We start from the raw sequence: 43,640 nt of genomic DNA, 5'->3' as shown, positions 1-43,640 counted from the left end.
AAGGCAGTAAAATACCGCGCCCAGGCCGATCATGAAAGCGAAAAGCGAACCCGGCAGCACATCCCTCATCAGCGTCGCGCCGATCACAACCAGAGACTGCGTGCTGACGGTAAAAATCAATAAAACGCCGTGCACCTGATGAAACAGGCGCAGGCGGAATATCTTGATGTAACTGGCGATGCAGAGCACGACATAAACAAGCCAAACCGCAAGTCCAACGAGCGCGACAAATACCGACAGCGCGGTTAATTCCGGCATTTTTCTGGCCAGCGAAACGGCGCAGACCGATGAACCGGCCACCCAGGTGCCGATGGCAAAAATTTTAATCGGGCTATCGAGATGCCGCGTCCGAAACGTTTTTTGAAAATAGGACGAAATATAGGAAATGGCAATCCAAAACCAGGCGGAAAATAAGACGATGCTGAACAAACCGCCAAAACGGTCAAGGGCCGGAAAATTTGCCAGCGCTCCGTTGATGAAAATGCCGGCGGCCATGACGCTCGCCATTGACGCCGTCTCCGAAGGGGTTCGTTTAAGCAGCCACCTGCGAACGATCAGGACGATAAGCAATGATGCCCCAAGCAATATCCCGTTTTCCACCCAGATAACCTTCTTTCAATGCAATCCTCCGCCGTTGTTTCCCGCATCCGAAACAGCGTGGCGGCTGTTTTTCGGTGCGCGCCCATGGCGTTTGCGGTAAAGGACATAAGTTCGCGCCAAATAGGATAGCGGAATGCTGAACATATGCACAAGCCGCGTGAACGGGAAAACGGCGAACAAGGCAATCGCCGCCACAATATGAATTTTGAACGGCAGCGGCACATCCTGCATGATAGCAGCATCGGGGCGAAGCGTCAATACGCCGCGAATCCACGGACCGATGTTCTGCCGGTAATCAAAATTGGCGGAAGAAGCCGCATTCGCGCCTGTCGCGGAAATTCCGGTGAAGATCACAATGTTCAACAGGATGATCGTCACAAAATCGCCAAAACTGCTCGTTGCGCGAATCCGCGGATGGGCAAAACGGCGGCCAGCCAACAGCAGGATTCCCGCCGCCGCCGCCAAACCGGCCGCGCCCCCGCCCCACAGCGCCAACTGATGGTAGGTTTCGTCCGATACGCCCAATTCGCGGTAAAACTCCAAAGGCACAAGCAGCCCGGCGACATGGCCGAAAAAGACGAAAATAATGCCGTAGTGAAATAACGGGCTGCCTATTTGCAACCATTTCTTTTCCAAAAACTCGCTTGATTTCGACGTCCAGCCGAACGGGCGGAAACGCCTGCGGAATATCAGGCTAAGCGTTAACGTTACCAGCACCAGATACGGATATACGCTCCATAAAAACAGCTCCCAAAATGTCATGGGCAAACACCCCCGATCGGCTCGTTTGCCAGCGCCATTTGCCCGACGGTTGCGACAATGGCGCGAAAAATCGCGCAATAGGGACTATTTCCCGCGGCAAGCCCGCGAAGTATTTCCCGCAATGCGGGCAACAGCGGGGCGAATACGCGCGCGCAAGCTTCCGCGTCGGCCATAGCGGCAAATTCCAGCATAACCGGCAAATAATCCGGCAACTCGCCGCCCTTCAGGACAAATCCGGCTTCTTCGTATTGTTGTTGCAAACCGAGCAATGCGGCGCCGCGCTCTTTCGTTTCGCCAAATTCGGCATAAGTCAGGTACAGATTCGTCTGTTTGCCGAAATCAAACGTCTCCACGTACAGTTTTTCCAGGTCATCCGCGGCACGGCTTGCCAGCAATTGCTCCGCCGCCGCGGCTAACGTTTGCGCGAGCTCGGCCGTTTTCATCCCCTGCAGCGCCGCGATCACTTCGGAGGCCTGCCCGCGCCAGGCGGCATCGGGATACCGCAGCAAAAAAGACTCCGCGTAAAACAAATGCCGCAATGCCGATACATCCATTCACTTCATCCTCCCCTTTGCTCAAAACGGCCCGCAAGCGCCGGGGCCGCCGGCGAAATTCAGGCTGCAGCCGCCCTGCTCCAAAAACGTTTCTTCCGCCAGTTCGCGGTGCGCAGGCGGTATGACGAACCTGTCGCTATATTTGGCAATTGCCAAAAGCCGGTACATCTGCTCCGCCGTATCGGGGTCAAGCCCGGCGTCCCGCAACATTTCTTCGTCAATCGGCTGACGCAATTGCACGGATCGCATATAAATGCGCATCGCCGCCATCTTGCGCAGCACATTGCGGATAACTTCCGTATCGCCCGCCGCCAAAAGGCTGGCCAAATAGGATACGGGTATGCGCATGTCGTCGATCGCCCCGAACACGTCTTCCGGTTTCGCGTTGCTGCCTTTGCCTTCCACCCGGTTCATCACCGGACTGAGCGGCGGCACGTACCAGACCATCGGCAGCGTCCGGTATTCCGGGTGCAGCGGCAAGGCAATTTTCCACTGGACAGCCAGTTTATAAACCGGCGATTTTTGCGCCGCCGCAATCCACTCGTCCGGAATGCCTTCTTCTTTCGCCTGCGCGATGACGTGCGGCGCAAACGGGTCCAAAAATAATCCCAGCTGCGCTTCATACAAATCTTTCACGTCCGGCACGCTGGCGGCTTCTTTCACCCGTTCGGCATCATACAGGACGATGCCGAGATAGCGGATGCGGCCAACGCAAGTTTCGGCGCAAATAGTCGGCATGCCCGCTTCAATCCGGGGATAGCAGAGCGTGCATTTTTCCGCCTTGTTCGTCGCCCAGTTGAAATAAACTTTTTTGTACGGGCAGCTGGAGACGCAAAACCGCCACGCCCGGCAAGCCGTTTGGTCCACCAGTACGATGCCGTCTTCATCGCGCTTGTACATTGCGCCGGAAGGGCACGCGGAAACGCACGCCGGATTCAAGCAATGCTCGCAGATGCGCGGCAGATACATCATAAACACCTGCGCAAATTCCATGCGCACCTCTTCTTGCATATTCACAAAGTTCGGATCGCGCAAACCCGTCACATGGGCTCCCGCCAAATCGTCTTCCCAGTTGGGGCCCCAACAAATATCCATGCGCTCGCCGGTAATTTGCGATCTGGGCATGGCGACCGGCTGATGCTTGCGTTCGGGAGAGTGAATCAATTTATCGTATTCATAAGTCCACGGTTCATAATAATCGTCGATTTCCGGAAGATCGGGATTGTGGAAAATGTTCAGCAGCTTTTTGCCGCGCGGTCCGCTTTTCAACTCCAGCTTGCCGTTTTTCAGCTCCCATCCGCCCCGGTATTTGTCCTGGTTTTCCCATTCCTTCGGGTACCCGACGCCGGGCTTGGTCTCCACGTTGTTCCAGTACATATATTCCGCGCCCTTGCGGTTTGTCCACGTATTTTTGCAAGTAACGGTGCACGTGTGGCACCCGATGCATTTGTCCAGGTTCATCACCATGGCGACATGCGCTTTAATCTTCAAGCCAATCCACCTCTTCCAGTTTGCGGATCATCACGTTTAAATCGCGCTGGTTGCCGGTTGGCCCGTAATAGTTGAAGCCGTAGCTCAATTGCGCGTACCCCCCGATCATATGCGTCGGCTTGACGCGGATGCGCGTCGGGCTGTTGTGCGTGCCGCCGCGCTTGCCCGTCAGCTTTGACCCGGGCACATACAAAGTTCTGTCCTGCGCGTGATACATCATCGCCATGCCGCGCGGCAGCCGATGCGTCACGACCGCGCGCGCCACGACGACGCCGTTCTGGTTGAAGCATTCGATCCAATCGTTGTCGTTGATGTCCGCCTCAAAAGCATCGTCCTTGTTCATCCAGATGGTCGGGCCCCCGCGGAACAGCGTTTGCATCGGCAGCGAGTCGTAATACATGCTGTGAATCGACCATTTGTTGTGCGGAGTCAAATAGTTCAGCACGACTTCCTTGCCGGCTTTTGCCTTTTTGCCGGCAAACGGGCGGGGGTTAAGCGCCGGTTTGTAAGTAGCCATCGACTCGCCGAATTCCATCAAAAGCTCATGATCGAGATAAAACTGTTGGCGGCCGGTCAGCGTCCGCCAGGGGATGCGCCGCTCCACATTGGTGGTGAACGGCGCATATCTTCTGCCGCCTTTTTCCGACCCGGAAAATGCCGGCGAGGTGATGACCGTGCGCGGCTGCCGGTCGATCTGCTTAAGCGTGAACCGCTCCTCGCCCCGCTCTTCGGCCAGATCCTTTAAAGATAGCGCCGTCTTTTTTTCCAGCGCCTCCCACGCTTTCACCGCCACTTTGCCGTTCGTCGTGGAGGACAGCGTCAGGATCGCTTCCGCGACTTTCCGGTCGTCGCTGATGTCCGGGCAGTCCGCGCCGATTTTGCCGCCCTTTTTCGTGCCCAAAATTTTTTTCAGCAGATCGTATTCCTCCGCGGCGGACCAATTGATTCCTTTAGTGCCGAACGGTTTTTCCGCGAGCAACGGCCCGAGCGACGTCATCTTGTCGTAGACAAGCCGGTAATCCCGTTCCACCATGTGCAGCCGCGGCATCGTTTTGCCCGGGATCGCTTCCGCTTCGCCGCTCTTCCAATCTTTCACGCGTCCGAACGGCTGCGCCAGCTCATCCGGAGAGTCGTGCAGCAAAGGCGTCGTTACGATATCCGTAACAGGCCCGGCAAATTCCTTTTCGGCCATTAGCGAAAACACGCGCGCCAGTTCCTTGAACGCTTCCCAGTCCGATTTCGCTTCCCACAACGGGCCTACGGCCGGGTTGAACGGATGCACGAACGGATGCATGTCGGTGCTGCTCAAATCGGTTTTTTCATACCAGGTCGCCGCCGGCAGCACGATGTCGGAATAAAGCGGGTTTCCCGCCATGCGGAAATCAAGGCTGACGAGCAAATCGAGCTTGCCTTCCGGCGCCTGGTTGCGCCAGGCAATTTCCGTTGTACGAATTTTGTCGCGGTCGTCGTTCAACAATCCGTTCGCCGCGCCCAAGAAATGTTTCAGGAAATATTCATGTCCTTTGCCCGAACTGGAAATCAGATTCGCCCGCCATACGAACAGCACGCGCGGGAAATTGGCAGGATCGTCCGGGTCTTCCACGGCAAACTTCAGCTCGCCTTTTTGCAATTGCGCGGCAATGTATTGCTCTACTTCCGCCGGTTTCCGAGCGCCCGCTTTTGCCGCCGCCGCGGGCAACTTAAGCGGATTCGCGGCAAACTGCGGGTATGACGGCAGCCAGCCCAGCCTTGCCGCCAATGCGTTGTAATCCGCAACGTGGCTGTACCGCGGTTTGCCGGACGTCGGCGAGACGAGATCGTCTGCCGTAATGTCTTCATAGCGCCATTGGTCGGTGGCGAAGTAGAAAAAAGATGTGCCGTTTTGCAGGCGCGGCGGCAGCGACCAGTCACGCGCAAAAGCGATCGCGTTCCATCCTTCCGCCGGCCGCAGTTTCTCCTGCCCGACATAATGCGCCCAGCCGCCGCCGTTTACGCCTTCCGCTCCGACCAGCAGCACCAGATTCAAAATCGCGCGGTAAATCATGTCGGAGTTGTACCAATGATTGATGCCGGCGCCCATAATAATCATGGAACGGCCTTTCGTGGCAATGGCGTTCTCGGCGAATTCGCGGGCGATTTTTACCGCCTGCTCCGCCGGCACGCCGGTAATCGTCTGCTGCCATTCCGGGGTAAACGGCCTTTGTTCCGGCGCAAGGCGCGCTTCGTCCGCGGCAAACTCGCGCGTTACGCCGTAATTGGCCAATGTCAAATCGTACACGGTCGTGACCAGGCGGGTTTCCTCGCCGATTGTGATCCGTTTGACCGGCACCGCCCTTTTGCTTATGCGATTTCCCGCGGCGTCGAAATACGGCAGCGCCACTTGCACGATTTCGTCATGCACGCCGAACAGCGAAAGGCGGGGATGAATTTCCCGGCCGCTTTCGCCGTCTTTCGGTTCGAGATTCCACTTGCCTTCTTCGCCCCAACGAAAGCCGATGCTCCCCTGCGGGCAGACAAGCGCATGCCGAGCGTCATCGTACACAATCGTTTTCCACTCCGCGTTGTTCGTTGTAATCCGCAAATCATCCGCGGTCAAAAAGCGCCCGGGAACATATGCGCCATCCTTGGGCACGATCGTCACCAGACATGGCAAATCGGTGTTTTTCCGCGCATAATCAAGGAAATAAGGCGTTTTTTGGCGCTCGTAATATTCTTGCAAAATGACATGGCCCATCGCCAGCGCCAGCGCCCCATCGGTTCCCTGCTTTGGAGCCAGCCACTCATCCGCGAATTTGACAAACTCGGCGTAATCCGGGCTGATCGACACCACTTTGGCGCCGCGGTATCTCGCCTCTGCGAGAAAATGCGCGTCCGGCGTGCGCGTCATCGGCAAATTGGAGCCCCACACAAGCAAATAGCCGGAGTTATACCAGTCGCTGCTTTCCGGCACATCCGTCTGGTCGCCCCAAATTTGCGGCGAAGCCGGCGGCAGGTCGGCATACCAGTCGTAAAAGCTTAACAGCGGCGCGCCTACCAATGATAAAAAACGGGCGCCGGCGGCATAACTCACCATCGACATGGCGGGAATCGGCGAAAAGCCGAAAATGCGGTCGGGACCGTACTCTTTGATCGTATGAATCATGGCGGCGGAGATCATTTCCGCCGCTTCCTGCCAGGACGCGCGGACGAAGCCGCCTTTGCCCCTGGCCTGTTTGTATTTGGCGGCTTTCAGCGGATCGCCCACAATTGCCGCCCAAGCGGCAACCGGGTTGTTCGTCCGCCGCAATTCCGTCCGGTACATATCGAGCAGGCAACCGCGAATATACGGAAACTTGACGCGCAGCGGGCTGTACAAATACCAGGAAAAGCTTGCCCCGCGCGGACAGCCGCGCGGTTCAAAATCCGGCATATCCGGTCCTGTTTCCGGATAATCGGTTTGTTGATGCTCCCAGGTAACGAGGCCATTTTTCACAAATATTTTCCAGCTGCACGAACCGGTGCAGTTTACGCCGTGGGTCGAGCGCACCACTTTGTCATGCTGCCATCTGCGCCGGTAAGTATCTTCCCACTCCCTGCTCCTGTGCGAAACCTCACTCCACTTGTCCGAATATTGCTCTTTTGGCGCAAAGTATTGGGCGAATTTCCGCAGGGGTGTATTCCCGCGTTTCATGCGCATCCTCCTCATGTGTTTGGCGAAATGTCACTTTTTCACAATTTATTCACGTTTTATTTCTAGCATTTTGGCGGTAAAAATCTCTGTGACGTTTTTCACCAGCCTTTGCGCCATCCGCAATTTTCGCAAGCGCTGTAACAAAATTGACAAATGTTTGCACAAAAAAACCGCCCGTCGATAACACGACGAACGGTCGTTCAGATGTGCGGATTTTTCCGCCAGCGGGCAGGAAGGGAAACGTTCAGTGCCCGCCGCAACCGCAGCTGCCGCCGCAGCCGCAGCCACGCTGCAATTCCAATTCATCTTCGTCCGGCAAGCGATCAAGCTCGATCGTCTTGATTACGTAAGCGCTGATCATATTATGGATTTTTTCCAGTTCGCGCTCCGCGTACAAAAATTCGCGAATCGTATCATTCGTGTACAGTTTGTATTCCCTCTCGTTGTATTCCGCGATTTCTTCTTCACTGAAATCCGCGCCTTCGCGTTCCTTCTGCTGCATTCTGCGGTGCAAGTCGAGAAAGCTGTTGTATTGGCTGGTCGCTTCATCGTTCGCGATAAACGTTTCCACCTTTTGCTTCAAATCTTTATAAACCGGCTGCGCCAGAATCGTCTCGCAAAGTTCTTCCGTTTTTTTCACAATTTCGCTTTTTTCCGTTTTCGTAATCAACGCGTTTCCTCCTTTTTTGGTTCGCCGCAAACGGGCGAACATGGTGTGAACTTCCTTCACATTACAATTATCATACTACACATTTGCCGCCAACGCCACGGTAGGATCGCGAGCATATGGTAAATGCGCAGGAGCGCCCTTTTTACAGCGGATTCCACGATCCCGTCTTGCCTTGCACCCATTCCGCCCCGTCGGAAAATATCTCCTTTTTCCAGATGGGCACAATTTGCTTTAACCGTTCGATCGCATAACGGCTTGCTTCATAGCAATCATGGCGATGCGGTGCGGAAACGGAAATGCAGACGCTCGCTTCGCCGATATCGACGCGGCCCAACCGATGGGTGATGGCGGCTAACGTTCCTGTCCAGCTTGCGGCAATTTCGTCGCATATTTGCTCCAACATGCGCAAGGCCATCGGTATGTAAGCTTCATATTCCAGATGCAGCGTTGTCCGCCCGTCGGTTACGCTGCGCGTCGTCCCGATAAACAGACAAGTGGCTCCATGCAGCGGAGAAGCGGTTTTGCCGACAACCGCGGCAATATCAATCGGCCCGAATGTGATCGCGCAGCGTTCAGCCTTCATGGGCATGCTCCTTTACGCTCCCGGTCAAAACTTGCAGCGCGTGCGGCAGCAGTTCGAGAACGGCCGTCATATTTTCCCGAACCGCCGCGGGGCCACCCGGCAAGTTGATGATCAGCGTTTTGCCCCGCGTGCCGCAAATCCCGCGGGATAGCGCCGCTCTTTTTGTTTTCGCCAGCGACTCCATGCGCATCAATTCGGCAAGACCGGGAATCTCTTTCTCAATCACCTGCCTGGTCGCCTCCGGGGTAACATCGCGCGGACCGATTCCCGTCCCTCCCGTGGTGAAAATGAGGTCCGCGCCGGCTGCGCTCATGTCCGCAAGAGCCGCTGAAATGAGCGCCATCTCATCGGGGACGATCCGATAGTCGACAATTTCACATGGCAGATATTTTTCCGCCAGTTCGCGGATCACTTGCCCGCTCATGTCCTTTCTTTCTCCATTATAGCCTTTGTCGCTGACCGTTAAAATCGCCGTTTGCCATTTCATCCGGAATGCTCCCCATCACGAATAAAATCACCGCTTGTGCCGCCTGTTTTTTGCAAGAGCACGGTAGGCCCGATCGCCATCGTTTTGTCGACCGCCTTGCACATGTCGTATACGGTCAGCGCCGCACAGGAAACAGCGGTCAAAGCCTCCATTTCAACGCCTGTTTTGGCAGTCGTTTTGACCGTCGCTTCGATGTACAATTCGTCATGGCCGTTATCGGAAAAAGCAATATCGGCCCCGTCAATGCCGAGCGGATGACACATCGGGATCCACTCTCCCGTTTTTTTTGCCGCCATGATTCCGGCAATTTGCGCAACCGAAAGCACATCGCCTTTGGCAAAACCGCCGCGCTTGATCGTTAGCAACGTTTGCGGCCGCATGCCGACTGTCGTTTTCGCTTTTGCCGTGCGCAGCGAGCTTTTTTTGGCGGAGACGTCGACCATTTTCGCCCTGCCTTGCGCATTCAAATGGGTCAGTTCCGGTTGTTTTGCCATGCCGATCAACCTTTCTTATGTACCGACATATTTGCGATAAATCGCCCTGGCCTGTTCGATGTCCTCCGTTCCCTCCACGATCGCCCGGCCATCGGAAAAAAGCAAGAGCCGCAAGCCGTCGTCTGTTTGCAATTGCGCCATGTATCGCTGCAATTTTACCTTGCCCGTATGCGCGAGGCGATCCGCCCAGCTTTTTAGATCAAGTCTGACCGCGCCGGCGGGAAAAACTTGCACCGCGTTCCGGCCGCATAGCCGCTGAAACAGGTCGCTCTTCGCCTGCGCATCCAGAAATTCGTAGTTTTTCTCCGCGCATGCCGGGCAGTCTTTGCGTTTTGCCCCGCTCACGTCGATATGGCGAAATTCATTGCTCCACAAATCGATAAAAATGAGCGACGGGCGCAGACGCTTGCTGTCGCCAACGAGTATTTTCAGCGCTTCCGCAGCTTGCACAGACGCCGTTAATCCCGCGGCAGGCCCGATCACGCCAGCGGTGTCGCATGTCTCCAGAACGCCATTGCCGGGCATCGCGGGGTATAGACAGCGGAAGCACGGCGTGGATCGGGGCACGAAAGAAATGGAAACAGATCGCGCCCCCACCGCGCCGCCGTAAACCCAGGGGATGCCGAATTTCAGCGAGACGTCGTTCAGCAAATAACGGGTGGAAAAATTGTCCGTCCCGTCCAGGATGATATCCATATCCGCCAACAATCGGGCGGCGTTGAACGCATGCAAATCCTCCGTCACGGGCTCGATTTGGACGGCTGAATTGACGCGCCTAAGCGCGTGCGCCGCCGCTTCCGCCTTCGGGCGCGAGCAGGATGCATCGTCTTCGCCAAACAACAGTTGGCGGTTCAGGTTGCTTTCTTCCACCACATCCCGGTCGATCAACCGGACATAGCCGACGCCCGCCCTGACCAAATAATTTGCCAAAGCGGTGCCGAGCGCCCCGACACCGACCACTGCCGCTTTGGCCTGCGCCAATTTTGTCTGGCCCTGAAGTCCGATCGGCGCAAACAAAGTTTGCCGGGAATATTTGGGTAATTTTTCCGGATCGCATGGATTCAATGCCGTTTAACCTCCGCTTACGGGCGGAATAAAGGCAATTTCATCCGCAGCCGTAACGATTGTTTCGTCCGGGCAATAAGTTTGGTTGACCGCCGCTATACAACATGCGAGCTTGTCGGCGATTTCCGGATGCAAATCCGCCAACGCGGCTCTTACATGGCCTATGGTCACGCCGTTTTCGAGCGGCAGCGCAACCCGCGCAGCGTTGGCCGCCTCTGCCAGCGCGGCAAAAAGGAGCACCCGGATCATGGAGCTTCCCTCCTGAGCGCCGTTTGGGCGATATAATCAGCCATTTCTTCTATCGCATCAATGTCGAACATCGTATCAACGCCAAGCCCGTCCCATTGGCCGTTGTTCGCCCAGACGGCGGCGGCGACCACGTTATCCGCGGCATGCAAGATGCGTTCGTCCCCGGGATTGCGCAGAACGGCGATTTTGCGGTACGGGGCGGCTTTAAATCCCTCGACCAGCACAATATCGACATCCTGCATACGGTTGATAATTTCCGCAAGGGCCGCTTCGCCTTCTTCAAAATAAGCGGTTCCGGCAGCGGAAACAAAAGCGGTTTTTTTCGCTCCGGACTTGCGATGGCGCCAGCTGTCCTTGCCGGGGACGTCGAATTCGCGGCAATGCGCGTCATGTTTGACCGTCCCGACGTGGCATCCCGCGGATACGAGCCGTTCGATCAGCCGGCATAACAGCGTCGTTTTTCCGGAATTGGCATAACCGATAATTTGCATGACTGTCATTTGCGGCTTTCAACTCCCTATAACATAATCGCTTGCACCGGATCGCCCGCGCGCATGCCGGTTCCGCCGGGAGGAATCATGATCAGACATTCCGCGTCTTTGATGGACACCATCACGCTCGATTTGTCGGAACCGATCGGGACGACGAAAATTTGGCCGTTTTGATACTGAAAACGCCCCCGCAAATAGCGGCGAAAGCCGTTCACTTTCGGATAGTCCGCCGCCAAATACGCATCGACAATCGGCAATTGCGGTTGCTTTTGTCCCTGCATGCCGCGCAGCGCGGGCAGCACGAACAGTTTGAATCCGGCATGGCACGCTCCGGGATTGCCGGAGAGCGCAAACAGCAGTTTCTTGTGCAGCACGCCGACGGTTGTCGGGCTTCCCGGCCGCATGGCGACTTTGTTGAACAGCATCGTTCCAGACCACTCGTTGAACAAATCCGTCATAATATCGTAATCGCCGACGGAAACGCCGCCCGTGGTGATGACCAGGTCGGCTTGTCCGAACAGTTCGGCCAGCTTGCGTTTGGCCTGCGCCAAATCATCGGGAATTTTTCCCGCCAGGCGCGCAACCCCGCCTTCCTCGCGAATCAATGCCGCCAGCATGGGCGCATTGCTGTTGCGGATTTTCCCCGGGACAAGCGGTTCGGCAACCTCCAATAATTCCGTGCCGGTGGACAATACCGCAACGACCGGGCGGCGATGCACCTTCACACGGGAGTAGCCAAACGCGGCCAACAGCGAGATTTCCCCGGCGCCGATGCGCCTTCCGGCCTCCATCAGCAATTCTCCTTGCGCGATTTCCGAGCCGGCAAGCGATACGTTATCGCCTTTGGCGATTGAACGGCGCACCGCGATATAAGCTTTTCCGTCCTTGTTTCGTTCTTCCGTCATTTCCAGCATGATAACGGCATCCGCGCCGTCGGGGACCATCGCGCCGGTCATCGTGCGCGCCGCCGTGCCGGGCAAAACGGCTTTGTTCGGCGCCGCGCCGCACGGAATATTGTCGATCACTTCCAGCAATACCGGATGTTCACTCGATGCCGTTTGGATATCCGCGGACCGGATGGCGAAACCGTCCATGCCCGAACGGGCAAAATGCGGCAACGGAGCCGGGGCGATCACGTTTTCGGCGAGGTGCATGCCTTCCGCTTCCGCGAGCGCGACTTCGATTGTCTCCAATTGCTGGACACACGCCGCGATTTTTTCCCAAGCCGCCTCCGGCTGAATCGCTTTACGGCGAAAACGGGAGCCGGCAACCGTGCCCATTACCATCGCTCAACCTCCAATCTGCGACATCCGCCGCACTGTCGGCGTATGGCTTTGCTTCTCGTTGTTCAGCGCCTTCGCCATCTCATGGTTGTACGGCTTTGCGCCGATCGCTTGTAAAAACAAATTTCGCACCGCCTCATCGTCGCCGATCCGTTTGCGTACGTTGAATTCGTCATTCCAGTACAGGCAGGGTTTGACATTTCCGTCGGCGGTAAGCCTGAGCCTTGTGCAACTGCCGCAAAAATGATCGCTGACCGGATGGATCAGCCCGAACGTGCCGGCCGCCCCGGCGATCCGGTATACTTCCGCCGGGCCGTTGCCAATCGGGCCTTTTTCCACGCGTTCAGCATGCATGCCGGATCGGCTGCAAGCATCCAGCACCGCCGTCAGCGGCAAATACGCTTTTCGCCAATGGTCATTCTGATGGCCGATCGGCATATATTCGATAAAACGCACGTGCACCGGGCGCTCCCGGGTCATGCGCAGAAAATCGACGATTTCATCGTCATTCTCGCCTTTCATCAGCACGACGTTCAATTTGATCGGCGCGATGCCTTCTTTGCGGCACGCTTCGATGCCGTCCAATACTTTTTGCAGGTCGCCGCCGCGCGTGATTTTGGCAAACCGTTCCGGCTTTAGCGAATCGAGGCTGATGTTGACCCGGTTTAGTCCGGCCGCTTTCAGCGCTTTTGCTTTTTTGGCCAAATAAATGCCGTTTGTCGTCATGCTGATATCGGCAATTCCGGGTATCGCCGCGAGTTTCGCGATCAGATCCGGAAGCCCTTTGCGCACAAGCGGCTCCCCGCCCGTTATACGCAATTTGGTCACGCCCATGCCGGCGACAACCCGAACGACCTCTACGATCTCGCGATCGCTTAAAATGTTTTCTGCCGGCGCGAATTCCATCCCCTCCGGCGGCATGCAGTAAACACAGCGCAAATTGCAGCGGTCGGTGACGGAAATCCGCAAATAATCGTGCACCCGGTTAAACCGGTCGACCAGCATTTTCCTGGCGGCGCTATCGGCCGACTGTGCCAACACATTCATCCTTTCCTTCCCCCTTACGAACGGCTGGCCCATTTACGCGCTTGGGCAAGCTGCTTAGGCGTATCGATGTCAAAACAAAACAAGCGGGGATCGGCAATTTTCGCAAATGCCGTTTCATCCAGCCGCACGGTGCGGATATTCCGCAAAAAATCCACAACGCGCGTGTTGCCCTGCGCCAATTGCTCCGCCGCCAATTTTGCGCAGCCTGCGTCGTAGCATCCATGCAGCGGCTCAAGCGTCCCGTCCAGCGCGACCACGGCGGCATCGGCGGACGACAGTTGCAACGCTTGCGCCAACGTTTCCGCGGCCGCGACTGACACAAACGGCTGATCGCAGGCGACAACCCAGGCAATGCGCTCCTTCGCTTCCCGCAAGCCCCGCTCCATTCCGGACAGCGGCCCGCGATATTTGTCATCGTCGCCGAGCACCCGGATATCGGCCGGAACAATGCCGGAAAATGCGGCCGGTTCATCGACGACCACGAGTATTTCCGCACAAACGGGGGCCATCAGGCGTATTTGCCGGCTGATTAGCGGTTCCCCCGCAATTTTAAGCAGCGCTTTGCGCTTGTTTCCCATTCTCCGGCCCCGCCCTCCGGCGAGAATGATTCCGCTTAGCATGTTCATACCTTTTTTCGGACAAGTTTCGGACAAGTCGGAAGCATAAAATTAGAAGAAGCAGTATAGAATCAGTTTAACCTTGACGAATAGGCATAAACTGTAACTTTTATCACACGAACGACAAATGGGCGGTCTGTGCTTGTCGTGCCTGGGCGATTTGGCCTTGTTTGCCGGCGAGCCTGGATTGTCAAGAAGCGCCTCAAATGATATATACGCTTGCCAAAAAAGCATTATGTTTTTTTGCCGCACACTTGCCGGCGCTGCCCGGCCGAAGCTGACCAGCCTGCCGTTGTCCGTCCAACGCTGATCTGCAGGCGCTGTTCAGCAGATGTTGATCTGCGGGCACTGTCCGGCCGGCGTTGATCTGCGGGCGCTGTCCAGCCAGCGTTGATCTGCGGGCGCTGTCCAGCCACGTCGGAAATTTTGATAGTTGCAATAGCACAGCGCTAGCGGTCGCAGCAGACGCTATTTGTCGTTTACATGCCCGATTACCAGGAAAAAAGCCGGAGAAGGCGCACTGGTGCGCATAACGGCAAAATTGTCGAACGAGATTCCAAGCTAGGCCGCAAGTCGGCAAACCGACCGCGGGTTTTCAGCGGCAAGCTTTGGGTGACTGTGCGCACGGTAGAGGAAAAAGGCGGTGTGTTTTCATTTGTGCTGCATCAGCGGCTTGGGGAACTAACGGACGCTATTGACGCTATTTTGCGGTTTTTTTCCGTTTTAAAACGCTAACGGACGCCACAGCGGCTATTTGCCCATTTTCCATGCTTTTGCAGCCGGATTTCGATAAATAACGGCAACTGCGACCGTTAAAAATTCACAGGGGCGCTTTTGCCCAAAATAGCGGCATATACGTCCGTTAGCGGGACAGCGTCCCCCCATTTAAATAAACCGATGGTGCCGCATGATGGTGCCGCATGATGGTGCCGCATCGGCGGCAAGGGGGGCTCACGGGGACGATGGCGCAAAAAACCGCCTTGTCGCCAAGGCGGTTAATTCATATATCCGGCTATCCGACCCGAGCCGTTTTTATGCTTCCGACCGCATTCGCTGCACAAGTGCGGCCGCCGTCTTGTCGTCGGTGATCAACACATCCAGATAATGTCCTTTCAGCGTGGCGAGGATGCTCTCCAGCTTGTGCATCCCGACGGCGATTCCGACGACTTTTCCGATTTGTGTCAACTGTTCAAGCTCAATGCCGATTACTTTGTTGTTGATATCGCTGGCGGAAATACTGCCGTCGCTTTTGATGAAACGGGAATTTACGTCGGCGACCACCCCCGCTTTTTTGAGCTCAAGCAACTCTTTTTGGCCCAGATAACCAATTTCCACCATGGTCGACGATTCGTACGGGTTGCCGATGCCGACCAGCGCGAGGTCCGCTTTCGCCCCTTCGGCAATAACGGAGGCGATGTTCGGCGATTTGACCAGGGCGTCCCGCAAATCTTTCGATTCGACTATCGCGGGGGCGTACAGGGATTCGCACTTGCCGCCAAGCTTTTTGGACATTTCATAGGCCAATTGATTCGAGTGCAGCTCAATCCGGTCTCTTCCCATTCCGCCGATCAAAGGAATAATTCGCACGTCCTTCTGTTCTTCGTAAGGAATTTCCCGGATAATCTGGTGCAGCGTCATGCCCCATGAAACCCCGATCCGGCGTGCATTGCGGACAAGCTTCATAATGAAGCCGACCGCGCTTTTGCCCACCTCGGACATAGCGAGATCCGGCGCCATATCTCCTATCGACACCACAAAAACTTGATCGAGCTCGAATTTTTGCTCAATCTCTCTTTCCAATTCGGCGATTTGCAACGTATCGTCATGGATTGTAATTTGCACGATGCCTTCATCGCGCGCACGCTGGAGCAATTTGGAGATAACCGGTCGGGATACGCCATATTTGGCGGCGATACGTTCCTGGGTCCAAGATTCCATATAATAAAGTTTGCAAATCTTGACGATTTGCTTCTTTTCATCCAGTGGCAGCATCGCTATCATCCTCTAAAAATAACAAATTTGGCACTTTTACTATTTTAACATAAAAAGGGTTCTTGTCGAACCCTTTTACATATCCTGTTTTAATTGTGTCGGGCAGTCTTATCCAATAGTCCTGCCGCTTCCATTAACGATTCCGAAATGGTCGGGTGCGGATGGATCATGCTGGCCATCTCCTCGATCGTGCCTTCCAAAGCAATAAAGGCGGACACTTCGGAGATCATCTCCGTCACATGCGGTCCAACCATAACCGCGCCCAAAACTTCGCCGTATTTTTCATCAACGATCAATTTCACGAACCCGTCCGTTTCATCCATCGCCAATGCTTTGCCGTTGGCCGAAAGGCGGAATACTTCCGTTCGCGCCTTGTAACCTTGACGGTTTGCTTCTTCGAGCGAAATGCCGACGCTCGCAATCTCGGGATGCGAATAGATGCAGCGGGGGACGACGCGATAATTCATCTTGCGCCTTTTCCCGGCGATATTCGCCGCCGCAACCGTACCCTCCGCGCTTGCGACGTGGGCGAGCTGCCAGCCTCCGATCAAATCGCCAACGGCATAAATCCCTTTGATGCCGGTCTCCAAATATTCGTTTACTTGCACAACATTGCGATTTTTGGGCAAATCAAGCTGTTCAAGCCCATTCCAGTTTGCTTTTCTGCCCGAAGCGACAAGAATCTCTTCGGCAACCAGCGTTTGCGTCGATTGGCCGGTCTGAACCAGAACTTCTTTTTGCCCGCCGTTCTCCCGAACTTCTTCGACCTTTGCCCCGGTGATGATGCGCACTCGATTTTTTTTCAACGCCTGGGTTAAAACGCGGGCCGCATCCGCATCTTCGGACGGGATGAGGCGCTCGGCCATCTCCACAAGCGTCACTTCCGCGCCGAACGCGGAATAAATGCAGGCAAATTCGACGCCGATCACACCCCCGCCGACAATCACAAGCGATTTTACGATGCGTTCCATGTCGAAAATGGTGTCGCTGGTTTGCACTTTTGCCTGTTCCAGCCCTTTAATCGGGGGCAAAGACGGAACCGAGCCCGTCGCCAAAATCACATTCCGCGCCTGCAGAATCACCTCCGTTCCGTCCTGATTGACGAGGATCGTCCGATCCGGGCGCACGGTCCCCAATCCGCGGACGTGCTCGATTTTTCCCGCCCGCAATAACGAAGCTACTCCGCCGCGCAGCCGTTCGATCACCTGGTTTTTTTGCGCCATCATTTTGCCGACGTCAAATTCGGGCTTGCCTGCATGGATGCCCCATTTTTCGGCTTTGGCGATTAATTCGGCGGCCTCCGCAAAACGCAGCAGCGTCTTTGACGGAATGCAGCCCCGATTCAGGCATGTTCCGCCCAGTTGATCTTTTTCCACAAGCGCGACGGTCAGCCCATGTTTGGCCGCTTCAATGGCAGCGACGTAGCCCCCTGGACCTCCGCCGATTACAACCACATCGAAAGTCTTCAAGTTGTTCCCCCCGCCTTCTAGCGAAAGCCACTCTACAGCAGCAATTCATATGGATTTTCCAGAATTTTTTTCAAGCTGGTCAGGAAAGCCGCCGCCGGCGCACCGTCGATGACCCGATGGTCGAACGACAAACTGAGCGCCATCATCGGACGCAGCTCGATCGCTCCGTTTACGCCTACGGCTTTTTCCGTTATTCTTCCCACGCCCAGTATGGCGGACTCGGGTTGATTGATAATCGGTGTGAACGCGTCAACCGCATACATGCCCAGATTGCTGATCGTAAACGTGCCTCCGGTAATTTGGTCCGCGGCGAGTTTGTTTTCCCGCGCCAGCTTGGCGAGGGATTTGCAAGTTTCGACCAGTTCGGTAAGCCTCTTTTTGTCCGCGTTGCGGATGACCGGCACGATCAGCCCTTCTTCGCGGGCGACCGCCATACCGATGTGCACGTCCTGATGGAAACGGATATAATCGCCATCAAGCGAAACGTTGATATCGGGATGTTTTCGCAAAGCCAACGCGACTGCTTTCACAATGAGTTCCATATAAGACAATCTGAGCCCGGTCGCCTGTTCCACGAGCGGCAACAGTTTGGTGCGCAGCTTAACCGCTTCGTTCATATCCACTTCGCTGTGCAGCGTGACGTGCGGCGCGGTGAACGCGCTTTGCGCCATCCGCTGGCCGATGATTTTGCGGACGCCTTCGAATTTTTGCATGGCAGGCGCAGCCGCCTCGCTTGAGAGCGGCAAATCGGCGCGAACGATTTTGCCGTTTGCTCCGGTCCCGCTGATCTGCCCAAGGTCGATTTGTTCCGCCGCGGCAATTTTGCGGGCCAGCGGCGTCGCTTTGGGTCCGGTTTCCGGATCGGCGGACGCATTTTGCGCCGTTAACTTCAGCACATCGTCGCGTTGAATGCGGCCGTTCGGGCCGGTTCCGACAACGTCGGCCAGCCTGATGCCGGCATCCCGCGCCGCCTTCCTGGCGGCTGGCGTTGCCCGCACGGGGCCTTGCGCGGCATCCGGATGTTTCTCTTCGCTTGCCTGTTCACCTTCCGCCACAGCTTCAACCGTTTCCTTTTCCTGTTGTGTTCCGCCGGCGGCAGGCGGCTCATCCGGAACATTTTCGCCGGCTTCGCCAATATAGCCGATCACGCTGTTCACCGGAACGACCGCATCGTTGCCGTAATATCGCTTGAGCAGAACACCCGACACATACGCCTCCACTTCAATGGCGATTTTATCGGTCAGCACTTCGAGCAGAGGTTCGCCCGCTTCAATCGAATCGCCTTCCTCTTTGAACCACTGCACGATTGTTCCGACTTCCATCGTCATACTCAGCTTGGGCATAAAAACTTCCGTGGCCAATTCGATCACTTCCCCCTATGCCCGATTTAGTGTTGCCTTGACGGAACGGATGATGTCTTTTACTTGCGGAATCGCATGTTTTTCCAATTCGGGATTATACGGTATCGGCACAGGCAATCCGCCAAGCCGCTGCACCGGGGCATCCAGATAGTCAAACGCTTCGCTTTCCGCTATCATTGCGGCGATTTCTCCGCCGAAGCCGCCGCGTTTGACCGCTTCGTGAACAACGACGACACGCCCGGTCTTTTTGACTGAAGAAACAATCGTTTCTTCGTCCAAAGGAACCAACGTTCTGGGGTCGACAATCTCGATGCTGATTCCTTCTTTTTCCAGCTCCACTGCCGCCTCCAGCGCTTTATGCACCATTACGGCGGTCGCGATCACCGTCACATCGGTGCCTTCCCTTTTGATATCGGCTTTGCCCAGCGGTATGGAGTACATCTGTTCCGGGACGGGCCCGCTTGTTCGGTACAGCAATTTATGCTCATAAAAAATAACGGGATTGTTGTCCTCGATAGCCGCTATCAAGAGCCCTTTCGCATCGTACGCGGTCGACGGCTGCACGACCTTCAAGCCGGGAATATGCGCCATCCACGCTTCCAGGCTTTGCGAGTGCTGCGCCGCCGCGCCCGTGCCGGATCCGGCCGGCGTGCGCACAACCATCGGCACATTGCCTTTTCCGCCGTACATATAGCGGATTTTCGCCGCCTGGTTGACAATTTGGTCGGTTGCAATGGTGATAAAATCGGAAAATTGCAGTTCCAATATCGGCCGCATCCCCGTCAACGCGGCCCCGACGGCCGCACCGGTAATTCCGCATTCCGAAATCGGCGTAATGCGCACGCGTTCCGGGCCAAATTGTTCGATCATGCCGCGGGTCACACCGAATGCTCCGCCATACACGCCGATATCTTCACCCATAATAAACACGTCGTCACTTTCAAGCATTTTTTGCGTCATCGCTTCTCTAACAGCTTCCAGATAGCTGATTTCTCTCATTGTCAACACCCCCATCGTCAAATGTAAACGTCGTCCAGTAAGGATTCCAATGCCGGCATCGGGCTCTGCTCAGCAAATTTCACCGCATCTTCGATTTCCTTAAACGCGCTGACCCTGATTTCCTCCAGTTGTTCCTTGCTGGCAATGCCCGCCTCCTCCAAAACCCGGGCGAACCGGTCGATCGGATCCCGGTTTTTGCGCCAATCCATTTCTTCCTCGCGCGTGCGGTATTTTTTCGCGTCGCTCTTGGAGTGTCCTTTATAGCGGTACGTTTTCGCCTCGATCAGGGTCGGGCCTTCGCCCCCCCGCGCTCTTTCAACGGCCTCGTGCGTTGTATTGATCACTTCCAGCAAGTCGTTGCCGTCAATGACCTTTCCGGGGATCCCGTAGGAAGCGGCGCGCGTGGCAATATGCTCGATATTGAACATTTCCTTGACCGAACCGGACATGCCGTACTGATTATTTTCGCAGAAAAACACAACCGGCAAACGCCAGATGGAAGCCAAATTCAGCGCTTCATGGAAGCTTCCTTCATTCGTGGCGCCATCTCCGAAAAAGCAGACCACAACGTATCCCAAATTTTTCATTTTCGAGGTCAAAGCCGCGCCCACGGCAATCGGAATGCCCCCGCCAACGATGCCGTTGGCGCCCAGGTTCCCTTTATCGAGATCGGCGATGTGCATCGAGCCGCCTTTGCCTTTGCAATATCCCGTCTCCCTGCCGAACAATTCGGCCATCATGCGGGCGGGATCCGCTCCCTTGGCGATGCAATGCCCATGCCCGCGATGCGTGCTCGTGATTTTGTCGCTTTCATTCAGCACCGCGCACGCCCCTGCCGCCGTCGCTTCCTGCCCGACGCACAAATGCGTCGTCCCATGAATTAATCCTTTGGCGAAAAATTCGTCCACTTTCTCGTCCAGATAACGAATCACCCACATTTGGCGATGCAATTCAATTAATTTTTCCTCCGTAATGAAACTGGGAACTTGCAATCCGGCTTTCATCATCTTCTCCTCCTGTCCCGCTAAATCGCAAAGTGTTTCCGAATGGCAACGGCAACGCCGTTTTCTTCGTTGGATGCGGTCGTGTCATCCGCCGCCCTTTTTGTGCTTTCGTTTCCGTTGCCCATGCAGATGCCAAGCCCCGCCCAGCTCAGCATGTCGATGTCGTTGTCAAAATCGCCGATGGCGGCTACTTCCTTGCGCTCAATCCGCAAATCGGCGCATAACTTTTCCAAACAGGATCGTTTGCTCACATGTTGCAAATTAATGTCGAATCTTTTGCGGCCGGTTCGAAAAACCGCTATTTCCGGCCATTGCGATAGCGACGCGCACATTATGTCAACCTTATCCGGATTTTGATCGATGATTGTCGCTTTATAGATGGGACCCGTGTAATTCCGCAAAAAAATCGGCAATCTGCCGACCGGATTCACCTGAATCATATGGACCTGGCCGCGGTAATTGCTTTCGGTCAGCTCGAGATCCGGTGAAACAACGACATTTGCGAGCGGCCAAGCCGCATTCATCTCGTTCAATTCTTCAACAAATAAGGTGTTGTACCCGTAAAAATGCACGTAGGTTTGTTCTTGCTCGGCAAATTCCGCGATGCGGACGGCAATTTCTTGCGGCAACGGGGAAGCGTGCAGCACCGCGCCGTCCACCTGATTGAGCAATACCGCTCCATTCAGGGCAACAAGCGGCGCATTCAACCCCAAATATTTGCCATGCAGCCAAACCGAGGCGGGAAACCTGCCGGAAGCCAGCGTCACATAAGTCCCATTGACAAGCAGGCTCCTGATAGCCTGCTTAACCGTATCGGTTACGATTTTCCGTTTATTTAACAGCGTCCCGTCCATATCCAAAGCAAGCAAGCGATACATTGCCAACTCCACTCCTTTGTCTCACGTTTTCATTCTCCGACTTTTGCTCACAATAAAAAAGTGTCGTGCAAAGGAGGGACATAAACTTCCTTGTTGAATTCCTTGATCGCGGCATCTTTCATCAATTCGAAATTGCCGTCATGCGGCAGATGCGTAAGCACCAATTTGCCGACGTTTGCTTTTTTGGCGATCATACCCGCCTGGGCGGCATCCATATGGCCTTCTCCGGTTGTGTGCTTGCTTCCCTGGCAAATTGTCGCCTCGCATAGCAGAATATCCGCGTTTTCGGCAAAGTGGGCCAAAGCATCGGTATAGGACGTATCCGCCGAATATACGAGCGTCTTGTTGCGGTATTGGATTTTCACGGCATAACAAGGTATCGTATGCTTTACCGGAAGAAAGCGGATATCGGCGCCCGCAATGGCAATTGACTGTTGCGGATCGATAACGGATACATCCGAATGGCTGCCATGCAGCTTTTGAAATTGCTCCGCCGGCTCGGCGGGAGCATAGATGCTGAGTTTCTCTTTCATCCGTCCGTTGCGCAAGGCACCGACCGCGGCATATTGCAAAATGCCGATATCGGCGATGTGATCGTAATGAAGATGAGATAAAACAACACCGGAAATGTGCTCGACATTCGCATAAAAATATAATCTGCTGACTACCCCGCTGCCGCAATCAAGCAAAATATTGCCTTCGTCAGTGGAAATCAGGTATCCAGCCGTTGCTCCGCCCGCACTGGGATAGCCGCCCCAATAGCCTAGTATGGTAATCTTCACCGCTCTCACCCTCAAGTTGTTTTTTGCTTTGTCGGCGTTTGCGTCAATTATCCAGCCACACGGCATGCGTAAACGCGATTCCCACTTCGTCATCCAGATTGAAGTCGTAACCCTCGTTTGCGTTTACGAAAAACGTGATCTTCTCGTCTTTAACGCGCAATATATATTCCACGCGATCTCCCTGGTACAATTTGCCGACAATTTGGCCTCTAAGCTGCGATTTCTCGTCCGGGCGGATATGCTGCGGCCGCACCGCCAAAAGACCGGTCAACTGGTCCGTTTTTCGCCGCGGCACTTCAACATGCACATCCAGAATTTTAACCGTCATCACGTCCGCTTTATTGCCGCCGACGTGCGTTGCCGGAATAACGTTGGCGGAACCGATAAACCTCGCCACAAAAGAATTGGCCGGTTGATTGTAGATTTCTTGCGGGGTGCCGATTTGCACAACGTCCCCTTTGTTCATGACAATCATTTTATCCGACATGGTCAAGGCTTCGACCTGATCGTGCGTGACATTGATGATGGTCACGCCCATTTTCCGTTGGATTTCCTTGATTTCGATGCGCATTTGTTCCCTTAATGCCGCATCCAGATTGGACAGCGGCTCGTCCAAAAGCAACAGGCGCGGTTCCATCACGAGCGCGCGGGCAAGCGCCACCCGTTGCTGCTGTCCGCCGGACAATTCATGCGGAAAACGCTTTTCGAAATCGCCCAAATGCACCGCCTGCAAAATTTCCAGCGTCTTTTGCCTGATATCGCTTTTGCTGAGTTTACGGAATTTGAGCGGATAGGCGACATTGTCAAACACGTTCATATGCGGCCACACCGCATAGGATTGAAAAACCATCCCGATGCCGCGCCGCTCCGGCGGCAAAAATTTCTTTCCCGCCGTGTCGACCAATTGATCGCCGTCCAGCGTGATGTTGCCTTCCGTCGGTTCGATAAATCCCGCAATCATGCGCAGGGTTGTCGTTTTCCCGCAGCCGGAAGGCCCCACGATGGTGGCAAATTCGCCTCGGTTGATCGTAAAGTTGACTTTATTGACGGCAGCATGATTTTTATATATTTTACTGACATTTTCCAAATGTAACGTACCCATGGCATCCTCCCCGAATCGTGCCCCAGTCGTGATTTATATCCCAACTTTTCCCTTGCTGAATAATTTCGTCAAGATGTTGATGCCGATCACAAATGCGATCAGAACAATGGCAAGCGCTGCGGTTATAACAATTTTTCCTTCCTCCTGGGATGAAAATACGACAACGCCGATCGTTTCATTTCCAACCGACCAAAGCAACGAGGATAACGTGATTTCGCCCAGGGCCGGCATCATGACAAGAAAAAATGCGGCATAAAAGCTTGGTCTTAACAATGGCAGCAATATTCTGCGGAACGTTGCCATCTGCGACGCTCCCGAAATACGGCTTGCTTCTTCCAAGGAAGGGTGGATTTGCGTAATCGCGCCGGAGATCGTTTGCATCCCCAGGTTCATGAAACGGGCGAGATACGCAACAAGCAAAATCCAATACGTGCTGTACAACTGCCATCCGACTACCGGAAGCGGCTTGGCAAAGGCGAGAATCATCGCCAAACCGACGATCGTTCCCGGAACCGCGTACGGAAGGGCGACCAAAGTTTGCGCAACCTTGCTGCCGATCATTTTCTCCCTGATGATCATATAGGATAACAGGAGACTGAGTACGGCAATCGCCAATCCGGAAATCGCCGCCAGGGAAAAGCTGTTAAGAAGCGCGCGTTTAATCGACTCGATTTGAAACAAAGTTACATAGTTGTGCAATGTGATATTGGCCCAAGACGCCCCGGCGCCCACAGCTTTAATCAAAGAAGTATACAGGGCGGCTCCGATCGGGGCAACGGAAGTGACCAGAAAAACAAATGCCAGAAACAGCACGGCGGGAATTTTCCATTTGCCCAGTTTGGTGTTTTCCCCTGACCCGCTTTTACCGCTGATTACAGCGTATTTGCTTGATTTGATCGTTTTGTCGTACAATTGCAGCCCGATGATTCCGAACAGCGCAAGCAAGATGGAGTTTGCGGAAGCAATCTGCAAATTGTTCGGCATATCAGGGCTCAGAATCGCTTTGTAAATTTGCGTCGTCATCAGGCTGATCCGCTCCGGAGTACCCAATACGGCGGGTATGCCGAAATCGGCGAGCAAATTCATGAACAAAAGAAGCATTCCGCCCATGATGGAAGGCAAGATCAACGGCAACGTGATGTCTTTCATAATTCGCCTTTGTGTGGCTCCGGATATTCTGCCGGCTTCTTCCACCGCGGAATCGATTTTCTGGATGGCCGGCAATACGACGATATAAGGGACAGCGTACCCGTACAACGACATGACGAAAATCATGCCGCCGATGCTATAGATATCAATAAGCGGATCCGTTGCGCCTGACCAGCTCATATACAGGTTGTTTACCAAACCTACGGGGCCAAGCAAATACGTCCAGGAAATCGCTCCGACGAACGGCGGAATCAGATAGGGCGTGACAATCAGACTTTGCCACAGTTTTTTGCCCGGGATGTCCGTCCTGGCAACGATAAATGCCAGGACGACCCCCAATAGAGTTCCGATAAGCGTCGCGGGAACGACAACTTTCAGGCTGTTAAACATACTCGTTAAGATTTCCGGATCCCGGAACAAGGTTCTGTACATATCCAATGTAAAAGTTCCTTGCCCTGTGCGAAAACTTTCGACTACCAGCAGGACAGACGGGTAAAAAACGGTGAACCCCATCAGTGCAATGGTGCCCCACCAGACAAGCCGCGGTCCGATGATTGCCATATCCAGCATGCTTCCCTGTGACGAGCAACTGAGTTTTCCTCTGGATTTACTCATCATGCCATTCAATTCCTCTCCCACCGGTTTGCCAGGTGTCTTATTTTGTCTCAAAGATCTCTCCAAATGTCTTCTTCAGATTATCACGGTTTTTGCTCATAAATTCGGTGGCCAGCGGGTAAATTTTAATATCTTTAAGGTTTGGCGCGCCCTCCGGTACACCTACTCCGTCTTTAACCGGAATATAACCTTGTTTGACAAAGAATTTCTGACCGGCTTCGGACAAGAAATAGTCGATCAATTTCTTGGCCGCTTCCTTATGTTGCGAAGAAGAGATAATGCCTACCGGTGTCGGAATCAGTACGGCACCTTCGCTCGGCCATACGGTGTCGACGGGAGAACCGGAATTTTTGGCGTTTCGCACCATGAAGTCGACCACGGACACGGCGGAATATTCCCCGGAAGACACTTTGCTTGTCAGATTGCCGTTGGATTGTTCAAATTTGGTGTTGTTCGCTTTCAGGCTTTTGAAATAATCCCAACCAAGATTCTGGTCGTTGACAAATGTGGCGAGCGTGAAAAATGCAGCGCCGGAATAGTTCGGATCGGCGATGGCGACTTTTCCTTTCAAGGACGGATCAGCCAGGTCTTTCCATGATTTGGGCGCCGTCTTCACTTTGTTCGTATTGTATCCGATTACGTTGAAGATCTGTCTTACTTCATAATATTTACCGCCATCATATACATAGCGCGGATCGAGGTCTTTGGCCTCAGGTGAATTATACGCTTCGAGCAGTCCTTTTTCTGCAAGTTGACCGAAGAAATCGATATCAGCGAACCAGATTACATCCGCCTGAATGCCGCCCGCACCCATCTCGGCCTGAATCTTGGAGATGACCGGACCTGTGCCGGAACGGAAAATATTCACATCGATTCCCGGATTTGCGGCTTTGAAATCGTTTACCATTTCGTTTACCAAATCTTGCGATTCGGAAGTGTACAGGTTAATTGTCGCATTTTCCTCAGCCGGCGCGGGCGTATTTTGTGTATCGCCGGAAGCGGTGCTTTGCGGAGCGGTCGTGCTTTGCGCTCCTTGATCTGATTTGTTGCCGCATCCTGCGACCACAAAGATAAGGACCAGCGCCAATAACAGATACCCTGCTTTTTTCATATTCTTCACCCTTTTTGTTTTTTTTCAAATCATCGGACAGGCTTTTAAAATCCGTACTGTCTGCACTTTACTCACATCGGACTGTTTTCCTCCCGGGACTTTCCATCACCCCCTTTCATGAATACCCGCCGCGATTCGGAGCGCTCAATGCAACGATAGCGTTTTCGTTGCTCCGCGTTCGAACTGGATTGTTTGTACGCCCGACAAGCCGCCAATCTGGGTCGCCAGAATATTCTCTATATTATCTTGGCCGCGTTCGGGCTGATATACGCAGCGAATAATGTGTTTGCATGTGTCGGCATCGCGGGTAACAGTCATCTTCAGTATTTGAATGTTGGCGGATTCCAATCCGGTTACCACTTCGCCGATCCGGTCGGCGTCATCCCCGATTGTGATAAGCATAGCCTGCTCCCGCATGCTGTTTAATTTTTTGCCGAATTTATTCAACAGAAACAGACAAATCAGGACGAGCGCCGCGGTAATCAACGCGGCATTGTAAAGCCCGGCGCCCACCGACAAGCCGATTCCGGCAGTAACCCAAAGCGACGCTGCCGTTGTCAGACCCGAAACGGAAGATCCGTTGCGCAAAATGGTGCCGGCGCCCAAAAACCCGATACCGCTTACAACTTGCGCCGCAATACGGGCGGGATCGATTCGCACGTTGGTTTCTTTGACAAATTCGGAAAAACCGTAAATGGACAACAGCATGATGGACGCAGAACCGATACAGACGAGTATATGAGTGCGAAAGCCGGCGGGATGATGGTTAATCTCGCGTTCAAGCCCGATCAAGCCACCCAGTACCAACGACAATCCAAGCCGTAAAGTCAAATGCCAAACGTCAATATGCCAAATTGCCTGCGTCATCATGTAACCATCCTTTGATTAAGCCAAGTTCTGCATCATCAACTCGCGCAATAGCAATATCATGTTCTTTTCAGTGAATTCCACATCGTCGTACGTGATCACACTGTTTTGCGGGACGTCCCGTTTCATGCGGACGTTCGGCCCGATCAACCCCAAAGGCAATGCATTTGCCGCTTGACGATCGGCCGCGGTCATAATTTTCCCGTAAGCGGTAAAGCCGCCGATTCCGTCCAACGCTTCGCCCGCGCGCAAATTTCTTTTCGCCGTAGCCACCGTTTCCGCAACAAGTCCGTAATATGGCGCGATCGTCGGTTCCCCGTAAAAATAGGCTCTGGCAATGGTCAGCGGAGTCTCCAAACTGGTCAGATGATAAGGGCGGTATAATGCGTAATAGGGACCCTCGCCCATTTTCAAATATTTCAATTCAGCCAGTACTTCCGGCTTGTCCGAGGTGATGACCGCGAACACTCCAGGAGCCACGCCGTTTACAAAATCGACGATTTTCCGTTTGTTCAGGATCCCGCCTTCTTCTTTCAGCCGGAACAAATTCGGCAGGTCTTTTACCTCGCCTTGCGGCCCGTGCATTCCCGGAATGTCCGGTTCAAAGCCCGTCGCATTGGCAACGGCGGTCATCTCCACCATTGTCTTGGAACCGTCCTGGAACGATGCGAGCATCTTCGGGCTGGCGCCTTTCTCCGCCGCCTCCGCCGCGGTTGTTTGCGGATTGGCCGCGAGATTCAATTTGTTGTTTTTGCCCTTGCCCAACGCGATAATATCGAACCCGATCGCCTGGGCAAAATCAAACAGTTCCATAATTGCGCCCGGTTCGTCGCCGGCTGATCCCGTATAGACAACTCCGGCGGAGTCCGCCATTTTTTTCAATAACGGACCAATCGTCACATCGGTTTCCACGTTCAGCATTACGATATGTTTTTTTCGCAGGATGGCGTTCCATGCCGCTTTTGCTCCCACATCCGTTATTCCGGTAGCGTCCACGATCACGTCGACTTGATCCAGATGCGGCAGCATGTCCGCATTGGTGGTCGCCACCACTCCGCCGGAAGCGATCCATTTGTCCGCCTGATCCCGGTCATTGATCTCGCGCATGTCCGCCGGTTTTACTCCCGATAGGGCAAACGCTTTCAATACATTGTCGACGAACAAGTCGGCGGCGATCACAACCTTCATGCCTTGCATGCCGGAAATTTGCGAGATCATTCCTCTTCCCATCTGCCCGGCGCCGATCAATCCAACCCGAATATAGCCGCCGTCTTTGGCCAGCGCCGCCAATTTCCGATTTAACCCCAACATGGTCATCTCTCCTTGTGCTGTCTGAATGCGAATACGACTGTTACATTTGTTCTGATATGTTACAATTGTAATAAGCGGTTTGGATGTTGTCAATACTATAAATTTAGAAATAATAAAATTCCAAAAAAAAAACGCCTTCCGGCCGCGTTATGTGAACACGGCGGAAAGCGTTGATTTGCTCCGATTCATTGGGTTGGCTCGCCCGAATCGCTTATCGTCCGGATTTTACCGTAAATGCGATCACATGCTCCTCATGCTTGCCCGCTTTCGCAAGTTGCAAAGCCGCGATCCAATCTCCGCCCATCGGCAGCATCGCGTAAGCCTCGTAGCGGCCGGCAGATTTCTCCGTAAATGACAGGGCGATGGCGTCATGCTCCATTCTGTCCATCTCCAGCCGCGCGGTGATGGACAGATGAGCAGCCGGCTTCCCCTGTTCCGTTACCGTCAAAACAAGCGGCAGCGCCTTGCCCGGCTGCCATGATGGCGGTACGGCAAGCGCGGCCTCCCATTGCCCGGACGATCCGCAGCCTGGCAAAACGGCCAGCAGCATGGCGCAGATTGCGGCGGCAACCGCATGGAGAACAATCCGTGTATTCATCCACGATCCCCTTTCTGCTGCCGCAAAAAATCGGCTGCCGTGGATTTTGCGATTTTTCCGCCGGACAGCACGGCAACATGCGTGCAGACACGCTTAACCTCGGAAACATCATGCGTCGAAAACAGCACCGTTTTATCGCGCAAACCGCCGATGAGCGCCAAAATGTCTTCGCGGCCGTTGGGATCCAAGCCGCTTGTCGGTTCATCGAGAATCCAGATATCTGTCTGTTCATACAGCATCACCGCAAGCCCGAGACGCTGCAGCATCCCTTTTGAAAAATCGCGCGCAAGCTTGTCCTTGTCGTCCCAAAGGGACGTTTGCCTTAACACGCGCTCGATTTGGGCAAAATCTACCGTTTGCCTGCCGCAAGAAGCGAAAAACCGCACATTTTCCTCGCCGGTCAAAAGCGGATACAGTTGAAACTTCTCCGGCAAAAACGAGACATGCCGTTTCCATTCACGGCGGCGGTGGGGGATGCCGGCCAGCGTGACGGTTCCCTGTCTGACCGGCATCAGCCCGAGCAACGACCTGAACAGCGTCGTTTTCCCCGCTCCGTTGCCGCCGATGAGCGCGCAAATTTCACCTTTGGCAACGGTAAGGTCGACATGGTCCAGCACCGTATTGCCTCCATACGCCTGGGATAATCCGCGAATTACGATCATTGCTGCGCAACCCTCCTTCCCGCGAACACGGCAAGCGCCGACAACAGCGGCAGCCAAACCGCCAGGTCAAGCGCCACATACGCGGCGGGCGAAAGCATCACCATTTGCTTCATCACTCTCGACATATGCTCCAGCGGGAAAAAGCCGAACGCCGTTTCCAGATAAAAATGCAAGGCGTGCAGCGGATCGATAAAATACAGGGTCGAAAAAAGCGCCATATTTTCCGCAGTCACGGTTGGCAGTAAATAAAGCAAAACGGTATCAGCCGCAAATACAAACAAAAACCAAAGCGCAACCGCCGCGCCCGCCAGTTGCATTTTGTTGCCGCAAAACGCGCCGGCGGCAACGCCCATTTGATTAAACACAAGCCATAGCGCAAGCAACACCGCGACATACGGCAAATACCCGGACCAGGCAAAGGCAAACAGAATCTTGAGCGGCAACACCAACACGAGCTTAAGCAGCAAAACCGAGGGCAAAATCGTAAATTGTACGGCAATGCCTTTTTTCCATAAAAAAGTAGCCGGCTTCTCCCGTTTCACAACAAGCAGCAGCATCGTCTTCTGTTCTTTCTCCTGCAAAACGGACATGGCCGAAAAAAACAGGGCGAGCAGCGGAACAAGGTAAACCTCCAATTCATATAGGGACAGCAAATACAGCTTCAAGCCCTGCTCCGCCGGAAACGTACGCGCTTGCCACAGCATAAGGACGGACAGCAACGCAAAAAGCCCCATGATCAGCCAAAAACCTTTCCCCCGAAGCGCCTCCCGCCATTCCTTCCAAATGTATGCGATGTATGCGCCCATCAGCCCCATCTCCTTTTGCGCCGAATCACATAGAAAGTCGACAGCAACGCTGCACCCGCCACAGCCGCGAAAATAGCCGCCGGGTGAATCCCCGCACGCTCCGCGAGCGGGTGCGGATCGGTAAACATGATGTCCTGCCTGTTCAGCAGGCGGTTTATCTCTTCGTAAATGCGCACGGACGGGCTGCCGAGAAACAGGTAAACAAGCTCGCTTTCCTTGATCAGCCGCCCGAGCGACGATTTGTATTGCACGGGCACATCGCCAAGTCCGTCCCGATTCAAATCAAGCGCGGGCTCTTCCGCCCACAAGTTGCCCCGCCCATGTTCGCTCCAGGCGTTTGTTCCCGCGCCGCCAACAGCGACGACCGGAACGGCGTTGCGCACAAAGCGGTTTTGGCTGAACGCCCCATTGGCCGCGCTCGCCCAGATTTCCACGCCGATCTTGTTGTGCGCGAACGTATTTCCGGTAATTTTATAGTTAAAGGAATTATCGATATACAACCCGCGCTGGTTTTCCGAAAAATGGTTGCCGCCGATTTGGACATTTTCGCTTTCCTTAAGCAGAATCCCGAACGCTTGCGTGCCGTTTTGCCCGGAAAATTGGTTGGCGGAAAGTTCGATATTCCGGGACAGCATAATGGCCGCTCCGCCAATATTGCCGGTAAAGCGGTTCGCCCAAAAACGGTTACCGTTCGCATACATATAATGCAAGCCGTAACGAGTGCCGCTGATGCGGTTGCCTTCGGCTAAATTGTGGTCGGCGTAGTAAAAGTAAATGCCGTCCCGCGTCCCTGTGATTTTGTTGTTCACAAGTTTGTTGCGGTTCGCATGCACGAGCTGGATGCCGTTGCCCTGGCTGGCGATTTCCGCGCTTCCCGCCCCCTGCACCGTTACATTCTCGATCACATTGCCGTCGCTGTTTTTCAGATAAATGCCGTGATAGGAATCGGCGATAAACAGCGACTTGATGGTTGTATCCGTCGCGCCCGACACTTTTACCGCAGCGTATTCTTCCGCCGAGTTGCGGTCCGTGCCGCCATGTTCAACGACAAGGCGCTCCAGGAGCACATGGGAGGCGCGGATTGTGATGACATTTCCGGTTCCGTCCCCGCGGATTGTCGTGCCGTCCGTTCCGATCAATTGGCAAGGCTTGTCAATGACTACATTTCCCGCAAACGTTTGTGCAGGCAATTTGATCACCGCTCCCGCTGGCGCGGCGTCAATCATTTGCTGCAACGAAGCGCTGACAGACGCCCCCTTGCCGCCGCTTGGCGCCGATTCGGGCGAACCGGGCGCCGGGCGCGGAGCCCCTTTTCCCATGCCGTGCTCCGGCCAAATAACAGCGAGGAGGCACAGCAAACCGATTATCCATATACTGATGCGCTTCATGGCCGTTTACCGCTTTTCCGATGATGAATGGCGGCGGCAAGCAACAAGAGAAACGCGAGGCCCAGAAGTATCGAACCATACGTGAAATAGCTGTGCGTTACAAAGTTGGCGATGCGGTTTGCGCCAAGAATCGGCGGTATAAACGGCTTAATGTGAATCGGCGCGCGCGGGTCGAGATTTAAGCCGAATCGGGACAGCCAACGGTAAATGTCCCATATCCCGGCCAGCCCGCCGATAATATATACTCCAATAACGACATATAACAATTTTGCGCGCCGGACAATGGCCGCAATCAGCGTCAATCCTGCCAGCGCCCCGATAACGGCGGGCAAATAGCGCAATTCCGGAAACGTATCTTCGCTGAATGGCTGCATGCCGATATAATGGTTCAGCCCGTTAATGATGTCGATGCGCCCAACCATTTTATACGGGTATACGATAATGCGCAGCCCTTCCGGATATTGCGGCGCGAAAAAGGTCAAACCCCACCACGGCAAAAATATCGTTACGGCAACCATCAGCGCCGCGGCAAAAACGGCGAGCGCGTCGATTTTGGACAGCTTTCGCGGCATCATGATTCCCCCTGAAGCAAACGGCTTATTTCGGTTCCACCAAAAGATAACCCGACATTTCCTGGTGCAAAGCCGAACAGAAGTTGGTGCAGTAGAACGGGAAGGTGCCCGCCTTGTCGGCGATAAATTCCAGCGTCTTGGTCTCGCCCGGCTGCACTTCCATATTCAGGTTATAATCGTTAATGCCGAAACCGTGCGTTATATCCTCATCGAGATCAATGTTTGTCAAGTGAACGACCACTTTGTCGCCTTGCCGCGCTTCAATCACGTCTTTGCGCTTCGCTTTCGCATCCAATACGAACTTTGACCGCATGGCGATGCCATAAACATGCACTTCGCCATCTTTGCGCACAATCCGCGCATCCTCCTGCCTCCATACCGAATCAGGCCGTTTTTCGTCTTGCGGGTAAACATTGATCGTATGGATTTTGTCCGCCTTGATCATTTGCGCGTAATGCGGCTCGGGATCGACCGGAACGCTGGCGATGATGCGCATTTTGTCTCCGGACAAATCAATGAGCTGCATCGACTCCGGATGCGACGGCCCTACCGACAAATAGCTGTCTTTCGCCAATTTGTTCAGGGCGACAATCCACTTGCCGTCCGGGCTTATGCTGTCTCCCTCAGCCGACACGGCGTGGCCGGGCGAATATTGCACCGGAATGCGGTCGAGCGTTTCCCCGGTGTTCACGTCCCACTTCACAATTTCCGAAGAAATAAACATCGTCGTATAGGCATTTCCCTGATCGTCAAATTGCGTATGCAAGGGGCCGAGCGCGTTCTCGGGATTCACTTCGCGCTCCATGACGGAGTTGTAATCCAAAACCGGCAGCCCTTCTTCATAGCCGGAAAACTTCTTGTTCTTGATGGCGGCAAACGCTTTTTCAAACGAAAATACCGTCATTGCCGGCGCCAGCTTGCCGGAAGCGATAAACCGCTTGCCGTCCGGAGTCACGTCAACGCCGTGCGGGGATTTGGCGACCGGCACAAGGTAAATGCCGCCTGTTTGTTTGGCCGGATCGATCATTTTCACGCCGTTTACCATCTCGTACTGGCCGTCATCGATCTTTTTCGCAAGCTCTTTCCAATTGAACAGGACGATATAGTCGCGATCTTTCTGCGATGCGTTGATCTCGTAATTGGATGTGGCTTCTTCGGTGTTGTACGTTGTCAGCACCGCCCAATCCCCGGATACCTTTTTCCCCGCGTCGGACAGATCATAGGACCACGGCGGCAACGCGACCTGATAGGCCAGCTCGAGCTTCCTTGTTTTTTCGTTAAACTGGACGGCAGACATGACGCCTTTATATTTCGCCTGAAAATCGTCAAGCGGCGCATATTCCTGCCCCAGCGGAGCGGAGAAACGGGCCGGCAAAAACAAATATTCGGTGTTTTCCGTTACGAATGCCGCACAGTGCGGGCCTACCGTATTGGGCGTTTGCAACATATCGATGGTGGTGAAAGTCGTTAGATCGAGAACCGCCGCCCGATTGTTGGCGACGTCGGTAGCAAACAAGTATTTGCCGTCGTATTCGCCGTTTGTTTCCGACAATGCGGGGTGGTGCAAATCCCCCCACGTGTATCCGCCCAGCATGTCGCGGCTTTCTTTGTCAAAACCGTAACCGGTCGCGGTATCGGGCGAAAACACCGGGATGGTGCGGATACGGCGCATGGACGGTACACCGTAAACGAACAACTGGCCCGAATGGCCGCCCGAAGCAAACAAGTAATAATCGTCCTTTTGCCCGAACGGCACATACACCTTTTCGGCGTCCCCCTTGGCGACAGCGCGATCCGCCGCTTGTTTGCCGCCGAAATCGGCAAACAACAGGGTGAAAACCAATATCCCGGCAAGTAATCCGATTAATGCCGGCGTAAATGGGAATGATTTTCGCAAGTGAACGAACCCCTTTCCTCGTTATTGGCCCGCGGCTTTTTTCAGGGCCGCCAATACCGCTTTGTAATCTTCGTCGCTAAGCGGATCGCCGCCCAACACCCCTGACATGACGGCGCTGGTCGGCTTTTTCAAAAATTCCTCGATGGCAACGCCATGTTTGTCTTTCACCGTAACATACGCCTGCGACAAATCCGGGCCTACCTGCCCGGCGTGAATCCCAAGCGAAGAAATGGAGTGGCAGGCAACGCAATTGCGTTTGACAAATATTTCGCCGTCTTTGGTCGCGGCCGGCTGTGCGGTCGCTGCAGCCTGCGCTTGCCCGTCGCCCGGAGCGGCCGCAGTATTTGCCGCAGCGGCGTCTTGCTTAGGCCCGTGGTTGGAATAAATCGCATAGCTTACGCCGAATGCCAAACCGAAAAAGACGATGAAGACGATCGCGTTTTTCCAGCGCATTTCGTTTTCGAAACATTTCATAACGTTTGCACCCCCTATTCCTCCTAGAAATTGTAACCATTATAGATACTCAGTCTTAACCGATTCTGTGAAAAATTGCACAAGTTCATCGGCAAACGATGGCGATCCTGTGAATATAAAAAAACGCGTCGCAACACGTTGTTTGCGGCCTTGCGCGACATCGGCCAGCATGCGTGGCAGTCAGCCAGCATGCGCGGCCGTCGGCCGGATCGTTTTTTGCCTGGCTGCCTGTTCCGCGCCCCTACACATCCTCGGAGTTCGCCGAACTGTTGATTTCGCAGGCAAACGTAGTGGTCGCGCCGGGCAGCGGTTTTGGCGCGAATGGCGAAGGGTATGTTCCTTCGCCCTGGCCCTTTGACGACGGAAGAAAGGCTGCGCGAGGCAATCGGGCGGATCGGCAAACTTGGAGTGTTTTGAATAAGTGGATGAGGATTGGTTACGCTGGAATTTAGTTGGATTTTATCCAACTATTATCGAGGAATATTTTGTAATGGAATGTTTAATTGGATTTTGTCCAACTATTTTTACATGAAATCAGCAAAATTATTGAAAATCGCCTGAATTAGATGGATGAAATCCACTTAATTCCTTTTGCAAGGGTGAAATCGGAAAATTTAATTGGACAAAATCCAACTAAACGACTGCCGGCTAAAACCGGCAGGTTCTTGCCAGCGGCCGAAAGCCGCCTGTTCAGGCTAGAGTCTCGCGGAAAAGCAATCTGTGGCTAAAGCCCCCTAAAGCTCGCCGACGAAAACTCGGCCGTAACTCATCCGCAAAACCACGGTCGGTTTGCCGGCTTGCGGCCTTTCTAGCCCGCTGACGGAACGCAACCGGTTCGGCGGACTGCGGCATTTTAGCTTTGAAGCCCAGTCGATTTGCCGGCTTGCAACTTCGTATTAAGGAGTTTTCGGATCTAACGGACGTGACAGAGGCTATTTTGGGTTTTACGCCCGGTTTTAAAGTTTAACGGTCGTAGGCGCGCTTATTTTAGCATTTTGAGCGGTATTCAGGTAAAAATAAGGCGAATAGCCGCTCAAGCGTACGTTAAAATTTTTGCCCAGCCTTTTTTCGGCAAATAGCCTCTGCTACGTCCGTTAGCGCTGTGCAGGGAAGGAAGTGCAGTGATTGTTGTGGAGGAAACTTTGTACAGGGAGGCGGTTCCCTGTTTTGGCGTTGCGCGGGAAGGCAGTCCCCCTCCGTTTTGGCGTTGCGCAGTGAGTTTTAACGTTTATAAAGCGCAAGTGCTGGAAGATGACCGCCTAAAGGCGGCGGGTTTAGGCCGGCATATGGAAACCAAATGAAAAATCCGGTATTGATCTCCCTCAACTCTTCCCGGGTTTAAAAAAACGTTCGAAAAAATGCCGGACGTTTTATTGTGCGCGAAAGTTCCTTCGTCAAAAATGAAGGGCAAATCTGCACGATAATTTTGGAATTTGAAAAAAAATTCATAATGAAGGGCAAATCCGCACTATATTTTCCGGAAAAGGCAGTTAGCAAAATTTAACGTGCATTCCTGCGCTATAATCGAAAAAACTGACTTTTTTTAAAAAATTAACGTGCACTTTTGCGCTTTACTTATACTCTGTTGCCGAAAAGCGTCTTCACATTCTTGGGTCAAGCAGGATTGTTGTTGGGGTGCTATTCTTCTTCTGCCAGCCGGACGGTGAGCAGCGACCAGACGGAAAGGCGCGGAATGGTCACAACCAGCTCCGCTCCTTTCTTTCCCGCTTCTATGCGGTACGGGACTTGCTGCGGGCGTCCCATGTGCTCGTCGGGCGAAGCGAGAAAGACACTTTGCACGTTCCCCATGATTAGCATTCGAACCTCCAGATTGTATTGAACGGGGGGTTTGTTTTTGCCTTTGTTCCAAAACTCATCGTTGCCGCGCAAATTAACAAGCGCCACCGTCTTCAAACCGGGCTTCTCCCGTATAATCGTCCATACTTTGCCGCCTTGACCATATGAACTGAACCGGCTTCCTAAGAATGTATACTCTACATTGTCCCAATCCGTATGCGTCATGGAGACGTCTTTCAGTTCCCCATCATAGAACAGATTGGCATACCGCACCTGAAAATCGTAGTATCGCCGGATTTCTTCGGCAAATTCGTCGCTTAGCCGCGCATGATTCACATAATAGCCCTCGGTTAATACGCCTTTGTTCTCACCTAACAGCAGATGGGTTCCGCCATGAGAGACAATTATCGCCGTCAGCAGCAGCGCCGCGTAGTTCGCCTTTGCAACATGCTCCGACTGCTTTCGCCGAAAAGGCTGCAGATAGGCGGCCAGAATCACTGGCTTGCCATGTCCCGCGCGCTTCGCCCGTTCGATAAGCTCGCGGATATGATGATACCGCTCGTAAGGTTTCCAGACTTCAATGTAGACGGCATCCTGCGCCGAAGAAGCGACCGCGTCAACCGGCCAATTACCCACGTTGTTGAAGATGAGACCGACATCCGGCTTTGACTTGGCCAACTCTTCCCGCGAATGATCAATCAGCACGGGAAAATGCGCATCCAGCCGCTCGATCTTCCGAACGCCGTTCAGGCGGGAGAGCGCTGTCTTCGGAAAACCGTATGTATCCATATGGATGCCGTCGAAATTCAGTTGCTCGATCGCGTTACGGTATTGCCCGATAATATGGCGATGCCAGGGGCTCTCCGGCGAGATGTTCATAATCTTGAAGACGCCGATAAAATCGTGCGTATTGCCGTTTCCATCCAGTAATCCCCAGTCGGGATGCCGCCGATGAAAGGCATGGCTGGCGGCATAAACGGCGCCGTATGCGATCGCGCGCATGCCAAGGCGATGGCATAGCGCAATCTTATGCCGGACCGTATCGATGTTGACCGTTCTGCCCATTAAATCCTGAAATTCGCCGTCATGCGGGGGAATCAGATTATCGTGGCGGTACATCCAATCGTAAAACTGCACGGCATTCAAATGCAGCTTGCGCATCCAGGCAAGATCCGTTTCATCGGACATGTCGGCTGTATCATAATGGCTGAGAAACCCGTAACGAATCGACTTGTTCCAACAGGAAACCACATCGAACGCAGTGGAACGGGTGTCCAGGCAGACTTCCCGATCATACAAGAAAACGTCAAGCCCGTATCCGGTGAGATCCGCCTCACCCGGGCGCACTTCAACCGGAACCGCTAGCTGCCGGATGCCGCTTTGCACTTCGAGTTGAAACGTCTTTTCTGCGATTAATTCATCCATAAAGAGCACTCGCACCACAATTCGCATGTTCCGCAGAACACCCGGATTTTCCAGTTCAATGCAGACGTTCACCGGCTCATTGCCCACAAATTGCGCCTTGGCCGGATACACATCCCGAATAAAAGGCTGCAATCCAATCATCCTTTCAAGGCTCCCGCCATGATGCCTTTAATAAAATAACGTTGAAATGCGAGAAACGCGACAATTGGCGGCAGGACGCCAATTACGGCGGCTGCCCCCATCAGGTTCCATTTGGCTCCATATTGTTGGAAAAACATCGAGATCGCAAGCGGAATCGTCTGCACCGATTGGCTCTGTAGAAAAAAGATGGCCTGCCCGTAATTGTTCCAAATTTGCAGCCCCGTCAATATGACCACCGCAGACGTAACGGGAGCGAGAAAAAAAAACGTGACCCGGAAAAATGCGGTGAAATGGGTGCAGCCGTCGATGATGGCAGATTCCTCTATCTCTTTCGGGATCGCGCGGATAAAGCTGGTATATAGAAACACGGAGAAGGGCATAACCGTGGACGCCATCAGCAAAATCATCGCCCATAGCGTGTTGATTCCGCCGATCGATCGCATTAGCGTATAAAGCGGCACCGTGATAATGATTGCCGGGATCATCATGCTAAGCAGAAAGACGGTAAAAATCGCCCGATGCAGCCGATTGCGGAATCTGGCGATGGCATAGCCGGCTGAACTGGCCAACAGCACGTTAAGCGCCACCGATCCGACCGTAATGATCAGCGAATTGCCGATGGCTCGCCCGATATGCGAAGACACCCAGGCTTCCGCATAGTTGTGAAAATAAAAATCAGGCATGAATAAAGACTCTTCGAAGAAATTGAACGAAGGAGCATTGAGCGATAAAAAAAGCAAAACGTAAAACGGAATCAGCGACAGAAGGCTGATCGCCACGGCCGCGGCATATTTGAGTGCGGTTCTCATCCATTTTCCTCCGTTACAATTCGTATTCTCTATTTTTGGTCAATTTCAAGAACAAAAAGACCGGCACGACGATAATCATAAACAAAATCAGCGCCACTGCCGTGGAATAGCCCGTGAAACTGCCGTAAAGCATGCGCATAATATACAAGCTCAGCGATTCTGTCGCGTAACCGGGTCCCCCATCAGTCATTGCCACAATAATGTCAAATACCGAAAGCGAACCGATTATATTCGTTACAACATTAATTTTGATCGATGGGTACAGCATCGGAATCGTGATGAAACGCAACTTTTGCAAATAACCGGCTCCGTCTATTTCGCCGGCCTCATAGAGTTCCTGCGGAATGGACTGCAGTCCGGCCAAATAGATGATCATCGTCATACCGGCATATTGCCACACATTCACCAAAATGATGACGACCAGTGCGGAGCCGGTGTGCCCGAGCCAATTGCCGCCAGTGAAGCCGGGATAAAGAAGATTCAGAGCGTGGAACAGAAATCCACGCCCAGGCTGCAAAATAAAATACCAAATGTAACCCATAATCAGCGGGCTGATGACCGCCGGCATATACACAATAGCCCGCACGACAGCATTGCCCTTGAACCGGGAATCGAGCAGAAGCGCGTAAAGAAGGCCGAATATATTGAGAAGCGGCGCGCTCCCGAGAGCGAACAACACCGTATTGGCAATATCCGTCTTGGCCCGCTCATCATGAAAGAAATTGAAGAAGTTGCTAAGCCCTACGAAGTTCGGGGCGGTGACTCCGTTTGAATCGGTCAAGCTGATTCCCACTCCCTGCGCGAGCGGATACAGAAAGAAGAGAGCGAACAGAATGATGGCCGGTAGTGCCATAATTTTATGAAGATGACGATTGATTTTGCCGATAACGGCCCCCATGCTGACAGCCTCCCCTGTAATTCAGATTGAGCCCCCGCCACTTTCTGGCAAGGGGCATTGAAATTGATGATTCAGCTACGACTGCATAAGATTACTTGCCGTTCGTTGCATTCCATGCTTTATCCCACGATTCCTTGAACGCTTTGGCGAATTCCGCGGGTGTTTTATATTTGTCCGCCAACAACTCCTGCACGACGCGGCCGGCATCATCGCCGGAAAAGCCGGAAGGCCAATCGGTAAATTGAATATTGGCGCCTTTGGATAAAGCGGCTTTTGCTTCATCCTTGATCGGACCCCAGTCGGCATCCACATTTGTAAACGCAGGCGGCGATTTCAGGAACTCGCTGTATGCTTGCAAATTTTCCGGCTGGAACAAAAAGTTCAGGAACTCCAAAGCTTCTTTCGGATGCTTCGAGGCTGACGTAATCGCGTAAACGGAATCCTCGGCCGATAGTACGACAGGTTTTGTGCCGTCGATAATCGGCGGGTACGGGCTGAATCCGATCTTGGAGGCGAAATTGGGATCCATTTTAAGGAGATCGCCCATAACCCACATGCCTTGGCTGATCATCGCCGCCTTGCCGGAAACAAACGCTTGTTTTTGGTTGTCATACGTTGCGGTTAAAGCGTCGCTGTTGATCAGTCCATCCTTTTTCAGTTGCAATAAGCGGCTTGCGAACGATTCCATGCTGCCGTTCGGCGCGTCGAAAGCAAGTTTATCCTGCTCGTTAAAAATGAACGCTTTGCGTGAATCGGTGATGCCATACTTTTGCTTTATCACACCATGCGCGATAAATTCGACGAGATGACCAAGTGTCCACGACTCTTTGCCGGGAAGAAACAACGGGACAACATCAGGCTTCTTCTCTTTGATCACCTTCAGATTGTTGTAGAAGTCGTCCCAGGTGAGCGCTTCCTTCAGCCCGAGTTCATTAAATATATCCTTGTTGTAAAAGATGCCGGCCATCGTCACGTTCGTGGCAACTTTAAACTGCTTGCCGGTCTTGATATCCGTACACAGCTCCTTGACGGAGGGCAGAATATTCGACCAGAACGGTTCATTCGACAAATCCAGATACTTGCCCTGGTCGATATAATCCTGCATGACGACCGTGGTGATATCCGGAATATCGCCGGAAGCGAATTTGACCTTAATGACATTGCTGGCATCTTTCTGGTATTCCTGTTCCACCTGTATGTTCGGGTGTGTTGAATTAAATTTGTCGATCAACTGGTTCATCAGATCGACCGTTTCAACCTTACCGGTAAAAAACTTAAGTTTGACTTTCTCAGCCGGCGCTGAAGATTCCTTGCTTCCGCCGCCTGTCTGGGCAGCCACCTTGTCATTATCCGTTCCACTATTGCTGTCGCTTGCGGCCGGTTTGCCGTTGTCCGCTCCGCAGCCTGCCAGCATAGCAAGTACGAGTACTAAGCTGATGGTGGTTATCAACCATTTTTTAAGCAAATTCGCTCATCCCCTCTAAATGATTTATGGATACTGCTTAGACGTTTTTATCTTACTTGACCCCGCTCTCATCAAGGAATACCGTATTTTTCGGATGGAGGTATGATTTTTTCAGAATATCCTCTGTTTGCTTTATTAGGCATTGCGGCCTGCTTTCCTCTATTCTATCATTGATTGCTAAGAGGCAATGTCGCAATAACGCACTGGGGAAGGGGCTCGCTCCATGAAACTGAAAAGATATCGGGATTGGCATATCAAGACCAAACTTCTGCTCATAACTGCTTTGATTATTTCGAGTTTGTTGTTTTTGGAATCCATTCTCTCCTACACCCAGTACACCCGCAATTTCGAGGCGGAATCGAGCGATCATGTTCAGCAAATTATCGAACAGGCATCGCTTAATATTGACAATTATTTGGATGATTTGATTCGCCTTGCCAAATCCCCCTATCGTAACGATGCCGTCATGCGCGCCCTTGAAGAAGAGAAGCTGCCTTCGGAAGCCGAACAACTGGAACAGCGGTGGACCATAGAGAATTTTCTTGACGAAATGATGATACTCCCGCGCAACGATATTCTTCAGGTGAACATTTTTACCAATGAAATCTATTCGATCAGCCGCATTTCAACGTTCGATTACACCCAGACCGAATACAAGGAAACCGACTGGTACCGCAAGGCGCTCTCATCGCGCGACCCGGTTTTTATTCCCGCCAGGCTTCAGCGGGTTGGGACAGGAGGCAAGCTTCCCATTTTTTCGTTAGCCCTTCAGCTTCGCAGTACGCGCAATACGGAGCGGATTCTCGGTGTGATTAAGGTTGACGCCAACTATCGCGGCATTGAAGAAATTTTGAACAAGATCGATATGGGCAAAGAGGGCGGTTTGTTGCTGACCGATGATCGGAATAGCACCATCTATTCCAGTCTTAAGGGCACTCAGATAGAGCCGTTCCTGGCCGCTGCCGGCGCCTCGATTTCGAACGGCGGCCAAACGACCATTGCCGGCAAAGGATATCTGCTCAATTCCGTGTCGATCCCCCGGGTTGGCTGGAAGCTCGTTGCCGTCAATTCTTTGGACGAATTAAATCAGAAATCGCGGCTGACGCGCAACATTACGCTGGTTATCGCGCTAGTATGCTCTCTGTTCGCCATCCTAGTGCTGTCGATATTTATTCGCAATTTCCTGAAGCCGCTGTTTGCAATCGTCCGATTGATGAAGGAAATCAATCACGGCAATCTGTCGGTCCGCTTCACAGAACGAAGAAGTGACGAAATCGGCTATCTGGGTTCTTCTTTTAATGGACTCGTCATCAAAGTAAGTGATATGTTGGAACGGAATACGAGCCTGATCAAGGAAGTGTACGAAGCCCGTCTGCTGCAGCAGGAGGCGCAGTTCAAGGCTCTGCACAACCAAATCCGGCCGCATTTTATTTTCAACACGCTCAATATGATCAGCCTGTTGATGCAATCCGGCAAACAGGAGCAAGCCATCGATCACATCCATAAGCTGAGCAGCATTTTGCGCAGTATTACGACCTGGGATCGGGAAGTGACGCTTCGCCAGGAAATCGGGCTTTTGACGAATTACATAAGCATCCAAAGCAGCCGTTATGAAGGAAGATTGGCTTGCCTGATCGACATCGATGAGCAATGGTACGACATGCCGATTCCACCTTTACTGTTTCAACCGATTGTAGAAAATGCCGTGATACACGGATGCGAGGCGAAACGGGAAAAAACGACGATTCGCATTGCGAGCCTGGTTGATCACAACGATTTAATGTTCCAAATCAGTGATGACGGTGGCGGTATGAACGCGGAAACACTACGCAATCTCCGGCAGAAAATCGCCGAGCCCCTCGATTCCCCAGCCGGAATCGCAAACGGGTCAGCGGATTTGCAAAAGCGCTTCTCGGGAATGGGCGTCGGCCTTATCAACGTTCACCAGCGGATCAGGCTTCGTTACGGCGAGCGATACGGGCTCAAGATCGAAAGCGAACCGGGA

Annotated in this window: 38 protein-coding genes and 2 pseudogenes (1 of these 40 only partly in view); 2 read left to right on the top strand and 38 right to left on the bottom strand. The window is 53.4% G+C overall.

From position 1 onward, the window contains the following. The 34 genes and pseudogenes from VF260_08270 to VF260_08105 form a co-directional block, all read right to left on the bottom strand. A partial coding sequence (locus tag VF260_08270; protein ID HEX7057173.1) for a hypothetical protein occupies positions 1-600 on the bottom strand: 600 nt, incomplete at its 3' end. Between the two features lie 15 nt (positions 601-615). After that, on the bottom strand, positions 616-1,362 hold the full coding sequence (gene narI / locus VF260_08265) for a respiratory nitrate reductase subunit gamma (protein ID HEX7057172.1): 747 nt from the start codon (positions 1,360-1,362) through the stop codon (positions 616-618). After that, positions 1,359-1,916, bottom strand: a complete 558-nt coding sequence (gene narJ / locus VF260_08260; protein ID HEX7057171.1) for a nitrate reductase molybdenum cofactor assembly chaperone — start codon at positions 1,914-1,916, stop codon at positions 1,359-1,361. Before narJ ends, narI begins: the two co-directional genes overlap by 4 nt. Before the next feature lie 21 nt (positions 1,917-1,937). Continuing rightward, on the bottom strand, positions 1,938-3,407 hold the full coding sequence (narH, locus tag VF260_08255; GenBank protein ID HEX7057170.1) for a nitrate reductase subunit beta: 1,470 nt from the start codon (positions 3,405-3,407) through the stop codon (positions 1,938-1,940). Further along, a complete protein-coding gene (locus VF260_08250; protein ID HEX7057169.1) occupies positions 3,397-7,077 on the bottom strand; it encodes a nitrate reductase subunit alpha in 3,681 nt (1,226 codons plus the stop codon). Before VF260_08250 ends, narH begins: the two co-directional genes overlap by 11 nt. Before the next feature lie 244 nt (positions 7,078-7,321). Beyond that, positions 7,322-7,747 carry a YlbF family regulator gene (locus VF260_08245; protein HEX7057168.1) on the bottom strand — a complete coding sequence of 142 codons (426 nt, stop codon included), beginning with the start codon at positions 7,745-7,747 and terminating at the stop codon, positions 7,322-7,324. Between the two features lie 142 nt (positions 7,748-7,889). Further along, positions 7,890-8,312: pseudogene (locus VF260_08240) on the bottom strand (molybdenum cofactor biosynthesis protein MoaE). Between the two features lie 7 nt (positions 8,313-8,319). Beyond that, positions 8,320-8,817 carry a MogA/MoaB family molybdenum cofactor biosynthesis protein gene (locus VF260_08235; protein HEX7057167.1) on the bottom strand — a complete coding sequence of 166 codons (498 nt, stop codon included), beginning with the start codon at positions 8,815-8,817 and terminating at the stop codon, positions 8,320-8,322. Beyond that, positions 8,814-9,311, bottom strand: a complete 498-nt coding sequence (gene moaC / locus VF260_08230; protein ID HEX7057166.1) for a cyclic pyranopterin monophosphate synthase MoaC — start codon at positions 9,309-9,311, stop codon at positions 8,814-8,816. Before moaC ends, VF260_08235 begins: the two co-directional genes overlap by 4 nt. Positions 9,312-9,326: 15 nt before the next feature. Beyond that, positions 9,327-10,376 (bottom strand): ThiF family adenylyltransferase, encoded by a 1,050-nt coding sequence (locus VF260_08225; protein HEX7057165.1) that lies wholly within the window; start codon positions 10,374-10,376, stop codon positions 9,327-9,329. A gap of 6 nt (positions 10,377-10,382) precedes the next feature. After that, positions 10,383-10,625 carry a molybdopterin converting factor subunit 1 gene (moaD, locus tag VF260_08220; protein ID HEX7057164.1) on the bottom strand — a complete coding sequence of 81 codons (243 nt, stop codon included), beginning with the start codon at positions 10,623-10,625 and terminating at the stop codon, positions 10,383-10,385. Continuing rightward, on the bottom strand, positions 10,622-11,125 hold the full coding sequence (gene mobB, locus VF260_08215; GenBank protein ID HEX7057163.1) for a molybdopterin-guanine dinucleotide biosynthesis protein B: 504 nt from the start codon (positions 11,123-11,125) through the stop codon (positions 10,622-10,624). Before mobB ends, moaD begins: the two co-directional genes overlap by 4 nt. Before the next feature lie 17 nt (positions 11,126-11,142). Continuing rightward, positions 11,143-12,402, bottom strand: a complete 1,260-nt coding sequence (gene glp / locus VF260_08210; GenBank protein HEX7057162.1) for a gephyrin-like molybdotransferase Glp — start codon at positions 12,400-12,402, stop codon at positions 11,143-11,145. A gap of 3 nt (positions 12,403-12,405) precedes the next feature. Next, on the bottom strand, positions 12,406-13,446 hold the full coding sequence (gene moaA / locus VF260_08205) for a GTP 3',8-cyclase MoaA (protein ID HEX7057161.1): 1,041 nt from the start codon (positions 13,444-13,446) through the stop codon (positions 12,406-12,408). A gap of 14 nt (positions 13,447-13,460) precedes the next feature. Further along, positions 13,461-14,066, bottom strand: coding sequence for a molybdenum cofactor guanylyltransferase (locus VF260_08200; GenBank protein ID HEX7057160.1), 606 nt, complete (start codon positions 14,064-14,066; stop codon positions 13,461-13,463). Positions 14,067-15,095: 1,029 nt separating this feature from the next. Then, entirely contained in the window at positions 15,096-16,055 is a 960-nt protein-coding gene (locus VF260_08195) for a sugar-binding transcriptional regulator (GenBank protein HEX7057159.1), read from the bottom strand. Positions 16,056-16,144: 89 nt separating this feature from the next. After that, a complete protein-coding gene (gene lpdA, locus VF260_08190) occupies positions 16,145-17,524 on the bottom strand; it encodes a dihydrolipoyl dehydrogenase (GenBank protein ID HEX7057158.1) in 1,380 nt (459 codons plus the stop codon). Positions 17,525-17,556: 32 nt separating this feature from the next. Further along, positions 17,557-18,885, bottom strand: coding sequence for a dihydrolipoamide acetyltransferase family protein (locus tag VF260_08185; protein HEX7057157.1), 1,329 nt, complete (start codon positions 18,883-18,885; stop codon positions 17,557-17,559). A 15-nt stretch (positions 18,886-18,900) separates the two neighbouring features. Continuing rightward, complete coding sequence (locus tag VF260_08180; GenBank protein HEX7057156.1) at positions 18,901-19,884, bottom strand: alpha-ketoacid dehydrogenase subunit beta; 984 nt, start codon at positions 19,882-19,884, stop codon at positions 18,901-18,903. A gap of 17 nt (positions 19,885-19,901) precedes the next feature. After that, a complete protein-coding gene (locus VF260_08175; protein ID HEX7057155.1) occupies positions 19,902-20,888 on the bottom strand; it encodes a thiamine pyrophosphate-dependent dehydrogenase E1 component subunit alpha in 987 nt (328 codons plus the stop codon). A gap of 20 nt (positions 20,889-20,908) precedes the next feature. Next, positions 20,909-21,766 (bottom strand): Cof-type HAD-IIB family hydrolase, encoded by an 858-nt coding sequence (locus VF260_08170; GenBank protein ID HEX7057154.1) that lies wholly within the window; start codon positions 21,764-21,766, stop codon positions 20,909-20,911. 47 nt (positions 21,767-21,813) lie between these two features. Continuing rightward, positions 21,814-22,548 carry an MBL fold metallo-hydrolase gene (locus VF260_08165; GenBank protein HEX7057153.1) on the bottom strand — a complete coding sequence of 245 codons (735 nt, stop codon included), beginning with the start codon at positions 22,546-22,548 and terminating at the stop codon, positions 21,814-21,816. Between the two features lie 43 nt (positions 22,549-22,591). Continuing rightward, entirely contained in the window at positions 22,592-23,650 is a 1,059-nt protein-coding gene (locus VF260_08160) for an ABC transporter ATP-binding protein (protein ID HEX7057152.1), read from the bottom strand. A gap of 33 nt (positions 23,651-23,683) precedes the next feature. After that, a complete protein-coding gene (locus VF260_08155; protein ID HEX7057151.1) occupies positions 23,684-25,360 on the bottom strand; it encodes an iron ABC transporter permease in 1,677 nt (558 codons plus the stop codon). 94 nt (positions 25,361-25,454) lie between these two features. Then, the gene (locus VF260_08150) at positions 25,455-26,525 is read right to left on the bottom strand and encodes an ABC transporter substrate-binding protein (protein HEX7057150.1); all 1,071 of its coding nucleotides are present in this window, start codon (positions 26,523-26,525) and stop codon (positions 25,455-25,457) included. Positions 26,526-26,669: 144 nt separating this feature from the next. Beyond that, positions 26,670-27,395 (bottom strand): MgtC/SapB family protein, encoded by a 726-nt coding sequence (locus VF260_08145; GenBank protein HEX7057149.1) that lies wholly within the window; start codon positions 27,393-27,395, stop codon positions 26,670-26,672. 15 nt (positions 27,396-27,410) lie between these two features. Beyond that, positions 27,411-28,703 carry an NAD(P)-dependent oxidoreductase gene (locus VF260_08140; protein ID HEX7057148.1) on the bottom strand — a complete coding sequence of 431 codons (1,293 nt, stop codon included), beginning with the start codon at positions 28,701-28,703 and terminating at the stop codon, positions 27,411-27,413. Between the two features lie 211 nt (positions 28,704-28,914). Next, on the bottom strand, positions 28,915-29,301 hold the full coding sequence (locus tag VF260_08135) for a FixH family protein (protein HEX7057147.1): 387 nt from the start codon (positions 29,299-29,301) through the stop codon (positions 28,915-28,917). Beyond that, positions 29,298-29,963 carry an ABC transporter ATP-binding protein gene (locus VF260_08130; protein HEX7057146.1) on the bottom strand — a complete coding sequence of 222 codons (666 nt, stop codon included), beginning with the start codon at positions 29,961-29,963 and terminating at the stop codon, positions 29,298-29,300. The genes VF260_08135 and VF260_08130 overlap by 4 nt, the downstream gene beginning before the upstream one ends. After that, positions 29,960-30,769, bottom strand: coding sequence for an ABC transporter permease subunit (locus VF260_08125; GenBank protein HEX7057145.1), 810 nt, complete (start codon positions 30,767-30,769; stop codon positions 29,960-29,962). The genes VF260_08130 and VF260_08125 overlap by 4 nt, the downstream gene beginning before the upstream one ends. Further along, positions 30,769-32,157 (bottom strand): nitrous oxide reductase family maturation protein NosD, encoded by a 1,389-nt coding sequence (nosD, locus tag VF260_08120; GenBank protein HEX7057144.1) that lies wholly within the window; start codon positions 32,155-32,157, stop codon positions 30,769-30,771. Before nosD ends, VF260_08125 begins: the two co-directional genes overlap by 1 nt. Next, positions 32,154-32,732, bottom strand: a complete 579-nt coding sequence (locus tag VF260_08115; GenBank protein HEX7057143.1) for a hypothetical protein — start codon at positions 32,730-32,732, stop codon at positions 32,154-32,156. The genes nosD and VF260_08115 overlap by 4 nt, the downstream gene beginning before the upstream one ends. A gap of 22 nt (positions 32,733-32,754) precedes the next feature. Then, on the bottom strand, positions 32,755-34,626 hold the full coding sequence (gene nosZ, locus VF260_08110) for a Sec-dependent nitrous-oxide reductase (protein HEX7057142.1): 1,872 nt from the start codon (positions 34,624-34,626) through the stop codon (positions 32,755-32,757). Positions 34,627-34,647: 21 nt separating this feature from the next. Beyond that, on the bottom strand, positions 34,648-35,100 hold the full coding sequence (locus VF260_08105) for a c-type cytochrome (GenBank protein ID HEX7057141.1): 453 nt from the start codon (positions 35,098-35,100) through the stop codon (positions 34,648-34,650). A gap of 206 nt (positions 35,101-35,306) precedes the next feature. On the opposite strand from VF260_08105, the pseudogene VF260_08100 reads away from it, so the two are divergent. Beyond that, positions 35,307-35,517, top strand: a pseudogene (locus VF260_08100) (LL-diaminopimelate aminotransferase). A 1,221-nt stretch (positions 35,518-36,738) separates the two neighbouring features. Here the strand turns inward: VF260_08100 and VF260_08095 are convergent. The 4 genes from VF260_08095 to VF260_08080 form a co-directional block, all read right to left on the bottom strand. Continuing rightward, the gene (locus tag VF260_08095; protein HEX7057140.1) at positions 36,739-38,463 is read right to left on the bottom strand and encodes a glycoside hydrolase family 66 protein; all 1,725 of its coding nucleotides are present in this window, start codon (positions 38,461-38,463) and stop codon (positions 36,739-36,741) included. Then, positions 38,460-39,272: a carbohydrate ABC transporter permease gene (locus VF260_08090; protein HEX7057139.1), complete on the bottom strand. Its 813-nt coding sequence runs from the start codon at positions 39,270-39,272 to the stop codon at positions 38,460-38,462. Before VF260_08090 ends, VF260_08095 begins: the two co-directional genes overlap by 4 nt. Positions 39,273-39,285: 13 nt before the next feature. Next, a complete protein-coding gene (locus tag VF260_08085) occupies positions 39,286-40,170 on the bottom strand; it encodes a sugar ABC transporter permease (protein ID HEX7057138.1) in 885 nt (294 codons plus the stop codon). A gap of 91 nt (positions 40,171-40,261) precedes the next feature. Next, a complete protein-coding gene (locus VF260_08080; protein HEX7057137.1) occupies positions 40,262-41,635 on the bottom strand; it encodes an extracellular solute-binding protein in 1,374 nt (457 codons plus the stop codon). A 223-nt stretch (positions 41,636-41,858) separates the two neighbouring features. On the opposite strand from VF260_08080, the gene VF260_08075 reads away from it, so the two are divergent. After that, on the top strand, positions 41,859-43,640 hold the 5' portion of the coding sequence (locus VF260_08075; GenBank protein ID HEX7057136.1) for a sensor histidine kinase. 78 nt of this gene lie beyond the right edge of the window; 1,782 of the gene's 1,860 nt are visible here — the first part of the coding sequence; the start codon lies at positions 41,859-41,861; its stop codon lies off the right edge, out of view.

The sequence above is a fragment of the Bacilli bacterium genome (assembly GCA_036381315.1).
Lineage (GTDB): Bacteria > Bacillota > Bacilli > Paenibacillales > KCTC-25726 > DASVDB01.
The sequence above is the reverse complement of the archived record's forward strand: the minus strand, read 5'-3'. Positions and strand labels throughout refer to the sequence as shown.

Bases quoted from the DNA above. Each gene is read 5' to 3' on its own strand.
- narI (HEX7057172.1), bottom strand. From the start codon at position 1,362: ATGACATTTTGGGAGCTGTTTTTATGGAGCGTATATCCGTATCTGGTG.
- narJ (HEX7057171.1), bottom strand. From the start codon at position 1,916: ATGGATGTATCGGCATTGCGGCATTTGTTTTACGCGGAGTCTTTTTTG.
- VF260_08250 (HEX7057169.1), bottom strand. From the start codon at position 7,077: ATGAAACGCGGGAATACACCCCTGCGGAAATTCGCCCAATACTTTGCG.
- VF260_08235 (HEX7057167.1), bottom strand. From the start codon at position 8,817: ATGAAATGGCAAACGGCGATTTTAACGGTCAGCGACAAAGGCTATAAT.
- moaC (HEX7057166.1), bottom strand. From the start codon at position 9,311: ATGGCAAAACAACCGGAACTGACCCATTTGAATGCGCAAGGCAGGGCG.
- moaD (HEX7057164.1), bottom strand. From the start codon at position 10,625: ATGATCCGGGTGCTCCTTTTTGCCGCGCTGGCAGAGGCGGCCAACGCT.
- mobB (HEX7057163.1), bottom strand. From the start codon at position 11,125: ATGACAGTCATGCAAATTATCGGTTATGCCAATTCCGGAAAAACGACG.
- glp (HEX7057162.1), bottom strand. From the start codon at position 12,402: ATGGTAATGGGCACGGTTGCCGGCTCCCGTTTTCGCCGTAAAGCGATT.
- moaA (HEX7057161.1), bottom strand. From the start codon at position 13,446: ATGAATGTGTTGGCACAGTCGGCCGATAGCGCCGCCAGGAAAATGCTG.
- VF260_08200 (HEX7057160.1), bottom strand. From the start codon at position 14,066: ATGCTAAGCGGAATCATTCTCGCCGGAGGGCGGGGCCGGAGAATGGGA.
- VF260_08195 (HEX7057159.1), bottom strand. From the start codon at position 16,055: ATGCTGCCACTGGATGAAAAGAAGCAAATCGTCAAGATTTGCAAACTT.
- VF260_08180 (HEX7057156.1), bottom strand. From the start codon at position 19,884: ATGAGAGAAATCAGCTATCTGGAAGCTGTTAGAGAAGCGATGACGCAA.
- VF260_08175 (HEX7057155.1), bottom strand. From the start codon at position 20,888: ATGAAAGCCGGATTGCAAGTTCCCAGTTTCATTACGGAGGAAAAATTA.
- VF260_08170 (HEX7057154.1), bottom strand. From the start codon at position 21,766: ATGTATCGCTTGCTTGCTTTGGATATGGACGGGACGCTGTTAAATAAA.
- VF260_08160 (HEX7057152.1), bottom strand. From the start codon at position 23,650: ATGGGTACGTTACATTTGGAAAATGTCAGTAAAATATATAAAAATCAT.
- VF260_08155 (HEX7057151.1), bottom strand. From the start codon at position 25,360: ATGGCAATCATCGGACCGCGGCTTGTCTGGTGGGGCACCATTGCACTG.
- VF260_08150 (HEX7057150.1), bottom strand. From the start codon at position 26,525: ATGAAAAAAGCAGGGTATCTGTTATTGGCGCTGGTCCTTATCTTTGTG.
- VF260_08145 (HEX7057149.1), bottom strand. From the start codon at position 27,395: ATGATGACGCAGGCAATTTGGCATATTGACGTTTGGCATTTGACTTTA.
- VF260_08140 (HEX7057148.1), bottom strand. From the start codon at position 28,703: ATGTTGGGGTTAAATCGGAAATTGGCGGCGCTGGCCAAAGACGGCGGC.
- VF260_08135 (HEX7057147.1), bottom strand. From the start codon at position 29,301: ATGAATACACGGATTGTTCTCCATGCGGTTGCCGCCGCAATCTGCGCC.
- VF260_08130 (HEX7057146.1), bottom strand. From the start codon at position 29,963: ATGATCGTAATTCGCGGATTATCCCAGGCGTATGGAGGCAATACGGTG.
- VF260_08125 (HEX7057145.1), bottom strand. From the start codon at position 30,769: ATGGGCGCATACATCGCATACATTTGGAAGGAATGGCGGGAGGCGCTT.
- nosD (HEX7057144.1), bottom strand. From the start codon at position 32,157: ATGAAGCGCATCAGTATATGGATAATCGGTTTGCTGTGCCTCCTCGCT.
- VF260_08115 (HEX7057143.1), bottom strand. From the start codon at position 32,732: ATGATGCCGCGAAAGCTGTCCAAAATCGACGCGCTCGCCGTTTTTGCC.
- VF260_08105 (HEX7057141.1), bottom strand. From the start codon at position 35,100: ATGAAATGTTTCGAAAACGAAATGCGCTGGAAAAACGCGATCGTCTTC.
- VF260_08095 (HEX7057140.1), bottom strand. From the start codon at position 38,463: ATGATTGGATTGCAGCCTTTTATTCGGGATGTGTATCCGGCCAAGGCG.
- VF260_08090 (HEX7057139.1), bottom strand. From the start codon at position 39,272: ATGAGAACCGCACTCAAATATGCCGCGGCCGTGGCGATCAGCCTTCTG.
- VF260_08085 (HEX7057138.1), bottom strand. From the start codon at position 40,170: ATGGGGGCCGTTATCGGCAAAATCAATCGTCATCTTCATAAAATTATG.